This window comes from Staphylococcus sp. GDX8P114P-2 (assembly GCF_017892945.1).
Classification (GTDB): domain Bacteria; phylum Bacillota; class Bacilli; order Staphylococcales; family Staphylococcaceae; genus Staphylococcus; species Staphylococcus arlettae.
The window spans coordinates 1-57,671 of the sequence record NZ_JAESMB010000018.1; the positions used below are offsets into that span (position 1 = coordinate 1).

General features: G+C 31.7%; 43 protein-coding genes, 27 tRNA genes and 2 pseudogenes (1 of these 72 running past the window's edge). 63 read left to right on the forward strand and 9 right to left on the reverse strand.

Annotated features, from left to right (window positions below; translation table 11 throughout):
* Positions 1 to 32 precede the first annotated feature (32 nt).
* The 32 genes and pseudogenes from KA845_RS10440 (at position 33) to fumC (ending at position 15,430) form a co-directional block, all read left to right on the forward strand.
* Positions 33 to 106: transfer RNA gene (locus tag KA845_RS10440), tRNA-Pro, on the forward strand.
* Positions 107 to 125: 19 nt separating this feature from the next.
* Positions 126 to 201 (forward strand) — tRNA-Ala (locus KA845_RS10445).
* A gap of 17 nt (positions 202 to 218) precedes the next feature.
* Positions 219 to 292 (forward strand) — tRNA-Met (locus KA845_RS10450).
* 25 nt (positions 293 to 317) lie between these two features.
* Positions 318 to 391 (forward strand) — tRNA-Ile (locus tag KA845_RS10455).
* Between the two features lie 9 nt (positions 392 to 400).
* Positions 401 to 493: transfer RNA gene (locus tag KA845_RS10460), tRNA-Ser, on the forward strand.
* Between the two features lie 47 nt (positions 494 to 540).
* A tRNA-Ser gene (locus KA845_RS10465) sits at positions 541 to 633 on the forward strand.
* A 13-nt stretch (positions 634 to 646) separates the two neighbouring features.
* Positions 647 to 720 (forward strand) — tRNA-Met (locus KA845_RS10470).
* A gap of 9 nt (positions 721 to 729) precedes the next feature.
* Positions 730 to 805: transfer RNA gene (locus tag KA845_RS10475), tRNA-Asp, on the forward strand.
* Between the two features lie 4 nt (positions 806 to 809).
* A tRNA-Phe gene (locus KA845_RS10480) sits at positions 810 to 882 on the forward strand.
* An 11-nt stretch (positions 883 to 893) separates the two neighbouring features.
* Positions 894 to 966, forward strand: a tRNA-Thr gene (locus tag KA845_RS10485).
* Between the two features lie 9 nt (positions 967 to 975).
* A tRNA-Tyr gene (locus tag KA845_RS10490) sits at positions 976 to 1,059 on the forward strand.
* Between the two features lie 20 nt (positions 1,060 to 1,079).
* Positions 1,080 to 1,153, forward strand: a tRNA-Trp gene (locus KA845_RS10495).
* A 2-nt stretch (positions 1,154 to 1,155) separates the two neighbouring features.
* Positions 1,156 to 1,228 (forward strand) — tRNA-His (locus KA845_RS10500).
* An 11-nt stretch (positions 1,229 to 1,239) separates the two neighbouring features.
* Positions 1,240 to 1,311 (forward strand) — tRNA-Gln (locus KA845_RS10505).
* Positions 1,312 to 1,318: 7 nt separating this feature from the next.
* Positions 1,319 to 1,392, forward strand: a tRNA-Cys gene (locus KA845_RS10510).
* Between the two features lie 7 nt (positions 1,393 to 1,399).
* Positions 1,400 to 1,474, forward strand: a tRNA-Gly gene (locus tag KA845_RS10515).
* Between the two features lie 18 nt (positions 1,475 to 1,492).
* A tRNA-Gly gene (locus KA845_RS10520) sits at positions 1,493 to 1,567 on the forward strand.
* A gap of 18 nt (positions 1,568 to 1,585) precedes the next feature.
* Positions 1,586 to 1,660: transfer RNA gene (locus tag KA845_RS10525), tRNA-Gly, on the forward strand.
* 42 nt (positions 1,661 to 1,702) lie between these two features.
* Positions 1,703 to 1,786: transfer RNA gene (locus KA845_RS10530), tRNA-Leu, on the forward strand.
* A 360-nt stretch (positions 1,787 to 2,146) separates the two neighbouring features.
* Positions 2,147 to 2,337 (forward strand): annotated as a pseudogene (locus KA845_RS13040) (hypothetical protein).
* Between the two features lie 54 nt (positions 2,338 to 2,391).
* On the forward strand, positions 2,392 to 2,745 hold the full coding sequence (locus KA845_RS10535; RefSeq protein WP_210147007.1) for a DUF1722 domain-containing protein: 354 nt from the start codon (positions 2,392 to 2,394) through the stop codon (positions 2,743 to 2,745).
* Positions 2,746 to 3,261: 516 nt separating this feature from the next.
* On the forward strand, positions 3,262 to 5,913 hold the full coding sequence (locus tag KA845_RS10540; protein WP_210128050.1) for a YSIRK-type signal peptide-containing protein: 2,652 nt from the start codon (positions 3,262 to 3,264) through the stop codon (positions 5,911 to 5,913).
* Between the two features lie 228 nt (positions 5,914 to 6,141).
* Positions 6,142 to 6,759 carry a hypothetical protein gene (locus KA845_RS10545; RefSeq protein ID WP_210128052.1) on the forward strand — a complete coding sequence of 206 codons (618 nt, stop codon included), beginning with the start codon at positions 6,142 to 6,144 and terminating at the stop codon, positions 6,757 to 6,759.
* A gap of 312 nt (positions 6,760 to 7,071) precedes the next feature.
* On the forward strand, positions 7,072 to 8,130 hold the full coding sequence (locus tag KA845_RS10550) for a PTS sugar transporter subunit IIC (protein WP_103388778.1): 1,059 nt from the start codon (positions 7,072 to 7,074) through the stop codon (positions 8,128 to 8,130).
* A gap of 241 nt (positions 8,131 to 8,371) precedes the next feature.
* The gene (locus KA845_RS10555) at positions 8,372 to 9,796 is read left to right on the forward strand and encodes an ABC transporter substrate-binding protein/permease (protein ID WP_371861096.1); all 1,425 of its coding nucleotides are present in this window, start codon (positions 8,372 to 8,374) and stop codon (positions 9,794 to 9,796) included.
* Complete coding sequence (locus KA845_RS10560; protein WP_002509223.1) at positions 9,789 to 10,511, forward strand: amino acid ABC transporter ATP-binding protein; 723 nt, start codon at positions 9,789 to 9,791, stop codon at positions 10,509 to 10,511. Before KA845_RS10555 ends, KA845_RS10560 begins: the two co-directional genes overlap by 8 nt.
* 143 nt (positions 10,512 to 10,654) lie before the next feature.
* Positions 10,655 to 11,785, forward strand: coding sequence for a tRNA epoxyqueuosine(34) reductase QueG (gene queG, locus KA845_RS10565; RefSeq protein ID WP_210128054.1), 1,131 nt, complete (start codon positions 10,655 to 10,657; stop codon positions 11,783 to 11,785).
* Position 11,786: 1 nt separating this feature from the next.
* Positions 11,787 to 12,257 (forward strand): tRNA (uridine(34)/cytosine(34)/5-carboxymethylaminomethyluridine(34)-2'-O)-methyltransferase TrmL, encoded by a 471-nt coding sequence (gene trmL / locus KA845_RS10570; RefSeq protein ID WP_002509221.1) that lies wholly within the window; start codon positions 11,787 to 11,789, stop codon positions 12,255 to 12,257.
* Between the two features lie 179 nt (positions 12,258 to 12,436).
* Complete coding sequence (locus tag KA845_RS10575; RefSeq protein ID WP_002509220.1) at positions 12,437 to 13,036, forward strand: sugar phosphate isomerase family; 600 nt, start codon at positions 12,437 to 12,439, stop codon at positions 13,034 to 13,036.
* 26 nt (positions 13,037 to 13,062) lie between these two features.
* Entirely contained in the window at positions 13,063 to 13,239 is a 177-nt protein-coding gene (locus tag KA845_RS10580; RefSeq protein WP_002509219.1) for an SAS053 family DNA gyrase inhibitor, read from the forward strand.
* 162 nt (positions 13,240 to 13,401) lie between these two features.
* On the forward strand, positions 13,402 to 13,821 hold the full coding sequence (locus KA845_RS10585; protein WP_107374056.1) for a hypothetical protein: 420 nt from the start codon (positions 13,402 to 13,404) through the stop codon (positions 13,819 to 13,821).
* A 223-nt stretch (positions 13,822 to 14,044) separates the two neighbouring features.
* Complete coding sequence (gene fumC / locus KA845_RS10590) at positions 14,045 to 15,430, forward strand: class II fumarate hydratase (RefSeq protein ID WP_135024694.1); 1,386 nt, start codon at positions 14,045 to 14,047, stop codon at positions 15,428 to 15,430.
* Between the two features lie 92 nt (positions 15,431 to 15,522).
* On the opposite strand, the gene KA845_RS10595 is transcribed toward fumC, so the two are convergent.
* Positions 15,523 to 16,356: an RluA family pseudouridine synthase gene (locus tag KA845_RS10595; protein WP_210128056.1), complete on the reverse strand. Its 834-nt coding sequence runs from the start codon at positions 16,354 to 16,356 to the stop codon at positions 15,523 to 15,525.
* Positions 16,357 to 16,593: 237 nt separating this feature from the next.
* Here KA845_RS10595 and KA845_RS10600 point away from each other — a divergent pair, with 237 nt between their 5' ends.
* The 5 genes from KA845_RS10600 to KA845_RS10620 all read left to right on the forward strand — a co-directional run bounded on the left by KA845_RS10600 (position 16,594) and on the right by KA845_RS10620 (position 21,950).
* Positions 16,594 to 17,709, forward strand: a complete 1,116-nt coding sequence (locus tag KA845_RS10600; protein ID WP_103388782.1) for a GAF domain-containing sensor histidine kinase — start codon at positions 16,594 to 16,596, stop codon at positions 17,707 to 17,709.
* A gap of 16 nt (positions 17,710 to 17,725) precedes the next feature.
* Complete coding sequence (locus KA845_RS10605; protein WP_210128058.1) at positions 17,726 to 18,355, forward strand: response regulator; 630 nt, start codon at positions 17,726 to 17,728, stop codon at positions 18,353 to 18,355.
* 90 nt (positions 18,356 to 18,445) lie between these two features.
* A complete protein-coding gene (locus KA845_RS10610) occupies positions 18,446 to 18,913 on the forward strand; it encodes a hypothetical protein (protein ID WP_103388783.1) in 468 nt (155 codons plus the stop codon).
* 859 nt (positions 18,914 to 19,772) lie between these two features.
* Positions 19,773 to 20,243: a hypothetical protein gene (locus KA845_RS10615; protein WP_103388771.1), complete on the forward strand. Its 471-nt coding sequence runs from the start codon at positions 19,773 to 19,775 to the stop codon at positions 20,241 to 20,243.
* A 408-nt stretch (positions 20,244 to 20,651) separates the two neighbouring features.
* Positions 20,652 to 21,950, forward strand: coding sequence for a dicarboxylate/amino acid:cation symporter (locus KA845_RS10620; protein WP_103388772.1), 1,299 nt, complete (start codon positions 20,652 to 20,654; stop codon positions 21,948 to 21,950).
* Between the two features lie 173 nt (positions 21,951 to 22,123).
* Here KA845_RS10620 and purU read toward each other — a convergent pair whose 3' ends face one another.
* Positions 22,124 to 22,975 (reverse strand): formyltetrahydrofolate deformylase, encoded by an 852-nt coding sequence (purU, locus tag KA845_RS10625; RefSeq protein WP_210128060.1) that lies wholly within the window; start codon positions 22,973 to 22,975, stop codon positions 22,124 to 22,126.
* 432 nt (positions 22,976 to 23,407) lie between these two features.
* Here purU and xdrA point away from each other — a divergent pair, with 432 nt between their 5' ends.
* The 6 genes from xdrA (at position 23,408) to yhaM (ending at position 30,894) form a co-directional block, all read left to right on the forward strand.
* Positions 23,408 to 23,872, forward strand: coding sequence for an XRE family transcriptional regulator XdrA (xdrA, locus tag KA845_RS10630; RefSeq protein ID WP_002509211.1), 465 nt, complete (start codon positions 23,408 to 23,410; stop codon positions 23,870 to 23,872).
* Positions 23,873 to 24,082: 210 nt separating this feature from the next.
* A complete protein-coding gene (locus KA845_RS10635; RefSeq protein WP_002509210.1) occupies positions 24,083 to 25,213 on the forward strand; it encodes a DUF445 domain-containing protein in 1,131 nt (376 codons plus the stop codon).
* 71 nt (positions 25,214 to 25,284) lie between these two features.
* On the forward strand, positions 25,285 to 25,629 hold the full coding sequence (locus KA845_RS10640; RefSeq protein ID WP_002509209.1) for a YlbF/YmcA family competence regulator: 345 nt from the start codon (positions 25,285 to 25,287) through the stop codon (positions 25,627 to 25,629).
* 204 nt (positions 25,630 to 25,833) lie between these two features.
* Positions 25,834 to 27,018, forward strand: coding sequence for a metallophosphoesterase family protein (locus KA845_RS10645; protein ID WP_002509208.1), 1,185 nt, complete (start codon positions 25,834 to 25,836; stop codon positions 27,016 to 27,018).
* Between the two features lies 1 nt (position 27,019).
* Positions 27,020 to 29,953, forward strand: coding sequence for an ATP-binding protein (locus KA845_RS10650; RefSeq protein ID WP_002509207.1), 2,934 nt, complete (start codon positions 27,020 to 27,022; stop codon positions 29,951 to 29,953).
* On the forward strand, positions 29,953 to 30,894 hold the full coding sequence (yhaM, locus tag KA845_RS10655; RefSeq protein WP_002509206.1) for a 3'-5' exoribonuclease YhaM: 942 nt from the start codon (positions 29,953 to 29,955) through the stop codon (positions 30,892 to 30,894). Before KA845_RS10650 ends, yhaM begins: the two co-directional genes overlap by 1 nt.
* Before the next feature lie 48 nt (positions 30,895 to 30,942).
* On the opposite strand, the gene prsA is transcribed toward yhaM, so the two are convergent.
* The 4 genes from prsA to KA845_RS10675 all read right to left on the reverse strand — a co-directional run bounded on the left by prsA (position 30,943) and on the right by KA845_RS10675 (position 33,783).
* Positions 30,943 to 31,926, reverse strand: a complete 984-nt coding sequence (gene prsA, locus KA845_RS10660; RefSeq protein WP_210128062.1) for a peptidylprolyl isomerase PrsA — start codon at positions 31,924 to 31,926, stop codon at positions 30,943 to 30,945.
* Between the two features lie 259 nt (positions 31,927 to 32,185).
* Positions 32,186 to 32,755, reverse strand: coding sequence for a DUF3267 domain-containing protein (locus tag KA845_RS10665; RefSeq protein ID WP_002510552.1), 570 nt, complete (start codon positions 32,753 to 32,755; stop codon positions 32,186 to 32,188).
* A gap of 152 nt (positions 32,756 to 32,907) precedes the next feature.
* On the reverse strand, positions 32,908 to 33,279 hold the full coding sequence (locus KA845_RS10670; RefSeq protein WP_002510551.1) for a YtxH domain-containing protein: 372 nt from the start codon (positions 33,277 to 33,279) through the stop codon (positions 32,908 to 32,910).
* A gap of 78 nt (positions 33,280 to 33,357) precedes the next feature.
* Positions 33,358 to 33,783, reverse strand: a complete 426-nt coding sequence (locus KA845_RS10675; protein WP_002510550.1) for an HIT family protein — start codon at positions 33,781 to 33,783, stop codon at positions 33,358 to 33,360.
* Between the two features lie 129 nt (positions 33,784 to 33,912).
* On the opposite strand from KA845_RS10675, the gene ecsA reads away from it, so the two are divergent.
* Complete coding sequence (ecsA, locus tag KA845_RS10680; protein ID WP_002510549.1) at positions 33,913 to 34,650, forward strand: ABC transporter ATP-binding protein EcsA; 738 nt, start codon at positions 33,913 to 33,915, stop codon at positions 34,648 to 34,650.
* Positions 34,647 to 35,870: an ABC transporter permease EcsB gene (gene ecsB / locus KA845_RS10685; protein WP_103388775.1), complete on the forward strand. Its 1,224-nt coding sequence runs from the start codon at positions 34,647 to 34,649 to the stop codon at positions 35,868 to 35,870. Before ecsA ends, ecsB begins: the two co-directional genes overlap by 4 nt.
* A 184-nt stretch (positions 35,871 to 36,054) precedes the next feature.
* Here ecsB and KA845_RS10690 read toward each other — a convergent pair whose 3' ends face one another.
* The gene (locus KA845_RS10690) at positions 36,055 to 36,558 is read right to left on the reverse strand and encodes an antibiotic biosynthesis monooxygenase (protein WP_002510547.1); all 504 of its coding nucleotides are present in this window, start codon (positions 36,556 to 36,558) and stop codon (positions 36,055 to 36,057) included.
* A gap of 215 nt (positions 36,559 to 36,773) precedes the next feature.
* Here KA845_RS10690 and hemE point away from each other — a divergent pair, with 215 nt between their 5' ends.
* The 13 genes from hemE (at position 36,774) to KA845_RS10755 (ending at position 43,265) form a co-directional block, all read left to right on the forward strand.
* Complete coding sequence (gene hemE / locus KA845_RS10695) at positions 36,774 to 37,808, forward strand: uroporphyrinogen decarboxylase (RefSeq protein ID WP_002510546.1); 1,035 nt, start codon at positions 36,774 to 36,776, stop codon at positions 37,806 to 37,808.
* A 64-nt stretch (positions 37,809 to 37,872) separates the two neighbouring features.
* Positions 37,873 to 38,796: a ferrochelatase gene (gene hemH, locus KA845_RS10700; RefSeq protein ID WP_002510545.1), complete on the forward strand. Its 924-nt coding sequence runs from the start codon at positions 37,873 to 37,875 to the stop codon at positions 38,794 to 38,796.
* A gap of 17 nt (positions 38,797 to 38,813) precedes the next feature.
* On the forward strand, positions 38,814 to 40,208 hold the full coding sequence (hemY, locus tag KA845_RS10705) for a protoporphyrinogen oxidase (protein ID WP_002510544.1): 1,395 nt from the start codon (positions 38,814 to 38,816) through the stop codon (positions 40,206 to 40,208).
* A gap of 205 nt (positions 40,209 to 40,413) precedes the next feature.
* Positions 40,414 to 40,971 carry an RBBP9/YdeN family alpha/beta hydrolase gene (locus KA845_RS10710; RefSeq protein WP_002510543.1) on the forward strand — a complete coding sequence of 186 codons (558 nt, stop codon included), beginning with the start codon at positions 40,414 to 40,416 and terminating at the stop codon, positions 40,969 to 40,971.
* 371 nt (positions 40,972 to 41,342) lie between these two features.
* Positions 41,343 to 41,416, forward strand: a tRNA-Met gene (locus tag KA845_RS10715).
* Between the two features lie 9 nt (positions 41,417 to 41,425).
* Positions 41,426 to 41,501 (forward strand) — tRNA-Asp (locus tag KA845_RS10720).
* 4 nt (positions 41,502 to 41,505) lie between these two features.
* A tRNA-Phe gene (locus KA845_RS10725) sits at positions 41,506 to 41,578 on the forward strand.
* 15 nt (positions 41,579 to 41,593) lie between these two features.
* Positions 41,594 to 41,669 (forward strand) — tRNA-His (locus KA845_RS10730).
* Positions 41,670 to 41,681: 12 nt separating this feature from the next.
* Positions 41,682 to 41,755: transfer RNA gene (locus tag KA845_RS10735), tRNA-Gly, on the forward strand.
* Positions 41,756 to 41,768: 13 nt separating this feature from the next.
* Positions 41,769 to 41,843, forward strand: a tRNA-Asn gene (locus tag KA845_RS10740).
* Positions 41,844 to 41,845: 2 nt separating this feature from the next.
* Positions 41,846 to 41,917 (forward strand) — tRNA-Glu (locus KA845_RS10745).
* Positions 41,918 to 41,964: 47 nt separating this feature from the next.
* Positions 41,965 to 42,053: transfer RNA gene (locus KA845_RS10750), tRNA-Ser, on the forward strand.
* Between the two features lie 648 nt (positions 42,054 to 42,701).
* The gene (locus KA845_RS10755; protein WP_103387782.1) at positions 42,702 to 43,265 is read left to right on the forward strand and encodes a hypothetical protein; all 564 of its coding nucleotides are present in this window, start codon (positions 42,702 to 42,704) and stop codon (positions 43,263 to 43,265) included.
* A gap of 479 nt (positions 43,266 to 43,744) precedes the next feature.
* Here the strand turns inward: KA845_RS10755 and KA845_RS10760 are convergent.
* Positions 43,745 to 44,353, reverse strand: a pseudogene (locus KA845_RS10760) (LysE family translocator).
* Positions 44,354 to 44,631: 278 nt separating this feature from the next.
* Here KA845_RS10760 and KA845_RS10765 point away from each other — a divergent pair.
* The 3 genes from KA845_RS10765 (at position 44,632) to KA845_RS10775 (ending at position 55,798) form a co-directional block, all read left to right on the forward strand.
* Positions 44,632 to 45,492 (forward strand): PhzF family phenazine biosynthesis protein, encoded by an 861-nt coding sequence (locus KA845_RS10765; protein ID WP_210128063.1) that lies wholly within the window; start codon positions 44,632 to 44,634, stop codon positions 45,490 to 45,492.
* Positions 45,493 to 46,318: 826 nt separating this feature from the next.
* A complete protein-coding gene (locus KA845_RS10770) occupies positions 46,319 to 46,750 on the forward strand; it encodes a hypothetical protein (protein WP_103387784.1) in 432 nt (143 codons plus the stop codon).
* Between the two features lie 1,539 nt (positions 46,751 to 48,289).
* Positions 48,290 to 55,798 carry a GA-like domain-containing protein gene (locus KA845_RS10775; RefSeq protein WP_210128065.1) on the forward strand — a complete coding sequence of 2,503 codons (7,509 nt, stop codon included), beginning with the start codon at positions 48,290 to 48,292 and terminating at the stop codon, positions 55,796 to 55,798.
* Positions 55,799 to 55,900: 102 nt separating this feature from the next.
* Here KA845_RS10775 and KA845_RS10780 read toward each other — a convergent pair whose 3' ends face one another.
* Positions 55,901 to 56,257 (reverse strand): DoxX family protein, encoded by a 357-nt coding sequence (locus KA845_RS10780; RefSeq protein ID WP_002509443.1) that lies wholly within the window; start codon positions 56,255 to 56,257, stop codon positions 55,901 to 55,903.
* 718 nt (positions 56,258 to 56,975) lie between these two features.
* Here KA845_RS10780 and KA845_RS10785 point away from each other — a divergent pair.
* Entirely contained in the window at positions 56,976 to 57,638 is a 663-nt protein-coding gene (locus KA845_RS10785) for a YveK family protein (RefSeq protein WP_002509444.1), read from the forward strand.
* 14 nt (positions 57,639 to 57,652) lie between these two features.
* Positions 57,653 to 57,671: the 5' portion of a polysaccharide biosynthesis tyrosine autokinase gene (locus KA845_RS10790; RefSeq protein ID WP_107374171.1), read on the forward strand. The gene runs 680 nt beyond the window's last position; 19 of the gene's 699 nt are visible here — the first part of the coding sequence; it begins with the start codon at positions 57,653 to 57,655; its stop codon lies beyond the right edge, outside the window.

Here is a 57,671-nt window from a genome sequence, read left to right on the forward strand (position 1 = left end):
TCGACTCCTATCGGGCGCGCTTAACATTTATACGGGAAGTAGCTCAGCTTGGTAGAGCACTTGGTTTGGGACCAAGGGGTCGCAGGTTCGAATCCTGTCTTCCCGATAACTTACTAATACTATATGGGGGCTTAGCTCAGATGGGAGAGCGCCTGCTTTGCACGCAGGAGGTCAGCGGTTCGATCCCGCTAGTCTCCACCATATAAACAAATAAATAAGGCGGTGTAGCTCAGCTGGCTAGAGCGTACGGTTCATACCCGTGAGGTCGGGGGTTCGATCCCCTCCACCGCCACTATTATTATTTTGAATTATATTTAGGACCTTTAGCTCAGTTGGTCAGAGCTAACGGCTCATAACCGTTCGGTCGCAGGTTCGAATCCTGCAAGGTCCATATAATTAAGGAGGAATACCCAAGTCCGGCTGAAGGGATCGGTCTTGAAAACCGACAGGGGCTTAACGGCTCGCGGGGGTTCGAATCCCTCTTCCTCCGCCATTTTTTCAAAATATGATTCAATAATAATGTACTTTAATTTTTAATGTGGAGGAATACCCAAGTCCGGCTGAAGGGATCGGTCTTGAAAACCGACAGGGGCTTAACGGCCCGCGGGGGTTCGAATCCCTCTTCCTCCGCCATTAATATTATTACCGCGGGATGGAGCAGTTCGGTAGCTCGTCGGGCTCATAACCCGAAGGTCGGTGGTTCAAATCCGCCTCCCGCAATTACATAATGGTCTCGTAGTGTAGCGGTTAACACGCCTGCCTGTCACGCAGGAGATCGCGGGTTCGATTCCCGTCGAGACCGCCATTATGGTTCAGTAGCTCAGTTGGTAGAGCAATGGATTGAAGCTCCATGTGTCGGCAGTTCGATTCTGTCCTGAACCATTTTTATGCAAGCCGGCCTAGCTCAACTGGTAGAGCAACTGACTTGTAATCAGTAGGTTGGGGGTTCAAGTCCTCTGGCCGGCATCACATGATGGAGGGGTAGCGAAGTGGCTAAACGCGGCGGACTGTAAATCCGCTCCTTCGGGTTCGGCAGTTCGAATCTGCCCCCCTCCACCATTGTTTTTATTTAATAGTATAGGGGTATAGTTCAACGGTAGAATAGAGGTCTCCAAAACCTTTGATGTGGGTTCGATTCCTACTACCCCTGCCATGGCGGCTGTGGCGAAGTGGTTAACGCATCGGATTGTGGTTCCGACATTCGTGGGTTCGATTCCCATCAGCCGCCCTTAATATTAATGGGCTATAGCCAAGCGGTAAGGCAACGGACTTTGACTCCGTCACGCGCTGGTTCGAATCCAGCTAGCCCAGTTAGATTGGCGGCATAGCCAAGTGGTAAGGCAGAGGTCTGCAAAACCTTTATCACCGGTTCAAATCCGGTTGCCGCCTCCATGTATATGCGGGAGTAGTTCAATTCTTAGAACAGGTTCCTTCCCGGAACAAGGTATAGGTGCAAGTCCTATCTTCCGCTCCATTTCAAATAATATATTATGCGGGAGTAGTTCAACTCTTAGAACAGGTTCCTTCCCGGAACAAGGTATAGGTGTAAATCCTATCTTCCGCTCCATTTCAAATATTATATTATGCGGGAGTAGTTCAACTCTTAGAACAGGTTCCTTCCCGGAACAAGGTATAGGTGCAAATCCTATCTTCCGCTCCAATTATTACTTCCAGGTAGGAAGTTTTTTATTTATAACATTGAGCCGGTGTGGCGGAATTGGCAGACGCGCGGGACTCAAAATCCCGTTCCTTTAGAGGAGTGTCGGTTCGATCCCGACCACCGGTATAATAATAACATCATAAAGTATTAACCTTGTATAGAAATCCCGTATCTTCGGGGTTTCTTTTTTTATAACTCCCATTAAGTATCACTGCTATTAAAGTTAGAACCTCACCGTCATTGAAAGGTAAAGTAGGAAGTAATAATGTATCAAAATCTACTAAAGTTAAATCATATTACAGTGCAGTATGTAAGATTACTGACAACAAAGAGAGAATCAAGGTAAATTAAAGTGGAATTGGTAAAGTTATGTTACAAGTAAATTAATCATATCATATACAAGGGTAGGCACGTACCAGGTGCTTGCCCTATTTTTTATTTACATACACGAACAAGTATTCTATTATATTCATGAGGTGATAATAAATCGAATCCAATTTAGACTGGAATAAAGATTTTCAAGAATGCCAGGATATTTTAAATTCAGGAATACATCACGAATAGTCATATAACACTAAAGTGAATTTGATACTTAATCCCGAATACACTGGTCAAGGTAAACAATTTTCTTTACTAAAGATATTATTAAAGCCAATAAAATAGTTCATTTTTATTAAAGTAAATATTGAAAGTAGGTATTTAAAATTAGTAAACAATTTCAAAAAGAAAAACTGTGGAGTAGATATAAATACGAGGTTTTATGGCATGATCAAAAAACTTATAATGATATTAGGTATTTGATGAATAATGATGCTCAAATTGAATTAGTACAACAAAAAATCCAATACGCCCTAAATAAGCAGCCATCTAAAGGTTCAATAATAAATGCTTATTGTCATATGTGGGGTTATTTTAAAAAGATAAGTACTGAACAAGAAAAACAGTTATTTATAAAATTAAAGATAGATTTCGAAAATCAAATAATAAGAGAAAAAGAATTAATTGATTTTATCAAGAGATTAGCTGATTTATATGAAGTAACTTATTTAAAACAATCTACTATTATAAATAACGCACCTAAATGAATAAGTGCGTTGTGTTTCTTATATTATAATGTGTGTAAATACCCCATCGGGATTTATTACACGTCATATTAAAAGTTTGGTCACTCAGTGGTCACATAGCAGTTTAAAGTATAGTGATAGAAACGTTTTTAAATGTAAATTATCCTGACCACCGGTATAATGATAAGTTAATAGGTCAAACCTAATTCAGAAACCTCGATTTATCGGGGTTTCTTTTTTTGTCCGCCAACATCATTAAATATATTGATCCTTGTATGAATGATTTATACTTACATATTTATATTTTAATTATAAAGCTTTTGGTTATATCTAATTAACATATAAGTTTACAGATAATATTAATTTTTATGTTTATATTTTACTTATTTACTTTTACATTTTACTATACTGAGTTATCGACTGTCCTAAAGAATTTAGCCTTTGTATAATAATATTTGAATGTAACGGTATGAAATTGTTGAATATTAATTTTATATGCTTACATTTTATATTACTCGTAGAAGGAGATTTAACATTGTGAAAACGTATAAAGAACATACTGCAAGAAAACACAACAAATACGCTATTAGAAAATTTAGTGTAGGTCTTGCCTCTATTATGGTTGGTAGTATTATATTTTTCGGCCATTACATGACTGCACAAGCGAGTGAAGTTCAAAATAATGAAGACTCAAATCAAAGTTCATTGCAGGCAAACAACGTAACAGAGGTAGATGTAGTGTCTGAGACTGGTGAACTAAAACCAAATGTACAAAGATCTTCAAACTCTGCTACAGTTGGTACGCAAGATAATTTGGCAGAACCAAATAACGCTATACACAATATTACAGAAGGGACAAATTCAGTAACAGAAAACAGGAACCAACAACAGCAAAGTGTACAAGAGACACCCAATAAAGCCGATAATACTACTAAGCAAGGAGAAGCACAAAACCAAGTCTCTAATCAATTATCACAAGTTAGAAAAGCAAATTTTCAAGAAATACCTCGAGACATCCCTCAACAAAATAATAATGTTCAGCACAGTGCGCCACAAGTTGTAGCAAATCATTCAACACCTGAATATCAATCATTAGATGCAAAGAAAGTTAAAAGACAAGTAATTAATAAATCAACTTATGATGTTGATGTCTTAAAAATAATAGAAAAAAATAAGCAACATCTGAATGAGGAAGAACGTAAATTCTTTTTAAGAATGGCATCACGTAATACGTCTTTTTTACCTAACGACTGGTCATTGATCTATAACCGTAATTATAAAGATATTTCCAGAAATGTTTTTGAACGTAAAATAGGTAAAGCAGGTAAAGAAAAAAATGAAAAAGTACTGACAGCAATGTATGATCTAATTGAACAGAGAAATAATAACGAATTTCATACAGAATTATCCAAAGATCATAAAAGATATATTAAAAAGCACAAATACAATTTAAAACAAAATATTAATGCTCAAAATCCAACAATTGATATTCGTTTATCAAAAGATATTATTGCAATTTCACAACCGAATAGTGTTGCACGTTTTGAATCTTGGGGATTAAGATTAAATGAAAACTTAGCTAATAAAATTGAAGAAGTCAAAGTAAATTATAATTGGAATAATAAATCTATCGAAAAAGTAATTAATAAAGATAGTAATGGCTTTTATTGGGTTAGAGGGGATGTCGATTTGCCTGTAAAATACCATCGTGCTGGTGGGGGAATGGATTTTGCACTAAAACTGAGACAAGGACTATTTATAGATAAAATAAATGATAAGCTTTGGGGTTATATTATTGCCGATTCAAATCAGAAAGCAACAATAGTTGGTTCTACGTTAAGTTTTAAAAAGTTTGATTTTGCAGAGCGTAATTATGATATAAACTTTAATGAAAAACTGCTGACATTACAAAAAAATCGATTAATTCGAAAGATTAATGACAATACAGAAAATTTTATCAATAAAGATAGTCTTAAACAGAAATATTTACAACAGGTTAATCATGCAATTGGAAATATCACTACAGTCAAAGAATTTGCGCAAGTACATCATACATTAGAGCAAATAAATACAAGTGTAGAAAGGGCAGCAAAAGAACTTAAAACGTCAACAATTAACAGTCTTGATGTTAATGCTCAAACTAAATTTGTAGATGTGTTTAAATATATTGACGCGCATAAAGACAAATTGACTAGTGAAGAGCATCAATTTTTACTACGTATGGTATCTCGCTTTGGCACTTTCCTAGAGCGTGATTGGAATTTAATGTATCAAGCTAGATATAATGAAATATCGAATAATGTGAATACTAGAGTATTAGGTAACCAAGTCAATCAGATTAATAAAATTTTAACTAATATGAGAGAGCTAATTCAAAGTCGAAACGGTGAAAACTACTTTAAAGATTTTAGTAGTGATAGTCAAAATAAATATCGAGTTAACAATTATTCCGTTGATTCAAATATTACAAAAGACGATATGAATAGACAACAAATTGTGTTAGGCATTAATAAAGGTCAAGTTACTTCTTTAGTTTCTTTATATAAAAAACGCATTAATAGATTCGAAAATTGGGGCTTACGTACGAATGAAGCTTTAAATGCTAAATTAGCTTCTGTTAAAGTTAGATATCGTTGGGCTAACCAAGATTATGAACGAGAATTAGTGAGATCTAAAGAGGGTGTTTATTGGTTCGATGAACGACAGTATCATGATGACAATAAATATCATTCTGGTGGTGGTGTGAAGTTTGTTGTGACATTTAAAAAAGGTCACATATTAGACCATGAGAATGACATGGCATGGGGTTATGTGATTAGTGATTCTAAAAATAAAATAACAGATGTTGGTGCCAATATTGGATTTGGTAAATATGATTTTAGAAGCAATCAATTAGACGCTACTTTTAACAATAATGCAGTTCAAATAGTGAAAGAAGATTTACAAAATTATATTACTAAGCACCAAGGTACTTTATTAGATAAAGGCGGCGATGTGAATCACTTTACTGAAAGCCTAAATGCTATAAACACAAATGGAAGTAATACCGAAGTCATAGCTCAATTATCACAATTAGGCAGAGCAATAAACACAGCTATAAATAAATCAGTGAATCAATCTAACGTTATTGTTATTCCAACTAATAAACAGCATATTGGTACCTATGCTAAAGGGTTGAAAGATGTTTAATTTATAAGCGCACAAAGTTTAAATACAAATCCAATAAATTCTCTTAATCCGGATGGATCATTAGATATCCAGCCTAAAGGTTATTTTTTCTATAAGGTCAAAGCGACAGATAAATTAGCGACTGGTAATAAATTTAACTTACAAATTAAAACTAAGTCAGTTGCGGAACAAACACGCTTTGAGTATGCATTTATAGGTGCTGATAATAAATATATAAGTAAAAATCTTATGATACCAAAAGTCGAGGATGGCTTATACCAATTAAACAATATATTGGTTCCAAAAGGTACAAATGCTATCATGTTACGTTTAGACAATAGAAATGGTAATAGTGATGTAGCAATTCAAAATATATCTCTAATTGCACACGAAGCATTAACGAATGAAGCAAGTAGAAATAATTTAATCGTTGTGCCTCCAAGTCAGCAACATATCGTAAATTTTGCGAAATCAATCAAAGATAGTTATTTTTCATCTTATCAAGCGAAAAACAGCTCACCGAACAATTCGTTTGATAAAGACGGCTCATTAACAATTGCACCGTCTGGTTATTTCTTCTATAACTTAAATACAATTAACGATTTAGCTCCAGGCAAACAATTCAAGATTCAAGTAATTACAGCACACAATGCTGATAAGTCAAAAGTAGAATATCGATTTACTAAAGGCGAAAATAATGAAAAACTACCGATTATAAGTGTACAAAAAGATGCACAAGGTAATTTTGTATCAGATAATATTACAGTTCCAGAAAATGCCAAAACATTAGCGTTACGTATAGATAATCGTCAAGGTTCAGAAGAATTTAAAATACTGGGAGTAAATGTATTTCCTGTACAAGTATAATTCCAGTAGTTGTTATAACTAACAATGCTTAATAAACAACAATTAGTGAAACTTAACTAATATATACTGTGTTAAAAGTTGACTATTAATAACACATACAGAGCAAGTAAAGTGATTTGTTAAAACAAGTTACTTTCTTGCTCTTTTTTACCATAGATAATTGCATATTTTATTATTAATTACGGTAAAAATTTAAAACAATAAGTATTTAGGTACTCCCTTTTTTTGTCACTTTCAATTATAATCAACATTAAGGTTTTAACTAGTATATAAGATAAAGAAGTCTTTAATGTGATTTGGAGGACAATAAATATGAGTAAAGGAAGTATGACACCTAAAATCTTTTTAATGAATATATTAAATGCTGTAGGTGCTGGTGTAGTTATCGCTTTACTACCTAATGCGTTATTGGGTGAATTGTTAAAGCTTTTTAAAGATGGTTATCCGACATTACAAACGATTTATGAAATTGTCGTGGTTATCCAATCATTTATGCCATTTATTATAGGTGTGTTAGCTGCACACCAATTTAAATTTAGTGGTGCAGGTGCCACAATGATTGGAACTTCTGCAATGATTGGGAGTGGTGTAATCAAAGTAACAGGCACTAGTTTCAATATGAGTGGTGTCGGTGACATCATTAACGTTATCGTGGTAGTAATAATTACGTGTGCATTATATATGCTGTTACAAAATAAATTAGGTTCATTAGAGATGATTATTTTACCGGTGTTGATTCCAGTAATTGGTGGGGGACTTGGGTTATATACTTTGCCTTATGTCACAAATGTTACAAAAACAATAGGTCAAATCGTAAATTCATTTACTGATTTTAATCCTTTATTGATGTCAATTTTAATATGTATTACATATGCATTATTAATGGTTACACCAATATCCGTAGTAGCTATTGCTACAGCAATTGGATTAACTGGTTTAGGCAGTGGTGCTGCTAATATGGGAATTGTTGCTGCTTGTGTGACGTTTTTATTTGGATCCATACGTATCAATTCAGCAGGTGTTAATTTAGTCTTAATCATTGGCGCAGCCAAAATGATGATTCCAGTCTATCTACGTAATCCTATCATCATGATTCCACTTATTATTAATGGTACTATTGGTGGTTTATTGACATATTTTGTGGGCATTAAAGGAACACCGATGTCGGCAGGATTTGGTTATACTGGTTTAGTAGGTCCTATTAATGCCTTTAATAGAATGGAAGGAGATGCAATGATGAATATTATACTGTTAGTATTTGCTTACTTTATTATTCCATTCGTTGCAGCATTCTTTGTTCATGGACTATGTAAAAGGTTAATGGCGGGCTATTCTGATGATATTTATCAATTTGAAATACCCAAACAATAATTATTTAGGTTAAAGTAAAAATGAGCAGTATTGATTCACAGCATGTGAATTAATACTGCTTTATTTTTATACATATAATATACAATAATATTGTTGATCATTCGATTTCATACCTTAATAATAGCAAATTCTTTAAAATGATATTGAATAACATTGCGTAATTGTGTATAATAATAAAATATATTGAAAGGGGCACTGATGAATGGCACAATCTGGGAAATTAATATTAGTAGTAATCATAATGTTTAGCTCATTGCTTATGTATGTTCAACCAACAACTTATGCAGCACAAGATGAGCAATGGGAAAAAATAAAAGAACGTGGTGAATTACGTGTTGGATTATCAGCCGATTATGCACCATATGAATTTGAACACAACGTAGATGGTAAACGTAAGTATGATGGTATAGATATAGATTTAGCGAAAAAGATTGCTAAAGATAATAATTTAAAATTAAAAATTGTAAATATGCAATTTGATAGTTTATTAGGTGCAATAAAAACAGGGAAAATTGATATTATTATCTCAGGTATGACACCAACACCTGAACGAGAAAAAGAAGTTGATTTTTCCAATCCATATATGACAGTAACGCAAAAAATGATTATTAAAAAATCAGAAGACGATAAATTACAAAAGTTAGATGATTTTGCTAATAAAAAAATTGGCGTACAAAAACAAACTCAACAAGAAACGATAGCAAAAAATGAAATTGACAATGCTAATATCCAGTCTTTAACGAGAGTACCGGAAGTGATAATGTCCTTGAAAAGTGGTAAGGTCAGTGGCATGGTTATCGAAGGACCAGTGGCAGAAGCATATTTAAAACAAAACCCAGATTTAAAATTTGCTGAAGGAGTTAAATTTGAAGAAGGGGAAAAAAATACAGCAATTGCAGTGCCCAAAAATTCACCGGAACTAATGAAACATTTAAATGCGACGATTAAAGATGTGAAAGATAATAATTTAATTGCGGATTATAAAGACAATGCAGCAGAAGCAATGAAAAAAGATGACGGTAATTTCTTTACAAAATATGGTAACTTTTTCTTAAAAGGAATACAAAACACGATCTTAATTTCTATTGTAGGAGTAGTTTTAGGTGCGATTTTAGGTTCAGTGTTAGCATTATTTAAATTAAGTAAAGTTAAACCGTTGAGATGGTTAGCATCGGCTTATATTGAATTTTTAAGAGGTACACCGCTTTTAGTACAAGTCTTTTTAGTTTATTTTGGTTCAACAGCAGTCTTAGGTTGGAATCTTTCCGCATTAATTTGCGGTATGATAGCACTTGTTATTAATTGTTCAGCTTATATTGCGGAAATTATTAGAGCAGGTATTAATGCAGTTGATAAAGGGCAAATGGAGGCAGCTAGAAGTTTAGGTTTGTCTTATGGTCAAACAATGAAAAGTGTCATATTACCGCAAGCCATTAAAAATATATTACCGGCTTTAGGTAACGAATTTGTTACAGTGATCAAAGAATCATCTATTGTCTCTGTAATTGGTGTCAGTGAAATTATGTTTAATGCTCAAGTAGTACAAGGTGCTTCTTTTGATCCGTTTACGCCACTATTAGTAGCAGCAGTACTATACTTTATTCTTACATTTACATTGTCACGTATTATGTATTTCTTTGAAGGGAGATTGAAAGTCAGTGATTGATATTAAAAATTTAACTAAGTCCTTTGGACAAAATGAAGTATTAAAGGGTATTGACTTATCGATTGAACGCGGAGAAGTTGTTGCTATCATCGGACCTTCAGGAAGCGGGAAAAGTACTTTTTTACGATGCATGAATTTATTAGAAACACCAACGAGTGGTGAAGTGATATTTAATGGCAATAGTTTAACTGCAAAAGATACCAAACTTGAACAATTGAGACAAAATATGGGTATGGTTTTTCAAAATTTTAATTTATTTCCACATAAAAAGGTAATAGATAACATATTATTAGCTCCGACACTATTAAAAAAAGGAAATAACAGTGATTTGCAACAAACTGCAATGACTTTATTAGACAAAGTAGGTTTAGCTGATAAAGCTGACGCCTATCCATCACAACTATCTGGAGGACAAAAGCAAAGAGTTGCTATAGCCAGAGCATTAGCAATGAATCCAGAAGTATTGTTATTTGATGAACCAACATCTGCATTAGATCCAGAAGTTGTTGGTGACGTATTAGAAGTTATGCAAAATTTAGCCAAAGAAGGTATGACAATGGTAGTCGTTACGCATGAGATGAATTTTGCTAAAGACGTCAGCAATAAAGTGGTATTTATGGCAGACGGCTATGTTGTTGAGTCAGGTTCACCGCAAGATATATTTGAAACACCACAGCATGACAGAACGAAAAGCTTTTTAGCCAGAGTGTTATAGCATAATTAAATTAAGTGATCACGTATGATAGATGAAATGCGTTGGTCGCTTAATTTTTTTAGTTAACAACAATAATTCAACATACGTAGCGTTAGTATTTTATGTTAAACTATGACTTGTATGCTTAAAAGTGGGGTGAAAAAATGGATATAAATCAATTGAAACAAGAAGTTATCGATTATGCACATTCCATTGGTATAGATCATATCGGTTTTACGACTGCAGATCCATTTGATGAATTAAAACAAAAGCTTGAAGATTATCATAGTAAGGGATATGCTTCAGGATTTGAAGAACCTGATATTAATTTAAGAACAGAACCCAAACTATCTTTGCCAACAGCACGTTCAATTATTGCAATAGCAGTAGGCTATCCTAATAAGTTGAAAGGTGCACCGAAAAGTGTAAGAGGTGACCGTCGAGGACTATTTGCCCGTGCATCTTGGGGGCAAGATTATCACACGATTATGCGTAAGAGACTAGATAAATTAGAACAATTTTTGCGTTCGAAAGTTGCAGATATTGAAGTTAAATCTATGGTTGATACAGGCGTATTATCAGATAGAGCTGTAGCTGAAAGAGCAGGTTTAGGCTTTACTGGTAGAAATGGTTTCGTCATTAATCCTGACTTAGGCACTTGGACCTATTTAGGAGAAATGCTTGTTAGTGTGCCATTTGCACCAGATGACCCGCTGTTAGATAGCTGTGGAGATTGTACAATATGTGTTGATCGTTGCCCTACAGGTGCGCTTGTAGGAGATGGACAATTAAATAGTCAAAAATGTATAAGTTTCTTAACTCAAACGAAAGGCTATATGGCAGACGAATATCGTTATAAAATAGGTAATCGTTTATATGGCTGTGATACGTGTCAGCAAGTTTGTCCGAAAAACAGAGGCATTAATACACAACATGATGATATTGTCTTAGAACCGGAAATATTAAAACCTAGATTAGTGCCATTATTAAAAATGTCTAATAAGAAGTTTAAAAATACTTATGGACATTTAGCAGGTGCATGGCGTGGCAAGAAACCTATTCAACGTAACGCAATTTTAGCCTTAGCTCATTTTAAGGAAGAAGCAGCCATTCCTGATCTTAAAGATGTGGCTTTAACTGATCCTAGACCAATGATTAGAGCTACAGCATATTGGGCTATTGGTCAAATACTTGGCGAAGAAGCGCGTCCATTTATTGATGCTTATTACGATACTGAAATAGAAGAAGTTCAACAAGAAATGTTAAAAGGATTGGAACAGAGGAGAGAACATTAAGATGACAAACCATATTGTATTATTTCAACCAGAAATCCCAGGAAACACTGGTAGTATTGCACGTACTTGTGCAGGAACATATACCAACTTACATCTAATTAAACCATTAGGCTTTAGTACGGATGATAAGATGTTAAAACGCGCTGGTTTAGATTACTGGGATAGCGTAAATATAACGTATCATGAAAGTATCGAAGCGTTTTTTGAGTCTACAGAGGGTCATTATTATTTACTGACTAAATTTGGACAACAAACTTATTCAACATTTGATTTTTCAAATACTGAAGAAGACCATTATTTTGTTTTTGGCAGAGAAACGACAGGGTTACCTGACTGGGTCAAAGAAAAATATAAAGATACTGCATTAAGAATGCCGATGAATAATAATATAAGATCATTAAATTTGTCTAACACAGCATCTATTTTAATTTATGAAGCGTTAAGACAACAAAATTATCCTGATTTAACTTAATTTATTTGAATATCAGTGAAAAATCTTGTCAAGATTTGTATAATGTAAGTAATAAGTATTAAATTGCATGTATACTGAAGATTAACTTCAAGGATTATGCGTTTAATCTTCTCAACACAAGGGTAATTATAAAAGAATATTAATGTCTGTACTAATAGAATACGAGGAGTGTAATAACAATGGCAATGAACTTTAAAGTATTAGAAAACGAACACGTTGTGGCAGAATATGTCGCTGATATTTTACGTAAACAATTTAATAATAATCCAACAACTATCGCTGGACTACATCTAGCTAAAGAAAATGCACCAGTATTGGACGAATTAAAAAAGAATGTGGATTCACACGCAGTTGATTTTAGTCAAATTAATATTTTAGATTATGATGACAATAAATCTTATTATGAAGCATTAGGTGTACCTAATGGTCAAATTTATAATGTGTCATTTAGTGAAGATACAGAGTCATTTATTAAAGATAAAATTAAAACAAAAGAAAACAAAGGAAAACTTATTGTACAAGTAGTATCATTAGATGCTTCAGGTAATTTAGATGTTGCTTTAAGACAAGGGTTATTGAGCTCTCGTGAAGTATTGTTGGTAATTACAGGTACTGATAAAAAAGATGCAGTTAAAAAATTATATGAAGAAAATGGTAAAACAAACTTCGAGCCTGCTGACTTAAAAGCACATAGAATGGTTAATGTCATTTTAGATGAAGCGGCTGCAGAAGGCTTACCTGAAGATGTACGCCAATATTTTACTGCTAGATTTGCTTAAATCATTTATAAAGTGAGGGAATTGTTGTGTCTAATGAAAAACATAATAATCATCAAGATGAAGAAATTGAAAATGAGATGGTAGATAGTTTTGATGATGTAGTTGATTTAGGTAAAGAGATGGAACAGATTTCTGAAGAAAATGATGAAGAAAAATTAAATAAATCTCATGATGCTGAAACACGTTCAGATTTAGATGAGTAGCAATAACAAGAACTTTAATGGACAAAATTAGTAATCAAAACATAGACTTTTTGATTACTGTTTTGTCCTTTTTTAGAATATATTTATCTATTTTGAAACGCTATCGGTTACTTGAATATGTTATGATTAGAGCATTCTAAGTATTAAGGAGAATTTAAGACAATGCTAAGTAAAAACTGGAAAAAGATTATGATTAGTGCATTTATCATAAATTTGATTTCAATAAAGGGATTTCCTATGGCAATTGGCGCAGTTTATTTACCAATTTTATTTAAAATAATTAAAATGCAAATGAATTTATCTAAAGGATTGGTGGATCAAGTAAATCCTAAAACATTTATCAAAAGTAACCAAACAGGCATTATTGTGAGTGTTATTTGTTGTATAGTGATTTCAATACTATTGTTGAAGCCATTAAATGATTTTTATAACAGTTTAGGAGGATTTTTAGCCACTTTAATAACGATTAGTCCTATCACTATGATTATAGGCGCAATACTGCTTATATTGACTGCTATGGCCATTATCCAAGCAGCCAAAGCACACTATGCACAAGAAGTATTAAATAAAGAACAAGCTTAATTGTTTTTATCTGTTAAAATGCTATAGATGGTGTTTCTAATTTGCAATAATTGAAGCATATTGAGTGAAATAGCCACCTTTATATTAAAAAAGGTGAGGTGTTTCACTCTTTTTTTAAAATGAAATAGTAGTTTTTTGAAAACGCTACAATATACAATTGCCCCGATAAATTGTTTAATGCTATACTAAAAACGAACTAAGAATATCGAAGGGGAGTATACATATGTCAGTAAGAATTGAACACGATACATTTGGTGAAATTGAAGTACCAGCAGATAAATATTGGGGTGCGCAGACAGAAAGAAGTAAACGTAATTTTCCAGTCGGTAAAGAGCGTATGCCAATTGAAGTAGTATATGGGTTTGCTCAATTGAAACGTGCTGCAGCATTAGCCAATCATGAATTAGGTAAACTATCAGATGATAAAAAAAATGCGATTGTATATGCATGTGATCGTATTTTAAACAAAGAATTAGACGAACATTTTCCACTTGTTGTATGGCAAACTGGTAGCGGTACACAAAGTAATATGAACGTCAATGAAGTTGTAAGCTTCGTAGCCAATCAATATTTACAAGACAATAATTCGAATGAACAAATTCATCCGAACGATGATGTAAATAAATCACAAAGTTCTAATGATACATTCCCAACGGCTATGCATGTAGCTCTATATAGTGAAATTGAAACTAAATTAGAACCAGCACTACAACATTTAAGAGATACGTTTAAAGAAAAAGAAGAGCAATTTTATGATATTATCAAAATAGGACGTACACACTTACAAGACGCAACACCAATTCGTTTAGGCCAAGAAATTAGTGGTTGGAGATATATGTTAGATAAGTGTGAAACACTGTTAGCTGAATCGAAAGCTCACATCTTAAACTTAGCTATTGGTGGTACGGCAGTCGGTACTGGTATTAATGCTCATCCAGAGTTTGGAGATAAAGTGGCGAAATTTATCGCAGAAAATACTGGTTATGCATTTGTATCTTCTGACAATAAGTTCCATGCGTTAACTGCGCACGATGAAGTTGTACAATTGCATGGTACATTGAAAGCTCTTGCTGGAGATTTAACTAAAATTGCAAATGATGTTCGTTGGTTAGCATCGGGCCCTCGTGCTGGGTTGGCAGAAATTGCTATTCCTGAAAATGAACCAGGATCTTCAATTATGCCAGGAAAAGTAAATCCAACACAATGTGAAATGTTAACAATGGTTGCTACACAAGTAATGGGTAACGATGCAGCTGTTGGCTTTGCAAGTTCACAAGGTAATTTTGAATTAAATGTCTACAAACCAGTAATTTTGCATAACACATTACAATCTATTTATTTACTTGCAGATGGAATGCAAACATTTAATGATAATTGTGCTGTAGGTATTGAGCCAATTCAGGAAAATATTGATAATTATTTAAATCAATCATTAATGTTAGTTACAGCATTAAACCCACATATTGGTTATGAAAAAGCAGCACACATTGCTAAAAAAGCACATAAAGAAGGACTGACTTTAAAAGATTCTGCAATTCAATCCGGATATTTAACTGCAGAACAATTTGATGAATGGATCAAACCTGAAGACATGGTAGAGCCTAAATAAAAGAACAATAAATAACATATAAAGAGGCTGGTACATTGTATAAATGCACTAGCCTCTTTTTGACATGTAATACAGTGACAACTTTCAGGAAATTACTGTTTCACATCATCATCTAATGATACGCTTATTTGGTTTTGTGTCAGCGGATGGGTAAATTCAATTTTATAACTTTGTAATTTTAGTTGGCGCAAAGTAGAATTACCATACAATGGATCACCGATAACAGGATGGCCAATTTCAGCTAAATGTACACGAATTTGATGTGTACGTCCTGTGTCTAATTTTAGTTCAATTTGGCATCTATTTTCATCAACCATTTGCGAACTTAAAATGTGTGTTATCGCACGTTGACCTGTTTGAGAGATTCGGCGTCTATTTGGATGGAATTTATCTTTACCTATAGGCATGTCTATTGTTTGTGGCTTAATAGGTAATAAACTCTTTACTTCAGCTCGATAAATGCGGTCAATTTGATTATCTTCTAACATGCGGTCTAAAATCTTTTTCATTAAAGGATTTTTAGCAACAATAAGTAATCCTACAGTTTCTTGATCGAGACGATGAATCGGTTCAACATAGTCATTATTTAGAGTATATATGACGTGATTCATTAAAGTATTACTTTCTTTTAAATCATTTGGATGTGTTTTAACACCTTTAGGCTTCATTACAATAGCCAAATCATCATCTTCATAGTAAATTTGAACATATCGATAACTAGGTAAATAATTACTTTCTTCTGCTGGGTTTGGTAGGTAAACGTCATCACCTGCATTTACTTGATTAATTAACTTAGCAGGCTGATCATTGACAGTAATTTCATTGGACATATTTAAAGTGTGTAAATCTTTTTTTGGTAAGTTTAAGTGTTGAAAAATTTCTCTAATAGTATATTGATCAAACTTTTCTGGGATTTTAAATTTCATGGTATCCTCCTCAATCATTCCTAACTATCATACCATATCACTTACACTAAAAAAATCTGAATATAGTGTATTCCTATAAAATAATATAGTCCTTGCTATTTATTAGGTAAACATAGAGTTACTATACACATTTAAAGTCTCAGTAGCTTTGCAGTTAAAAGTTTTACTTATATTTCGTTTATAGTAATGAAGCTGTATAATATAAAGTGAGCAACAAGTGAAAAGGGGGGACAATATATGGAAAAGCCTACCCGTTTGGCTTTATTAAAAGAAATAGCCGAATATTTAAATGAAGAAACCGAAACTTACAATATGATGCAAGGTGCGTTGAGATTTTTAATCGATGGCACTGAATTTACAACAGGTTGGATATTTTTTATAGATGATGAAGGACATCATGAATTAGTATCTGATGTCGATTTGCCGAGAGCACTGTCAAAACATGATTGTAAATATATGAAAGATGGCACTTGTTGGTGTGTCCAAGCATATCATAATGAAAAACTAACGAAAGCCTCAAATATTATAAATTGTTCGCGTATTAATTTGGCAAATCATGCTTATCATGAAGAAACAGATGGTGTGACACACCACGCAACCGTACCACTTCGCTCAGGTTCTGAACAATTTGGTTTGTTAAATGTTGCCACACCGCATACAAAGCGCTACAGTGAAGAAGATTTAGAATTACTAGAATCAGTAGCTTTTCAAATCGGTTCAGCGATTAAACGTATTATGTTGACCGATCAAGAAAAAGAAGCAGCACGTATAAATGAACGAAATAGACTGGCGAGAGATTTGCATGATTCAGTGAATCAAATGTTATTTTCAGTAAAATTAACTGCACACGCAGCAAAAGTAATGTCTAAAGAAAGTGTGTCACAACAAGCATTCACTGTGATTGAAGAGACGAGCCAACAAGCAGTTAATGAAATGCGAGCGTTAATTTGGCAATTAAAACCTATAGGACTGGAACAGGGGTTAATATTTGCGATAACTAAATATAGTGAAATGGTAAATCTATCATTGACTGTCGATGTTGAGGGTTTAATTAAATTACCTAGCTTAATAGAAGAAAATGTATATAGAATAATGCAAGAAGCATTAAATAATACACGTAAACATGCAGGTACTTCAAATGTACACTTAACTTTAAATCAAACAGCTAGCCATATATTTATTGAAATAAGCGATGACGGCAACGGTTTTGATAGTGGTCAAAAAGCAGTGGACAATGCACATGGTCTTAATAATATGAAACAACGAACGAAGATGATAGATGGAAATTTACAAGTTAACTCAACAGAGGGAGCAGGTACGACAATCGCGTTACTGATTCCCGTTAAAGCCTAAGGGAGGAAGATTATTAATGTATCGAATAATGTTAGTAGATGATCTTCATATTGTAAGACAAGGTTTAGAATTTTTATTATCAACAGTTGATGACTTAGAAGTTGTAATGGGATTCTCAGATGGTAAAACCTTTTTAACGCATTTAGCAGAGCATCAAGATAATATGCCAGACATAGTATTACTCGATTTAGTTATGCCTGAAATGAATGGTATTGAAATAACTGAAATATTGAAAACCAAGTATCCAGATATCAAAATTTTAGTATTAACGAGTTACATAGATGATGAGCATGTTATTTCAGCCGTTGATAAAGGTGCAGATGGCTATGAAATGAAAGATGTTGAACCTGAACAGTTAATTAATACTATTAAAAGTGTGTTGAATGGCGAAAAAATTATACACCCGCAAGCTCAAAGTGTAATTGAAGCGGTACGTAATAAACCTCATATGACGAACAAATTATCAAAACGAGAAATTGAAGTCTTATCCGAAATGGTTAAAGGTAAGACCAATAAAGATATTGCAGAAACATTATTTGTTTCAGAAAAAACAATAAAAACTCATGTCAGTCATATATTAAATAAGCTACAAGTTTCAGATAGAACGCAAGCTGCAATTTACGCGATGGAAAATAAAATAGTGTGAAAATGATAAATATATTTAATTAATAATAAAGTTATAGACTGTAATAATCGACTTTTGTATACTGATTAATATATAAAAGGAGGAATTATTGTGAAAAAGTTATTGGTAATAGTTGGTTGTTTATTATTTTTTGCTGCAAGTTGTGGTAATAAAGTTGATGAAGAATTTTTAGAAGGAACTTGGATAAGTCAAAATGATGCAGAAGGAAAAATAATTTTTGATGGTGAAACTGTTAAATTAGGTGAGAATGCAACTAGCCAAACTTATGCTATAGCTTCTGATGACAATGGTAAATTTAATATAACTTTCCAAAGAGAAGAAACAGGTGGTATTGAAACTTACTATTTCCAAAAAGAAAGCAAAAATAAAATTAAAGTAACGAAAGCTGTTTTAGATAGTCCAAGTGATGAAAGATTAGATGAAAAAGATTTAAATACCGAATATAAAAAAGAAGATACAGGATTATTTTCAGGTTTTTTTAATTTTCTAGGAATAGTAATAGTGCTGGGATTATTATTTATTATAGGCTATTTATTAAATAAAAGAGTGAAAAAATAATGTTAAATATTATACATTATTTTTAATCTCTGTTTATCATAGGTTTGCAATTATAAATTTAATTTTTTTAGAAATACATTCATCTTTATTTTTAATGTTTATTGAAATATCAAAATTTTAATTCTTCAATTTGAAAAATTATGAAGAAATCATGAATGAAATTGAAAATATTTATAACTATTTTAGTGAAATTTCTATAGAAGAGCTAGAAATGCAACTGAACAATGTGATATTTCAGAAGCACGTACACAGTCAGGTATACTTGCTTTACATTTAGAAAATATTTCAAAAAATATAAATGAATATACAGAGCAAGAATTGAGTAAAATAACTTATACAATTTCAATAACACAAAGTGAAATATTTAGGTTACTATAGTTAATTTGCATGTGTAGTTAAAATTTTATGTAAATTCAATGTCTCTTTTTAGTAGCTTTTCAAATAAGTCTAAAATTATGAAATTAGCTATAATAAAAAGTGAAATACTAAAGTGATCCTTTAAAATTTATCTGCTGTAAAATATAGAAGTGCAATAATAAAAAATGTCTATTTATAAAAATGAATAATTTTAAATAACGAAAAATTCATTAATTATATTTAGTTATTATAATTTAGTTAAAAATATTTTATATTGTAATATATAAAATATAAAGAGGTGAGGAATATTTTAAAGGTAAGCTCCATTAATATAATTAAAAAAACTTATTTGGTTTATATTATAAGTATTTTAATACTATTTGGTTTGAACGTTTTAATTCTTATTAATCTAACTAATAAAAATGACTTTTTTTATATGATTCAGATAAATGCTTTAACATTTAGCACTATGTTTTGTTTTTCTTTGATAGGAGTACCCTTATTGTTTAAAGGAGAAATTTGGAAACCTAAATTATATATTAAGGCGTTAATATTTTTTACTCTATCATTATTGTTTTTACCATTTTATTGTACTATTTTGATAGGGATTATACATATATCAAACTTTTCACTAGTTTATTTGATTGAAATAGCTGTATATGTATATATATCATTCATTTTAATAAAGACTATGGTAGATTCATTAAAACTAATAAAAGCTAAATATAGTGATAAAACAGTGGAAACCATAATAGATATATACAGTAAGTTGTTTAATGTTTTGTCTTTAATAATGGTATTAATAACTGCCTATTTAGGAATGGCAGGTTTTGGAATTGGTAGAAATATTTCACTTTATACCTTATTAATTACTATTGGATTAATAGTGATTAATATTATTTTATACATATTTAGCTATGGTAGTTATGCAAGAATATTTTTAAAAGACTTATTAAATGGTTTTAGAAATTAGGAGAAATAAAAGACTCATTTTGTAACCAGTAACTTCAACTTAATAGTTATGAAAAGTTTAAAGGCCATATAGTCAAGTCATACTATATGGTTCATTAATCTTACTATATCTTCTGCCTTATTAACTCAAAGAGGTAATAACTAGATAAATAACGCTATTGCATCGTCCTTCTTCCTGTATCTGAAGAATATTGGGAAAGTCAAAATTTAAGTAATAATGAAGAATTTATTGAAAAATTAAACTAAGTCGGAAAAATTAAAAGACAAAGAAGTGAGTTTTATAATTAAATGAGTTGGAAAATACCATGTTTATTACTATAGACATGGTATTTTATTATGAAATTGTATTTTTCCTTTAAATATTATTGTTTTTCTATATAATAAAGAATAATAACAAGGAGGGATGGATATGAAAACAAAAAACTTAAGTATCAAAATTGTTATTGCTTTAATTTTAGGTATTGCTGTAGGTTCAATCTGTAATATGTTTGCACAAGCACAATTTGTAGAGGGCATTGATAAATATGTCTTTAATGTTATTGGACAAATTTTCTTAAATCTTATATTTATGTTAGTTGTGCCAGTAGTATTTGTATCAATTGTGCTAGGGGTAGTGGGTGTTGGAGATCCAAAATTATTAGGGGGTATTGGATTAAAAACACTAGGATTTTTCTTATCAACTACTGCTATTGCAATATGTATTGGTATTGCGCTTGCATTAATATTTAAACCTGGTGATGGTCATTCTGATTTATTAAAAAGTGAAGATGTTTCTAGTTATCAAAAAACATTAGATAAACAAAGTCAAGGCAGTGATAACGCTGCAGAACAAACGTTTGATCAGACACTTATAAATCTATTTCCAAAAAATCCACTTCAGGCAATGTCTGAAGGAAATATGCTACAAATTATCACCTTTGCTATTTTTATAGGTGTAGGTATTATCATGATAGGTTCAAAAGCACAAATAGTGCACAAGTTTTTTGAACAAACTAATGAAGTCTTGATGTATATTATAACGATGATAATGAATCTATTTGCACCAATTGGTACATTTGGTTTAGTAGCTCATGCATTTACAGGGGCAGGATTCGGTGCTATTAAACAATTAGGTATGTATTTCTTTATTGTTTTACTCGCATTGTTTATACATTTCTTTGTCGTCTATGGTTCTGCTATAAAATTCTTAGGAAAATCCAAACCATTGGAATTTTTCAAAGGCTTTTTACCAGCCATTACATTAGGTTTTAGTGCATCAAGTTCAACTGCAACTTTACCTGTATCAATGAAATGTACGAAGAAAATGGGGGTACGACCAGAAATTGCGTCCTTTGTTCAGCCGCTAGGTGCAACGATCAACATGGATGGAACTGCAATAATGCAAGGGGTAGCTACAATATTTATTGCACAAATTTCAGGTGTTGATCTATCACTTATGCAATTAATTACAGTCGTAGTCATTGCAGTAGTGGCATCGATTGGTACGGCAGGAGTGCCAGGTGTAGGCTTGATCATGCTTGCCATGGTACTAAATGCAATAGGATTAAATCCTGCAGCCATAGGTATTATTCTTGGTATAGATAGACTACTAGATATGACAAGAACATCTGTAAACATTACTGGTGATGCAACATGTGCACTTATTATTTCAAAAAATGAAGAGAAAAAATTACAACGCAATCAATCTGGGGCTAACGAACCAGTTTAAACATAATAAAAGGCTGGGACAATATTGTCCTAGCCTCTTTGCATATTGGCAGTAGCTGACTGTATTGAAAATGCGCTTCAAACCAAGCTTTTTTCAACGCTAGTCATCCTTGCCGGGGTGGGACAACGAAATCATTTTTTCAAAATCAGATTTCTGTCCCACTCCCTTTAAGTTTATGCAAAAACTATAGTTTTATTACCTGTTGTGACAATTACTTTATGCAAAACGTGATATTCTACTGCTTGAGCTAACACTTGTGACTCTACATGACGACCTGTTTTACGCAAATCTTGGACATTATAACGGTGGTTGATACGTATAACGTCTTGATCGATGATGGGTCCTTCATCTAAATCAGACGTAACATAATGCCCCGTAGCTCCTACAAGTTTGACGCCTCGTTCCCATGCTTGTTTGTATGGGTTTGCTCCAATGAATGAAGGTAAGAACGAGTGGTGAATATTGATGATTTTATGTTCATAATGATTAACGAAATTATCTGATAGTATTTGCATATATTTAGCTAAAACGATAAGTTCAGTGTCATGTTTGACACAAATATCTAAGATTTTTTGTTCAACTACTGGTTTTTCTTCATTACTTGGTACGTAATAAAAAGGAATATTGAAACTTTCGGCAAAATGGCGATTGTTTTCATGGTTACTAACAACACAAACGATTTCGGCTGGGATTTCTTCACGTTGTACACGTAATAATACTTCGTTAAAAGCATGATCTTCTTTTGAGACAAATAACGCAATTTTCGTTTTGACAGAACTATCAAATAGTTCATATGTAATATTGTGGCTTGCTAATTCCGTTTCTAATGCTGCCTTAACACCATCTACCTTTTCAAACTCAAAACGTAAGTATAAATTACCTTCAGTATCATTTTTATTATCATACTCAGTAAAATGATCTAAATGTAAAATATTAGAATTATATTGAGCTATGGTGCTAGTAATTAAAGAAGTAATACCTACTTTATCCTTACATGTTGCGAGTAACATATATTTATCATGCATTGCTTTCCACTCCTAATTTTTAAAAGTAACTTTGATTATAATGAAAATTCTGACAACTGTAAAATTATATTATCCCAAATATGAAAAATTAATGAACTTTAAAATTAACGATGAATAGTAACTAAAAGTAGGTTATAATATAATGTAGTGATTTTAGTAAAAAAGAGTAAAAAGTTAAAAAAAAGAAGCGATTACATATGTAAGATTCCGAATACAAGATTCTGCACAAGTCTGAAATGTACGAGTATGGTTGGAAACCGTTAGATTATTTTGACAATTGTGCCAATAATAAAATATTACGAAAAATGAATTTCACTCTTTTATTTTAGTTAAAATTGTATTAAGATGTAATTTGTGTTTCAAGAAGCGTGTATTATTGCAATTTCTTGTGTCCGGATAAAATATTTCTTTTATGAAAGGTAGATTAAAGTAATGGATAGACAAAGTTTTACAGATTTAATTCAAACAAAGTTCAAAATGGTGCGTATTGAGGCAGGGTATACACAAGATACTATGGCTCAAACAATAGGACTATCAAAGAAAACTTTAGTTCAAATAGAAAAAGAAAGAGTATTACCAAATTGGACAACTTGTGTATCGATTTGTGCATTATTTAGAGATTCAGATGTACTTAACAGTACATTCGGATGTGATCCATTAGAAATGGTACAAACTATTTCAAGAAATCATTGTGCGTATCCAAATCACTCAACTACAAGTGATATATATTGGAATACTGTAGATACTCGTAATGGTTACATATTACAAAGTAATAAAGTAAGCGATATTTACAGAGTGTTAAATCAAGAAACGCAACCAATTTTTGGTACTTCAAAATTAAGAGAAGCAGAAACGTACTTTGGTAGAATTTCAAAAGAAGAATTAATGCATGTATAATAAGTAATTCGAAGTGATAGTAGGATTATTAATATAATATGATATTTAATGATTTAATCACTGTATAGAATAGACCTATATCATTAGGTCTTTTTTATTTGTTCAAAGTATCATATAGATTTAATGATGTAAGTACAATAATTATAAAATACTGGTTTTTCAATATATAATGTTTGTGTGACGAAGTTCAATTTAAAGGAGTGCTACAGCATGCATGCATTGCTAATAATATTATTTATGGTTATTATAGGTGCAATTATAGGTGGAGTTACAAATATCATTGCAGTTAGAATGTTATTTCATCCATTTAAAACGTATTATATCTTTAACAAACGTGTCCCATTCACACCGGGACTGATTCCGAAACGTAGAGGTGAAATTGCTACAAAAATCGGACAAGTTATCGAAGAACACTTATTAACAGAAAGTTTAATAAAAGCAAAGTTAAATACTGCGACATCACAGCAAGCGATACATGATATGATTACAGAACAAATTGGGAAATTAAAACATGACAATGCTACAATACACCAATTTGCTCAGAAATTTGATATTGAAATTGCGACATTAGTTGAAGATAAAACAGATCATTTTATTTCAGATAAACTTCAAGCATACTATGACAATCACTATACAGATTCGATTGAATCAATAGTACCAACTGAAATGACAACACTCGTAGACGCTAAAGTCGAAAATTTACATGAAATGCTTTTTGATAGAGCAAATGCATACTTACGATCGGCAAAAGGTACGCACGACATTGCCTCAATGTTAGATACATTTTTTGCTGAAAAGGGCAAAATTATTGGTTTATTACAAATGTTTATGTCCAAAGAAAGTATCGCAGATCGTATTCAAAGTGAATTAATACGAATGACAAGTCATCCAAAAGCCAAAAGCATTGCTCAAGAAATCATTAAAGATGAATATAGCAATCTAAAACAAAAACCGCTACATGAGGTAGTAAATGAAGAACAATTTGTGACTTTAAAAGGTGCATTTAAAGATTTAGTTATTGGTTATATGCAAATAGATAAAAACGTAAATAAACCATTTAATCAATTAATGCCGAATTTTATTACTTATTTAGAGTCGACATTCACTACTAAATTAACGCATATAATCATTGATAATGTTTCACAAAAGTTATCACCAATTATGAAAAAAATAAACTTACGTGGTCTTGTTGAAGAACAGGTAAATTCATTTGAGTTAGATTATATAGAAAAATTAATTATCGATATTGCTAATAAAGAATTAAAATTAATTATGTCTTTAGGATTTTTATTAGGTGGTATTATAGGCGCATTACAAGGTGTAATTGCTATCTTTGTATAACAAATAAAAGTATGTTATTGTATTATCGATGTGGTTAAAAGACACACATACACAGAAGGAGTGAATAAGTTATGGCAGTAAATTTATACGATCATGCAAACCAACTAGAACAAGCTTTAAGAGAAAGTGATGAGTACCAAGCTATTCAAAACGCTTATGAAAATGTTAAAGCTAATGAAGAATCAAAAAAATTATTCGAAGAATTCCGTGAAACTCAATTAAGTTTCCAACAAAAACAAATGCAAGGTGAAGAAATCGGTGAAGAAGAGCTACAAAAAGCGCAAGAGCAAGCTCAACAAATCGAAAATGATTCTAACATTTCTGAATTAATGGCTGCTGAACAAAAAATGAGCCAAGTATTCCAAGAAATCAATCAAATCATTGTAAAACCTTTAGATGAAATTTATGCTGACTAATCAACTTGATTAATCGGATAGATTATAGCCACAACACAAATATTTGTGTTGTGGCTTTTTGTTTGTCGACTGAAATGAAAAGAGTGTGATAAAATATAAATGTAAAAGTGCGTGTTAATCTCACCATAGGAACATTTCAATGTTACATGAATCATTATCACGTCATCTTTAAAAATACCCTTGTACAAAGGAGATCTATTGGATATGGTTAAATTTATTCATTGTGCTGACTTACATTTAGATAGTCCATTCAAATCTAGAAGTTATTTAAGTCAATCAATATTTGAAGATATGCAAAATAGTGCTTATGAAAGTTTTACAAGAATTGTCGATTTAGCCTTAACTGAAGAAGTAGATTTTTTAATTATTGCAGGTGATTTGTTTGATCAACAAAACAGAACATTGCGTGCTGAAGTATTTCTAAAAGAACAATTTGAGAGATTGAATAAAGAACAAATATTTGTATATATTTGTCATGGTAATCATGATCCACTGTCAAATAAAGTTGGAACTGAATGGCCAGAAAATGTTTCTGTATTTTCAGAGAATGTTGAAACATATCAAACAATAACTAAAAACGGAGAAGAAATTTATTTACATGGTTTTAGTTATCAAAATGATGCCAGTTATGAAAATAAAATAGATGCATACCCATCTAGTCAAGGTCAAAAAGGCATACATATCGGAATCTTGCATGGTACTTATAGTAAATCAAATGCTAAAGACCGTTATACAGAATTTATACTCGAAGATTTAAATAAAAAACTGTATCATTATTGGGCATTAGGTCATATACATGAGAGACAAACGTTAAGTGAAATGCCACAAATTCAATATCCAGGTAATATTCAAGGTAGACACTTTAAAGAACAAGGAGAAAAAGGGTGTCTATTAGTAGAAGGAGATCACTTAAAATTAACAGCTCAATTTATAGCTACACAACACATTCGTTTCGAACAAGCTCAAATTACTTCAGATAAAACTACTAAACAAGGATTGTTTGAAGAAATTCAAAGCTTTAAAGCAAGTGTTAGAGAACAAGGTAAGGCAATTTATCGACTTGATGTATTAGTTAATTCTGACCAGGCTATATCACAACAAGACAAATTGCAAGTCCAAGAGATGATTAGTGATTATGAAAAAAATGAGCATAATTTTGTGTTTATAGAAGATTTAAATATCGTACCAAATGTAGAAAGTAGACACCCGCTCGTGAATGAATTTTCTCAAGATTTAATAAATGATGATAATCTATTTGAACGAGCGATGAACGATTTATACTTGAATCCCAAAGCATCGAAGTATTTAGATAATTTTTCAGAGTTTGATAGAAGAACATTAATACAACATGCGGAAAACTTGTTAAAAGAAGACATGGGAGGTGAGTAAATTGAAAATAAAATCTTTGGATATTTATGGTTACGGTCAATTCATTGAAAGTAAAATTGAATTCAATGATACTTTTACTGAAATATATGGAGAAAATGAAACGGGTAAATCTACAATACAAGCTTTTATCCATTCTATATTGTTCGGCTTTCCAACTAAAAAAGAAAACGAGCCAAGGCTTGAACCTAGATTGGGAAATCAATACGGTGGAAAGTTAACGTTAATTACGGACGATGGTTCAGAAATCCAAGTTGAACGAGTTAAAGGTAGTGCTACAGGTGATGTTAAAGTATATTTACCTAATGGTGCTATTAAAGACGAAGACTGGTTGAAACAATACTTAAATTATATTACTAAACGTACATATCAAGGCATATTTTCATTTGATGTTTTAGGACTGCAAGATATTCATAAAAATATGAATGAAACTCAGTTACAAGATTATTTGTTACAAGCAGGCGCATTAGGTTCTACCGAATTTACTAGTATGCGTGCGCAATTACATGAACGTAAAGATGAAATTTATAAAAAATCTGGACGGAATCCTACAATTAATCAACAACTGGAACAATTAAATCAGTTAGAAGCTCAAATTCGTGACGAAGAAGCTAAACTAACAACGTACCAAAGATATGTAGATGATAAAGACAAAGCAGAGCGACGTTTAAATAATTTGAAGCAAAATTTGGCACAATTATCGAAAATGCATAACGAAAAACAAAAAGAGCTTGCACTTCATGAACAAACACAAGAATGGAAATCATTGGAAGGTTCACTCAATATTGAACCAGTACATTTTCCAGAACAAGGTATTGATCGTTATGAAACTTCAAAAAGTCAAATCGACACTTTAAAAACAGACATTAGCTTACGTGAAGAGAAATTAGCGCAATTAGAAAATGAAAATAATAGAATTAATGTCGCTGAAAAACAAGATATAGAAGCAATTAATGCGTTGTATCAGCAAGAGAACAAAATAAAGCAACAAGAATTTGAACTTAAATCATTAGATAAAGAGATACAAGACAAACAACGTGAAAAAGCTGGTCTGCAAACACATATAGGCTGGCAAGAGATTTATCATGACGTAGACAGTTCGGAAGCTATGAAGAGTCATGTCAATGAACAGATCAAGGTGAAACAAGAGCAAGCAGCCTATATACAACGATTAGAGCGAGATATAGAAGAAAACAAAATTGATAATGAAACAAACGATGGCGAGCTAGATGCTTTAGAAGCAGATATCGTTCCAGAAGAAACATTTGAAAAGAAAAAACAACATAGCCGTCAACAATTTGAGTTAAAAGAAAAAAATAATCTTTATCATAAAATGAAAGAAGCATTTGATAACGAACAAAAAGAAAAGGAACGTAAACAAAATTTATTAAGAATGAGCCTTATCGTTTTATCTATTATTGGTTTGGGATTAACGATTTTTGCTTTTATGTCTGCGAACCTTATTTTCGCTATCGTCTTTGCAATCTTGACAGTGGTCTTTATTGTAGGCGTGTTCTTTGTCAAAACTAAACAAGTTGGTCACAGCGAAACTTTCTCTAAAGAGATAGAAGATTTAGAATCACAAGTTGCTGACTTGGAACAAAATTATGATTTAGATTTTGATTTAGATGAACAATATCGCATTAGAGAACAATGGAATAATGCTGTGAAAACACAAGAAGCTTTAGATAAAAAAGAGCAATATTTGAATAATAGCTATAGTCATGCGCAAAAATTATTTAATAATGCTGAAACTAATATTTCTAATGCAAAGACAGAATTAAATTTATCTGATAAAATATCAGACGAATTAATTATAGATATTATAAGTACTATCAATAAAGCCAAAGAGTTTGATACACATATTAACGAATTAATTCAACAAAGAAATAACTTAAAAGACGATATTGACAACTTTTATAATCATGCACAAGAAGTAACTAAAAATCAGTTTACACAATTTAATGCACTCGCGTTTTTCCATGATGTTAAACAATGGTTAAATGAGGCTAGAAGTAATTTAGAGCAATTCACACGTAATAGTGATCAAATTAAATTAATAAAAAATGAAATCAAACAATTGTCATTAAGATTACAAGAAAATCAAGACGTTGTATCTCAATTGTTTGAACATGTTAATGTTGAAGATGAAGAATCGTATTATCAACAACATGAACGCTATCAAAAGTATCATCAACAACTAAACAGGTTTAATGATTTATCTAAGTATCTAGAAAATCAAAATTATTCCTATGATGATAATTCAAAATTAAGTAGTAAAACGTATGCACAGCTTGCACAAGAAGATTCAGTTCTATCAAAACAAGTCGATGACTATAATGATCAATTTCTTGAACTACAATCTGAAGTTAGTGACTTAAACTCTAAGATTACACATATGGAAACAGATACGACACTGGCAAATCTACGACATCAATATCATATATTGAAAAATCGCTTGAATGATGAAGCGAAAGATTGGGCAAGTTTAAGTTATCTGCAAGCACTTGTTGACGGTCACATACAACAAATTAAAGATAAAAGATTGCCTCAAGTTATTAATGAAGCAACGAGTATCTTTAATCATTTAACAAGTGGGAATTATGTTCAAGTAACTTATGCTAACAATGATTTAATGGTTAAACATAGCAATGGTCAAATGTATTTTCCTGTTGAATTAAGTCAATCAACAAAAGAATTGCTATACATTGCATTACGTTTGAGCTTGATTATGACATTAAAACCGTATTATCCGTTTCCAATTATTATTGATGATGCATTTGTTCATTTTGATAAAAAACGTAAAGAATTGATGTTAAATTATTTAAGAACATTACCACATGATTACCAGATTTTATACTTCACATGTATGAGAGATTCATCTATACCAACAAAACAAATCGTCACTTTAAATAAACCTGAGGAAGGCGGTAAATAATGAGAAATGTTGAGAAACTTAATGCAGGAGATTCAGTAGATCATTTCTTCCTAATTCATAAAGCGACACAAGGTGTTACAGCACAAGGCAAAGACTATATGACTTTATATTTACAAGATAAAAGTGGAGATATAGAAGCTAAGTTATGGACAGTTACTAAAGAAGATATGAAATTATTAGAACCTGAAAAAATTATTCACGTGCTTGGTGATGTTATAAACTACCGTGGACGTAAGCAGATGAAAATTAATAAATTTAGATTAGCAACTCCTGAAGATAATATGAAAACGCAAGATTTTGTAGGTGGAGCACCATTAACACCAGACCAAATCCAAGAAGAAATTTCACACTATATGTTAGAAATTGAAAATGCTAATTTGCAACGTATCACACGTCATTTGATTCGTAAGTATCAAGATGCATTCTTTACGTTTCCAGCAGCTAGTTCGCACCACCATAACTTTGCCAGTGGATTAAGTTATCACGTTTTGACAATGTTACAAGTTGCCAAATCAATATGTGATATTTATCCGTTGTTAAATCGTAGCTTATTATATAGTTCAATTATTTTACATGATTTAGGAAAAGTTAGAGAGTTAAGTGGACCGGTTGCTACCACATACACGGTCGAAGGAAATTTATTAGGACACATTTCCATCGCAAGTGAAGAAGTATCAGAAGCAGCGAAAGAATTGAATATTGAAGGTGAAGAAATCATGTTGCTTAAACATATGATTTTAGCCCACCATGGAAAAATGGAATTTGGCTCACCTAAGTTACCTCATATTAAAGAAGCTGAAATCTTATTCTTTATTGATAATATTGATGCGAAAATGAATATGTTTGAAAAAGCATATAATAAAACTGAAAAAGGTCAGTTTACAGAACGTATCTTTGGCTTAGATGGCAGACAATTTTATAAACCTACAGCGTTAGACTAAATAAAAAAACGACACGTATGATAAAGTTCATACGTGTCGTTTTTATTTCTATTGTCCAGATGACATAGCAGGGCTAGCACCTTGTTGTTGTTGCTGTTGTTGCTGTTGTTGCTTGATTTTCTCGGGATCTAAAATTGAATCTTCAATTGCATTTTTGATATCTCTATCTTTATAGTCTACTTTATATTCTTCAAGTAATGATTTGTATGCATCTGTTAGTAGTTTAGGTTCTTTTTGAACTTTTTGTTGTATAATTTGTGATTTAAGTTTACCTTTTTCATCATCGAAATCAGATTCTTTATCTGCTTTTATGATGTGATAACCGTAATCTGTTTTCACAATATCAGATACTTCACCTTCTTTAAGTTTAAATAAGGCTTTTTCAAACTTGTCATCCATTTGTCCTTTAATGACGTAACCTAAGCTACCACCTTTTTTAGCAGAAGCTGTGTCTTTAGATTCTTCTTTAGCAATATCACTAAATTTATCAGGGTTTTTATCTACTTCTTTTTGTATTTTTTCAGCTTTTTCTTTTGCTTTTTTATCTGATAAACCTTCTTTATCGTCTTTATTTTCTTTGACTTTAATTAAAATATGAGAACCTTTTTTAGTATCTTCTTTAATCTCTTTATCAGATATATCAACTTTTTCATTTAATAATTGTTTTTGATAAGTTTGTAATTTTTTTTGCTCTTTGTAATCATCTAAAGTCATACTTTGTTGTTTTAACATGTTTTCAAATTGATCTTTACCACCGTATTGTTTTTGTTCTTTTTCAATTTCTTTGTCAATTTTTTCTGTATCAACTTTATCTTTATATTTATCAGCTAGCAATTTGTTCAATAGAATTTGGAATGAACTATTAGCAATTTGTTCATCACCCATTTTATTCATAACATCTTCTACTTTAACATCTCCAGCTTTTGAAGAAATTAGCGTATCTTCTTTAGAATCTGTAGTATTATTGCCGCATGCGTTTAATAAAAGGGCACTTGCAGTGACTGGTATTAAGACTTTCTTAAATGATTTCATATGTTGGAAACTCCTTTTGTAATAATAACAAGGTAAATATAACATAAACTCAAGATTTGACCAATTATAAACTAATGATATAAGACTATAGTATTAGTTGTTATAGCCTATAGAGTAACTACGCTATACAAAAGACCTATTAGCATATTATCAAATTTTTTCTGTAAATGGTTGTGAAATGATAAAACCTACAATCGATGTTTTTAACAAGATTGTAGGTACTTTTGTCATATATGAATAGCTTTATTCGAGTTAACGTTTATACGCGATTGGATTTTAGTTGTCTGCGTTCAACCCAATTTAAAATATTTATACCTGTTTGGTGTTCTTCGATATGCGTCCCTTCATTAGAAAATACGATGATTTTTAAATAGAGGAAATCCATAATAGAATAACCAATATTGAGTGCTAATAAAAACATCAAATAGTGACCTATGAATGGAAAAAGTATGCAAAGATAAATGCAAATTGACGAAATGATGATAAATGGCATAACCAAATCAATGCAAAAGTATATTTTATTGATAGGTGTATTTACGTAAGTATTATAAAAAGGTACACGCTTTTGGCGTATAAGTTTATATTTTTTAAAAGATTTATAATAAGGGAACAGAAAAATTAAATGTATAGCTTTATGCACTGGATAAAGCAAAATAACGATAACAAGAAATAACAAAAAATATCTATCTGTTAAGGCAGTGTTTGAAAAATAATGCATAATTTCAAAACAAACTAAATAGGAAATAATGGTTGCAACAAAGCTTAAAAAAGCAATTCTTGGCAGACCAAAGCGTGCATTAATATCAATATGACGTGAGCATAAAAACATACACCAATTCTCCTTTAAATGATAAGTGTAATATATCTAAGTATTATCTACCGTATTGAATTAATCGTCAAGATAGTTTTATAAAAAATAGAGACATTACACGCATAACTAACGTCAATGTCTCTATTAAATACTATTAATTTAACTATAGATTATTTATCTTTTTCAAATGTTTTACTTATTTCTTCTCCACGGTTTTGTAGATTTTCTACATGTGATTGGATACGTTCAATATTTGGGTTGATATCTGCTTTAAACGAACCAATCATTTCTTTAACTTCATCACCTATTGAACTACCGAATTCAGTACTTTCTGATTTGATTTGAGCGACATAGTTTGTAATGTCGTTAATATTTTGTTTGATTGAATCTACTTCACGACTTAATTCAGAATCAGCGCCTGTTGGTTTTACTTGATTACCAGTTAATTGGTTTTGTGTTTTATTTTCACGATTCATTAACACGACACCAACACCAGTAGCAACACCTGCACCTAATCCTAATAATACTTGAGCTACTTTCATAAATACTCTCCTCATTTCTAAAATATCTCAATAATTAATATTACACTATTACCCATTTTAAAGAATAATTAAGCATTATTATTCAAATTGTGCAGCGATCTGTTTAGCAATAGTTTCTTTTTGTGCATCGTCAATTATATCTTCATGCGTTTCCCATTTATAACCGAAACCATCAGTATCATTTTCATATCTTGGTAGTAAATGGAAATGTAGATGGAATACAGATTGGTCTGCAAATTCACCATTATTTTGAATTATATTTAAACCATCTGGATTAAATGCTGATTTGATAGCATTTGCTACTTTTGGCAAAGCTGCACCGATATGTTTCATTGTTTCTTCATCGGTTTCGAAAATATTAGCTGATACTTTTTTAGGTACTAATAACGTATGACCTTTAGTTACTTGAGAAATATCTAAAAAGGCATAAACGTAGTCATCTTCATAAACTTTGAAACTTGGGATGTCACCTGCGATGATTTTACTAAAGATTGTTTCAGTCATATAAACTACACTCCTTGTATCATTGTTATGGACTATTATAGCATTCCTTGTTATGATTCGTAATATTTCAACTATATATTTATCACTGAAATTATTTTTTTGATACAATGTATTTTATGGAGGTGCGAAATGACAGTAAAAGTAGAAAATCTAACAGGTGGGTATGGTAAAACACCTGTAATTAACAATATAAATTTTGAATTGAAATCAGGAGAAATAGTAGGGCTGATTGGACTGAATGGCGCAGGGAAAAGTACGACTATTAAGCATATGTTAGGACTACTTAACCCAATGCAAGGTAAGCTTTCTATTTCGAATGTTGATATTAATGAAGATGTTGAAAATTATAGAAAAAAATTGTCTTATATACCAGAATCACCAGTCATATATGACGAACTAACATTACAAGAACATATTTATATGACAGCAATGGCTTATGGTATAGATAGAGAGACTGCTATGGAACGTGCAGAACCATTACTACAAACTTTTCGCCTTAAACAAGAATTAGGTATATTTCCTAGTCACTTCTCTAAAGGGATGAAACAAAAAGTCATGATAATATGCGCTTTTATCGTTAATCCTGAATTATATATTATTGACGAACCTTTTCTTGGTTTAGATCCATTAGGTATACAATCAATGTTAGATTTAATGGTAGAAAAGAAAGAAGAGGGTAGAACAGTATTAATGAGTACCCATATTTTGGCAACTGCAGAGAAATACTGCGACCGTTTTATTATACTAGATAAAGGTGAAATCGTAGCAATAGGTGATTTAGCAAGCTTACAGTCGCAAACTGGAATGACAGATAAAACACTAGACGAAATTTATATCCATGTTACTCAAGGTGGACAACAATCATGAGTCAAAGTGCAAAAGCTTTATTTAATAGAAGAAAGCAAGCAATCACAAAAGAAAAGCAATATTATAATAAATTTATTTTTAACGGTCATTTTTCAGTCTTTTTAGTTATATTATTAGGTGCTTTTATTTTGGGTTATGGTGAATGGTTACAAACGATGCCTAAAAATATTAATTATGCGTTGATTGTCAGTATAATTGTAGCTATTACATCACTGTTTCCAATAAGAACATTGCTGAAAGAAGCAGATAAACTCTTTTTATTACCGTTTGAACAACATATGAGTACTTATATGAAGAAAAGTCTTGTTTATAGTTATATGTTGAGAGTTGGGATGCAAATTGTTATTGTTCTCATATTCTTTCCACTATTTTATGTGCTGAATAATCAGACCTTTAGTTTTTATATTGTATTTGCTATTGTTGCACTCATAAATCCAATGTTAGGTTTGCTGTTAAAATGGCAATGGTACAAGTATAAATTAGAAGGTTGGTCAGTACATACGTTATTGTTTATTCTATACACGGCTATGTATTATGTAACGTTAGAAGTTAAAAATTTATCTGGCCTACCTATCGTAATAATATTAATAGCGTTAATTGTATTGCTGGGTTATTTAAACCAAAAGCAATTGTTTCCGTGGGAACGAATGATTAATGCTGAAGAACAACATCATATGAACTATTATAAATTTGTAAATATGTTTACAGATGTAAAACATATCAAAACAACTGCAGTAAGAAGAAGTTATTTAGATCCTCTTTTACCTACACCTAAGGGGAAACGATTTAATGAAAATAATATGTATTTATATTTATTTATCCGCAGTTTTGTTAGAGGTAAAGATGCATTTAACATTATCTTAAGGTTGATTTTGATAGCAATCGTCTTAATGGTATGGCTTGACCAAATGATAATATCATTAATAATCGGAAGTTTATTTATGTATATTATTATTTTGCAAATGGCACAATTTTATACGCAACAAGCCTATGGTTTGTGGCCACAAGTATGGCCAGTGTCTGATGCTAAAGTGATTAAAGGATACGAACAATTTTTATATCGGTTAATGACTATTGTAGGTGTAATATTATTTATCACTTATACAAGTGTGCAACCATTGTTTTTCTATTACGCTTTAATCTTTTTTGTAGTGGGTGCTATCACAATTAGAAATGTGACAAAAAAACTTAAATATCAAGAAGCTTTATTACGAGATTAAACAAAAAGGGTGGGTCATAATTGATATGACCCAGCCTCAATTTATATTGCCAGTAGATGACTGAAAATGCTCGTTAATCAAGCTTTCAATTCTAGTCTTACAAGCAGGAGTGAAACGATGAAATCATTTTTTATTAAAATCAGATTTCTGTCTCACTCCTATTTTAGTGTATTAACATTGCTATTTAATTATCATCAATTGGATATAAAAATCTTTCGAAGTAACTAGAATGTTGCCCGCTTAGTCCAAAGAATTGACTTAATGCAAGCTTATCGAAGTGATTTTTAAAAACAGAAGATGCTTTAAAGTCTTCATAAGCACTACGTGATTCAAAACCAAAGTAAATTTTATAAGTTAAACCTTGATCTGGTTTCAAGAAACGATAAGCTCTAAATCCAGCAAACTGTTTGAAATCTGCCGTAACCCCTTGGAGTGTTTTTTCTAATTGATAGGCATGATCTTCGGATGCAGGTATGAATATGACCGAATAAAAGTAATCTTCTTTTAAATCACCTTCAGATTTTATAACTTCATAAATCAGTGGTTCTTTTAAGACAGTATCATTATCTGTTTCTTCTAGAATTACTGAAGAATCTGATGTCGAAAATTGTAGTAAGTTGTGATTAGGATTATTCAATCGGATTTGATTTAAATAACCAAATGTTCCATAGGATGCATAGATTTTCATATCGTTGGTCCCCCTTAGTTAAATAAACATGTAATAAAAAATTATGCTTTGGTAATATTATAATAGATTTACATTAGAATACAATAGTCAAATGATTAGAAAGCAATAAAGTACACTCTATGGCATTTTTATAACATTTATGCACTTTAAAATACGCAGGGTAGTACAGTATGATAATATAGATGAGAATGATTATAATCTAGGAGGAATCGCAGGTGCTTAATAAAAATAACACAATACTACACATGATAAAAGGTGAACCAGTTGACCATACACCTGTGTGGTTTATGCGACAAGCAGGGCGCTCTCAACCTGAATACAGAAAACTAAAAGAAAAGTACTCATTATTTGAAATCACGCACCAACCTGAATTATGTGCATACGTAACACACTTACCTGTTGATAATTATAATACAGATGCTGCCGTGCTATACAAAGACATTATGACCCCTTTACAACCAATTGGCATTGATGTAGAGATCAAGTCGGGTATAGGACCTGTAATTCACAATCCAATAAAATCTCTACAAGATGTTGAAAAATTAGGGAAGATAGATCCTAAGCGCGATGTACCATATGTATTAGATACTATTAAATTACTAACTGAAGAGAAATTAAATGTGCCATTAATAGGTTTTACTGGAGCACCATTTACTTTGGCAAGTTATATGATCGAAGGAGGTCCTTCGAAAAATTATAACAATACTAAAGCCATGATGTATTCCGACGAAGAAACGTGGTTTGCATTGATGAATCATTTAGTAGAAATGTCTATTACTTATGTCTCAGCACAAGTAGAAGCAGGGGCTGAATTAATCCAAGTATTTGATTCATGGGGCGGAGCATTAAATGAAGAAGATTATGCTTATTATATTAAGCCTGCCATGGATAAACTCATTACAGGAATTAAACAACAATACGATGTCCCTGTAATTTTATTTGGTGTAGGTGCAAGTCATTTAATCAAACAATGGGATAGTTTACCAATTGATGTTTTAGGATTAGATTGGCGTTGCTCTATTCAACAAGCTCAAGATTTGCATATCACCAAGACATTACAAGGGAATTTAGATCCTTCATTATTATTAGCTCCGTGGGATGTCATAGAACGAAAATTAAAACCAATTTTAGATCAAGGTATGGCACATGGTAAACATATATTTAATTTAGGGCACGGCGTTTTCCCAGAAGTACAACCACAAACATTGGAGAAAATAACAACATTTGTACACAATTACACTAAGCGATAAGGGTTTGAATTTGCATTGATTATTAAAATGCGCAGAAATGATTGATAAAAAGGATGATAACACAATGAAAAAAACAGTAGGACTATTAGTTATGGCATATGGTACACCATATAGCGAAAGCGATATAGAAGCTTATTATACAGATATTAGACATGGTAAACGTCCATCAGAAGAAGAACTACAAGATTTAAAAGATAGATATGAATTTATAGGAGGCTTATCACCTTTAGCAAGTACGACACAAAATCAAGCTGAAGCACTGTGTAGTACCTTAAATGATGCATATAGTGATGTAGAATTTAAATTATATATAGGTTTAAAACATATTCAGCCATTTATTGAAGATGCAGTTGAAGACATGAACAAAGATGGTATTACAGAAGCAATAACTGTAGTGTTAGCACCACACTTTTCAAATTTCTCCGTGGGGTCATATAATAAAAGGGCTAAATTAGCAGCAGATGATTATGGAATCTCATTGACACACGTTTCACATTATTACCATCAACCAAAATTCATTCAATATTGGACTGAAAAAATTAATGAAACATTAGCAACAATTTCACCGGAAGAACATGATGATACTGTATTGGTTGTATCTGCACATAGTTTGCCAAAAGGTATGATAGAACAAAGTAATGACCCATATCCAGATGAACTGCATGATACAGCAGAATTATTAAAAGAAAAGTCTAATATCATACACGTTGCAGAAGGTTGGCAATCAGAAGGTAACACAGGAACACCATGGTTAGGACCTGATGTGCAAGATTTAACTAGAAAACTTGCACAAGAACATGGATATAAAAACTTCATTTATACACCAGTTGGTTTTGTTTGTGAGCATTTAGAAGTGTTATACGATAATGATTACGAATGTAAGGTAGTTTGTGATGAAGTTGGAGCAAAATATTATCGTCCAGAAATGCCTAATACTGATCCATTATTTATAAATGCGATTGTTGACGAAATAAGAAATCTTTATTAAAGGTAGTGTGATCCAAATTGGCTAAAAATATTGCAATTATTGGTGCTGGCATTACAGGACTGTCGAGTGCATATTTTATAAAAAAGCAACAACCCGATGTCAATGTCACAATTTACGAAGCGACTAATCGACCGGGAGGAAAAATTCAAACATATCGCCGGGATGGTTATACGATTGAACTAGGTCCAGAATCCTATTTAGGTCGTAAAACAATTATGACAGAAGTAGCTGAAGATATTGGTCTAGCAGATGATTTGATAACAAATCAAACCGGTCAATCATATATCTATGCTAAAAATAAACTGTATCCAATTCCCGGTGGCTCAATCATGGGAATTCCAACTGATATCAAGCCATTTTTAAAAACAAAACTAATTTCACCTAAAGGTAAATTACGAGCGGGACTAGATTTATTTAAAAAGACTATGCCAATTGAAAATGATATTTCAGTAGGCGCATTTTTCAGATATAGGTTAGGGAATGAAGTGTTAGAGAATTTAATTGAACCGTTAATGGGTGGCATCTATGGTACAAATATAGATGATTTAAGTCTTTTAAGTACCTTTCCTCAATTTAAAGAACGAGAAGCCCAGTTTGGTAGTTTAATTAAAGGCATGCGCTATGAGAAAGAACAACGTCAAAAACAGAACAAATTATATCCTGGTGCGCCTAAAGGCCAATTCAAACAATTTCAACATGGTTTGAGTTCATTTATAGAAGCTTTAGAAACTCATCTACGTCAAGCAGGCGTTAACTTTAAATACAATACACCAGTAAAAGATATTGAAGTATCTCAACAAAGCTATCATTTACACCTAGATAATGAAGTGCAAGAATATGATGGACTTATTGTAGCAACAGCGCACGAAGCATTTATGAAATGGTTTGACCATGACCCTGGATTTGATTATTTTAAAACGATGCAATCAACGACAGTAGCAACGGTTGTCCTCGCTTTTGATGAAGCGGATATTGAAAATACTTATGAAGGTACTGGTTTTGTTATCGCTAGAACAAGTAACACAAATATTACTGCTTGTACTTGGACTAGTAAAAAATGGCCATTTACGACACCTCAAGGAAAAGTATTATTACGTGCTTATGTAGGGAAACCAGGGGATAATGTTGTTAATGAACATTCAGACGAAGAGATAGTGAATATTGTGCGTAAAGATTTAAGTAATATGATGACTATAAAAGGTGATCCTGAGTTTAGCATTGTTAATAGATTACCGCATAGTATGCCACAATATCATGTCGGTCATATCGGACAAATTAAGACCATACAAGAACATATACGTGCTACGTATCCAAAACTAGCTATCACGGGTGCACCTTTTGAAGCTGTCGGTCTTCCAGATTGTGTAATGCAAGCCCAAAAAGCAGTAGATGACATTTTATCAGAACTATAAATCATTTTTAAAACCTTAACTGAACAATTTAAAGGTGAAATGAAGATTTTTAAGAGAATATTTAACGAGCTGATTTTAACTGGAACATTATTAATGTTCCAGTTTTATATTTATAGAAGTAGCTAAACTTGAATAATAAGTATAATATTAATATATTTATATTGTATGTATAATCGGTTTCAATTTTAGATTAGGAGGTAAAATCATGACGGATATAATAATAGTACATTCTAAACATGGTGATTCAAGTAATCATTGGTATGAATGGTTAGAAAACAATTTGATATTAGAAGGATACGACGTTACATTATTTAATATTGCTATAGAAAGTAATGACAATTTAGCACAGTGGATAGAAGAGATGAAACGACAAATATCAGTTAAGAAAGAAGATACATATTTTGTGACACATGGTTTTGGAACGTTAGCAGCATTAAAATATATTGAATTAGCTGACATGCCAGTAGTGGAAGGGTTATTCTCCATAGCTGGTTTTAAAGATGATGCACAAGCTATATCAGAAGATTTGAATACCCAAGATTTTACTTTAAATTATGACATTATTAAAAGTAAAGTAGGTGAGTTCTATGGTTTATGTGCAAAAAACGATCAACAAGTCTCGTATAAAGAAACTCAGCGTCTTATTGAAACGTTAGATGGGACATGTAAAGTTACTGAAAGTGGTGGCCACTTTACAGAAGAAGATGGCTTTTCTACGTTTATTAAGTTACAAAGTAAAATGCAAGCAGTGATGAGTAGTTAACTTTATAAAAATTCAATAACTTAACGCTAGAGTAAAAAGCTACTTATTCTAGCGTTTTACAACTTAAAATTATAAAGCTACATGCACGTATTTTACAAAGTTATAATAAATAACAAAATTATTACATAAATTACACACTAAAAATAGAAAATTATCGTTATAATCCTTTTTTACACCAATTTCTTTTGAAAGGTTATTGACTATATAAGCAAAACTTAATATACTAATTAAGTACTTAAGAAAACCACATATAACTTTTAAATTCATGTTAATTAAATGTTAAAAACAATTAATTAATTAATTGTTGACACAAAGTTAAAGAAATGTTATATTAGATAAGTAAGCCAATAAAAGCCAATTAATATTATTACCGCGGGATGGAGCAGTTCGGTAGCTCGTCGGGCTCATAACCCGAAGGTCGGTGGTTCAAATCCGCCTCCCGCAATTACATAATGGTCTCGTAGTGTAGCGGTTAACACGCCTGCCTGTCACGCAGGAGATCGCGGGTTCGATTCCCGTCGAGACCGCCATTATGGTTCAGTAGCTCAGTTGGTAGAGCAATGGATTGAAGCTCCATGTGTCGGCAGTTCGATTCTGTCCTGAACCATTACTTTTAATGTTGGCGGTTGTGGCGAAGTGGTTAACGCATCGGATTGTGGTTCCGACATTCGTGGGTTCGATTCCCATCAACCGCCCCATAATCGTTAAACGCGGGTGTAGTTTAATGGCAAAACCTCAGCCTTCCAAGCTGATGTTGTGGGTTCGATTCCCATCACCCGCTCCATATTAATTATTGATCCACAGTAGCTCAGTGGTAGAGCTATCGGCTGTTAACCGATCGGTCGTAGGTTCGAGTCCTACCTGTGGAGCCATTGGCCCCGTGGTCAAGCGGTTAAGACACCGCCCTTTCACGGCGGTAACACGGGTTCGAGTCCCGTCGGGGTCATACAAACAGAAGTGAAATATCGCTTCTGTTTTTTTATACTTATATTTGGAGAGTTGTCCGAGCTGGCTGAAGGAGCACGCCTGGAAAGTGTGTAGGCGCCACAAGCGTCTCGAGGGTTCGAATCCCTCACTCTCCGTTCAATACATATTTTGAGCTTTTATGAAGCACCGTAATCCTTGATACAATAGGGTTTCGGTGTTTTTGTTTATGGTTAGTTTTTATAAAAAATGTCACTCTCATGTCAAAATTTAAGGTTTGTTGACATGAAACCTTTGAATCACATGCTACGTAAGACTTCCAGTGTTTTATTTTCTTCTTGTTTTTGACTTTCTTCTAATAAATGACTGTATATGGATAGGGTAGTCGTTATGTCTGCATGACCTAATCTTTTGCTAACATATTGTATAGAGAAACCTTTACCCAATTGCATAGACGCGTGTGTCGTAAGGCATGTAATGTTTAGTTCCCCGTATTGTTTTCCAATAAGAATTCTTTAAAAGTGGTTGTGACTGCTTTATTTGTATTTAACGTCACACTAGTATTAAAAAGATATTGACTACTAATAGAAGTAGGGTTTTGTTTTAAAGTGGCTATTACATATATATGTAATATTTTTACTTATTATAAATTTCTATAGATTTTAACAATATAAGCTTGTATTATTTTTGTAAACGTTTCCCAAAATGCTGGAGAGATGCTTAATTCATTAAGTTTTTAAACTACTTATTTTAATAAATTTATAGAGTTGTTTTTATATCTCAAATACCTATCAGAAGTGAGTAAAATGGCAAAAACATTAAATTACAAACGAAGATTTATAAAAGGGTTTATTGCATTAGCAATTAGTACTGGAGTAACAGTTAGTCCTAATTTAGTTGATAATTACTCTTATGCTGCTGAAAGAAATGAGACATACAGCACAGGAAATAGTTCAGGCAAAATCGTTAAGGTAAATGACCATACGGCTAGAATTGATTTGAATCAAAATGTTACTTATGACATTGATAAAAACGGTATAGCATCTTTAAGAAATGAAAACACGGGTGATATTGAAAAATTACCATCAATTGCAAAAGATAGAAATGGTAATAACATTTCTCTAGTATATTTTGAAGATAATGGTGATTTAGGTGTATATGCTCAAAATATGTACCAAGATAGAGGCATTGGAAAATGTATATCTGGTATAGCAGGAGGAGCTGTTACAGGAGGTACTACGTTAGGATTAGCTGGTGCTGGAGTCGGAACTGTAACTTTACCAATAGTAGGTACAGTAGGTGGAGGAGTAGTTGGAGCAGTCGGTGGGGCAGTAGGTGGTGGATTAACTGGAGGAGCAACTTTCTGCTAATATTTAAGGAGTGATACTATGAAAATAGTTTTTAACATATGGGTATGTTTATTATTATTTTTAGTAATAGCACTTTGGACAATGATTAGTATCAAGTTTGGTAATATTAATAGTAATCAGGTAATATTAATGAATATATTTATATTTATAGCCTATATATTATATATAGTGAGGTTTATAAAGTATTATAAATAGAACAATATTTAGATTTTTTAATAAGTACAGATTATTCGATATTCCTCGCTATATCTTATTTAGCAAAATGTTGATATGCTGCTTTATTTAATAGTATGGAAGGAAACAATTTATTAGTCATAGACAAGGACATTTACAGTAAACTTGTGAACAAAAGTCGGCATAATATGATATTATTAGCCGACTCTTCGATAAATTTCGAGATGGTTGAAGTTTTATGAAGTTCATTGTTAAAAAGATAATTAGAATAAAATTACTAAGATCACAATTTTAATGCTTTGTAGTTAATATTTTGATTGATAAGCGATTAGTGTTGTCCCGACAATATAATTAAATATCATTTTAAATTTAGGTTTTTCAAAAACTGCTTTGATATAATTGAAAACAAAAGTGCAAAAACTGAATCATGTAATTACAGTTATAATAAATAATGTTGAAAGTAATGCGACTTGTACATTTTGGTTACTTTGATGATTTATAAATTGAGGTAGAATACTTATATAAAATAGAATTGCTTTTGGATTTAGAATCATAGTTATAAATCCTTGTTGATATGATTTGAATAAATTCGCATTTGTTGTTTTCGTGACTTCCATAGTATTATATTCAAATTTATGGGCATTTAATATGTTTTTAAGGCCAAGAAAAATAATATACGCTGCACCTAATATTTTAATTATAAAAAATACGGTTTGGGAACTTACGAATATAAATATAATACCTAGAGTTGCCAAAGTAGCATAAATTAAATGAGCGTTAGCTATACCAAATGTTGTAAAAATACCACTTTTAATTCCACCGTGAGCGCTATTTTTTATAACAGCAAAAAAACTTGGTCCAGGCGCTATAAGAATAAGTAATGACATTATAATAAAGTTAATCCAATTATCCATATATTGCTCCTTTGTTTTGTATGTTGTTAAATGAGTTTCTTCTTGTTTTGATAGTAATACAATTAACCAAGCCTGTTACTGCGAGAATATTATATTATTAATAGGTTTATTAGATGAATGTTCAATAAGTTAAATACTACTGTGGAAATTAATAGTTAGTTATCTTATTCTTCATGTTATCATTTAAATAAATTATTATAAGAATTAACATAAAGAAAGTAATTGAAGTATAAGTAAATGTATTTTTTTAGTCTCAATTTAATTTTGGAGGTTTGGTTATGAAGTATTTAAATTTTAAGCAAGTTGATGTATTTCCAAATGAAGCATTTAAAGGTAATCCTGTTGCAGTAATTTTTGATGCTGATGATTTAACGTCAGAACAAATGAAAGATATAGCAAGTTGGACTAATTTATCTGAAACAACTTTTGTTTGTAAACCTGAAGATGAAAATGCAGATTACAAATTGAGAATTTTTACTCCCAACAATGAGTTACCTTTTGCTGGTCACCCAACTATAGGTTCATCTTTTGCTATTTTACAAAATGGTTTAGTGCCTAAAAATAAAAATTATCTCGTACAAGAATGTGGAGTAGGTTTGGTGAAAATAGATTTTACGGAAGATAAAACATATTTTAGTTTGCCTGAGCCTAAAATTAGTGAGTTACAAGACCGACAGTTTGATGGAATAATAGATAGTTTAGGTATCAAAAAAAGTGATGTAGTTCATTCTAAAAATATTAATATCGGTGCTGAATGGCTAACTTTGGAATTAAAAAATGCGAGTATTGTTAAAAATATTGAACCTAATTTTAAATTGATGGAACAATATATTTATGAAGGTACCACTGGTGTAACGATTGTCGGTAAAAACAAAGAAGATAAAGATACGACTTTTGAAGTTCGTTCATTTGCTCCGAAAGAAGGTGTGGACGAAGATCCAGTTTGTGGTAGTGGTAATGGTTGTGTTGCTGTAATGAATGATTTATACGGTTTATTAGAGGAAAAAGAATTTTCAAATTCTCAAGGAGAATGTATAAACAGAAATGGTAGAGTTTATATTAAAAAGGAAAATGTATTGAAATTAGGCGGAGTTTCAAAAATAATGATTGATGGAACAATAGCGATTGAGAAACAATAGATATGAATTGAAAATGGCTAATCTGTGCTAATTCTCTAATTTCTTCATCACTTATATTGTTGTGTTTCAGCTAATCCTTCAAATGATATTTGAGAAAATAATAAAGCAGCTAACATTAAAGTTATAACAATTTTTTCATTAGTACCTCCTAAGTAATTAAGTAAATGGTATACCAAAAAATAACACGAACATTATGAGTGGAGTTAATATAAATAAGTTGATTAAATTAAGAAAAATGCTAATTTTCCATATTGTCTTAGTGTTTTTAGAAATAAAAAACATAAGTATAGAAAATATTAATAACGCACTACTATTTGATATAAAGACATCTAATTTGTCAGCTCCATATCAATTGGGTGGTGTAATAGATAATAGAAACATTGCTGAAATGAATATATAATTAATTATGTTTATGGAATACACTGCTAATTTCATTATTGTCTCACCCCTTATATAACAATATATTAAATTATTTATATGATTTTAATATAACGCAATTAATTTTATAATAAATAACTTTTTTTAGTCTTAAAGTGATACAGCAATTGTTGTGGTATATAATCGAATTGAATTTAATTAATTCACTTTGAAGGGGTGTTGGTAATGATACTTGAAGAAACAATGTTGCGGGTTAGAAAGAATATGGATAAAGCTTTTGAAGAATCTTTTAGAGAAGTAACTAGTATTATGAGTTCGATGAATGGTTATATATAGCATAATTTAAAATAGTAAAGATTTTGATGACATACGCAAATGAAATACAGAGCTTAATATGTACAATTAATTTAATAGAGAAAATTAAATTAATTGGAAGGATATTTTTATAATGAAAGGTAAAAATAACTTAATCTTTATTAACGCGCTAGTGTTCATAATATATCTATTAATATATATTTCATTAGCCATAAACCATTTTGTAATTATGAAACTAGAAGTAACTAAAGCATGGTTTGGATCGTCTTTGATATTAGTAATATTTGCATTAGTATTTATTTTAACAATGAAAAATAAAGAAGTTTCTGAAAAAGCATTAAAAGTAATAGGAATTACATTTGGTGTAATTATAATTTTAAGTTCTGTATTATTTTTGATCTATATAAAATATAATAAATTTAATGATTGTAGTATTTTTTTAATAATTTTTCATATCGCTATGGTTTTAAATATTATACATGAAAGTTTAATGAAATATAAAATGGTATATTTCACGATGCTAGTATTAATAATTAACCTTTACATATTATATACGCAAACATAAATAAAGAGAGAAGTTGTCTCTCTTTATTTATGAATACTGTTCATCTAAGTGGCATGTAAAAGCAAGTTTATTTTGAAAAGAAAACCTTCATGTCATAAATTAACCTTAATATCAAAAAAAGCATCGGTCCAATTCATATGGCCCAATGCTAAACTTTGTTTGGCTTTATACTTGTACATAAAAGTTACCATTGCAGCAACTCTAAATTCATTATAACAGTATGAATATAATTGTGTATTACCTTTTATAGGATAGTAAATATTAACTTAATATAAGTAAAATATTATGATGGAAGTAGTGGTTTGATTAGATTTTTAATCATTAAAAAAGTAGTACTTGCTAAGTAAAGCAGTACTACTTTTGCTATAGTTGTAAGTAAGATTTTAGTCGTTTGGTAGCGACTAATTAAATTATATCAAGAAATAAGCGTTATTTATCTAGTTTATCAATCATAGTAAAAAATCGATGCGTTTAGTAAAAATTGTACCAATTATCAAATTTATATATACTACTAATTACTGTAGACTCAATATTTTACTTTCATTTATATAATATTTACTGTTATAATTAAAAGCATTTACAAAATCCTGTAATCTAATTTAATATACTGGTATAGGTAGTTCATGCCTATACCTTATGTTTTCTATTATAATAATTTAAAGTTTATTTAGTATTGCATAATTTACTTTACCTCTCTTATTTTAATAAGGGAGGTTTTTAATTTTAATTATACATTTTAAGTTTTAATTAAAGCACATCTAAAGACTATGAAATAGGAAATTTAACGTTTAGTAAAATTATAAAATCTATCACTTTAACGGGAAATATAGCGAATTTTTACTTCTGGAAATACAATTTTTACTTTAACTATTGAATACATAGATATAGTAAATGATGGATGTTATTTTAAGGGCAGGACTTATCTCATAGTCCATAGTCCTATGTTTGTTATACCAACATTTAGTTCTCCGCAGATATTTATCTGCGGTTTTTAATTTTATAATATTTTAACATTTCATTTTTTTACATTAATAAATACAATTTTATAAAATCATTGAGGCTGGGACAATATTGATTCGTCCTAGTCTCTTTTCATATTGGCAGTAGCTGACTGCATTGAAAATGCGCTTCAAACCAAGCTTGTTTCAATACTAGTCATCCTTGCCGGGGTGGGACGACGAAATCATTTTTTCAAAATCAGATTTCTGTCCCACTCCCTTTTTACGTCAATTAACTATTGAGTACAAATTTTGAACCTTTTATACATTTAATTAAAAGTAGGTTATTTGCAAGTTAGTTTTCATTTTCTTTAATTGTTAAATTTCTCAATATTTAAGTAGATTTTACTTGTGAAGTTATGTTTTTTACTAATATTCGAAATGCTATTTAATAATGATCTGTATTGAAATAATATTTTGAATAATAAAGTTTTCCAATTTGTGATTAGAAAGATAGTTATTAAGAAAATTTTCATTATTGGAGACTTTATGAATATACATTTAAAATCCATATTTATATAAAAGGAGAAGAGGTTATTTAATGAATAATAACAAAAAGGTTCAGAAATACTCTATTAGAAAATATAGTGTTGGCGCAGCATCAATATTAATTGGAACATTATTATTTTTAAATCCAAGTACTGCAGAAGCACAAGAGTTAGAACCTAAATCTAATGAAACAACAACAAAAGAAAATGAAGAACTTTCACAAGGTAATGACGTAACAAATACAGATGAAGTACAAGAACAAGAACTACCAGCAGAAGTGAATACTTCTCAAAAAACTGATGAACCATCAGACGTTGAAGAAATAAGTTCACAAGAAGAAAAAACGCAAAAGCTAGATGAAGTAGAAGCGCAAGAAGTAACATCAGAAGAAAATAAAGTTCAAAGTACAGATGAGTCAAAAAACAAAAAAGAAGTAACTAGACAAAAAAGTAACGAACAAAATGCAGATGAAGCACTTGAGCAAGAAGTAAATACACAGGTCAACCAAATTCAAAACTTAGATGAAGCAACTGACGAAGGGAAAGCACCTTTAGAAGAAAAAGAAGTGCAAAAATCAGATAATGAGCAAACGCAAAAAGTAAACGAACTGCAAAACATAGATGAGTTAAAAGGCAAAAAAGAAGTATCTTCACAAAATAAAGCAACGCAAAAGTCAGGTGAAAAAAATGAGCAAGAGTTTACACCTGAAGTAAAACAACAACTAAACAACGATAATTCAATCGAAGAAGTAACACAAGAAGTGAAGGAAGCACAAAAAATAAGTGAAGCACCTAATCAAAAAGTAAAGCTCAATATTAAATCAACACCTCTAAAAAGAAGTAAAAGACAATTGCCTGAACTACCACCAAGTAACACGGATATACCAGTAGTACCTTTACAAAACCGTGCAGCTAGTCATACATTTTCACCACGCTCAGTAAGTAGTTCATATCAAGCAAGGTACTTTTCTTCGATGCGTGGGTTTAATGATATAACAACAAATTCTACTAGAAGAGATGCGATTGAAATAATAGAAAAACATAAACAGCATCTTACAGAAAAAGAACGAGAATTTTATTTACGTAATATCGCAAGAAAATTAAATTTACCAAAGAATGAAAAAACGTGGAATAATTTATTTAGAAATAGTATTGATAATAAGTTGATTGGTCGAAAAGTTGCTAAAAATCAAGTTAATGACGTTAATAAAGTATTGGAAAGTATGAAAAATTTAATAAATAACCGACAAGGGAATTTTTACACAGAGATATCAAACAACAATGTGAAAAAAATTACAGCCAATGATTTACGATATGTTAGCACTGAAAAAAGAGGTGGAAAATATGTTGTAAGTTTTGATTTGACTAAAGAACTTGGGTCAGGGGTTAAAAGATTTGAAACACTTTCATTAAAAGTAAATGATTCACTAAACTCAAAAATTGAAAAAGTTCTAGTTGATTATATACCACATAAAGGACTTGCTGAAGCAACGAAAACTTTAAATCGTGATAAATTAGGTTATTATAGTTTTACAACAGAACCAAAGAATAAAGCTGGAGCTTCCGCAACTTTTAAATTAGTACTAAAATCAGCAACTGAAATTGATAGTGCAAAAGATCAAATTGGTGTTCAATTAATTAGTGACACAAACTATCCAAATCCGGTGCACGGAGTTAATTTGGAATTAAAAACTGTCAATATGAAGCCTATTGCTCAAAAAGTTAACAGTGATATTAAAAAAATCAAAGAACAAGAAGCTAAGGGGCAAGTGCAACCACCGGTAGATAATCAAGCGAAAGATGAAGCAACAAAAGCAGTAGTGGAAGCTGAACAAGCAGAACAAGCTGCGAAAGATAAATTAACAAAAGCTAACGAAGATGGTGTTATTAATCTCAACGAACATAAAGAATTAGAAGAAGCGTCTAATCAAGCAGATACAAAGAAAAAAGCAGCAGAAGCGAAAGTAAATGCTTTATCTGAAAATCAAAAGGGAGATTTGCCACAAAGGTTAGATAAATTAACAGGTATTGTAGTCCCAAGTATTAATGATCAAGACAGTAATGGTATCTCAGATGATTTAGATCAAGCAAAATCCGAAGCAACGAAAGCTGTGGAAGAAGCAGAACGAGCAGACAAAGAGGCAAAAGAAAAGTTAGCTAATGCCAATAAAGATGGCGTTATCAATCCAAAAGAACATCAGGAATTAGAAGCAGCGTCTAATCAAGCAGAAACAAAGAAAAAAGAAGCAGAGGCGAAAGTAAATGCTTTATCTGAAAACCAAAAAGGGGACTTACCACAAAGATTAGAAGTATTAACAGGCATTGTTGTTCCAGAAATCAACGACAAAGATAGTAATGGTGTGGCTGATGACCTAGATAAATCAAAAGCTGAAGCAACAAAAGCAATAGAAGCAGCTGAACAATCAGACAAAGCAGCGAAAGATAAATTAACTAAAGCCAATGAAGATGATGTTATTAATCCGAAAGAACATCAAGAATTAGAAGCAGCGTCTAAGAAAGCAAAAGAAACTAAAGTTGCAGCAGAGGCAAAGGTAAAAGCATTGCCTGAAAGTCAAAAAGGAGACTTACCACAAAGATTAGAAGTATTAACAGGCATTGCTGTCCCAGATATAAATGACCAAGACAGTAACGGTATTGCGGATAACATAGATAAAGCAAACGCTGAAGCAACAAAAGCTGTAGAAGCAGCTGAACAAGCAGACAAGGTTGCCAAAGAAGCGTTAACAAAAGCTAACGAAGATGGTGTTATTAATCCCAACGAACATAAAGAATTAGAAGCTGCGTCTAATCAAGCAGATACAAAGAAAAAAGAAGCAGAGGCGAAAGTAAATGCTTTATCTGAAAATCAAAAGGGAGATTTACCGCAAAGGTTAGATAAATTAACAGGCATTGATATTCCAGGAATCAACGACAAAGATAGCAATGGTGTTGCGGATAACATAGATAAAGCAAAAGATGAAGCAACGAAAGCAATAGAAGAAGCTGAACAAGCAGACAAGGTTGCCAAAGAAGCGTTTACTAAAGCTAACGAAGATGGTGTTATTAATCCGAAAGAACATCAAGAGTTAGAAGCAGCATCTAAGAAAGCAAAAGAAACTAAAGTTGCAGCAGAGGATAAAGTAAAAGCATTACCCGAAAATCAAAAGGTTGATTTACCACAAAGGTTAGATAAATTAACAGGCATTGATGTCCCAAATATCAACGACAAAGATAGTAATGGTGTGGCTGATGACTTAGATCAAGCAAAAGATGAAGCAACAAAAGCTGTGGAAGAAGCTGAACGAGCTGACAAAGAGGCAAAAGAAAAGTTAGCTAATGCCAATAAAGATGGAGTTATTAATCCAAACGAACATCAAGAATTAGAAGCAGCATCTAAACAAGCAAAAGAGACAAAAGCAGCAGCAGAGGCAAAGGTAAATGCTTTATCTGAAAGTCAAAAAGGAGACTTACCACAAAGGTTAAGTAAGTTAACCGGCATTGATATTCCAGGAATCAACGACAAAGATAGCAATGGTGTTGCGGATGATTTAGATCAAGCAAAAGATGAAGCAACGAAAGCAGTAGTAGAAGCTGAACGAGCTGACAAAGTTGCGAAGGATAAATTAACTAAAGCCAATGAAGATGGAGTCATTAATCCGAATGAACATCAGGAGTTAGAAGAAGCATCTAAGAAAGCAAAAGAAACAAAAGCTACAGCTGACGCAAAGGTAAAAGCATTGCCTGAAAATCAAAAGGGAGAATTACCACAAAGATTAGAAGTACTAACAGGCATTGATGTTCCAAACATAAATGACCAAGATAGTAATGGTGTTGTTGATGACTTAGATCAAGCGAATGATGAAGCAATGAAAGCTGTTGAGGAAGCCGAAAAAGCGGATAAAGTGGCGAAGGAAAAGTTAGCTAAAGCCGTAGAAGACGGAGCTATTAATCCAAAAGAACATCAAGAGCTAACTGAAGAAGCTAATCAAGCAGAAACAAAGAAAAAGGCAGCATCAGAAAAAGTAAATAAATTGCCTAAAGATAAACAAGACAATTTACAAGAAAGATTAGATAAATTAACAGGTATTAAAGTACCAAATGTCAATGATCAAGACAGCAACGGCTTGGCAGATGAGTTAGATGGTACGTTAGCTGATGTAGCTATGGCAGTAGAAAAGGCAAAACAAGTAGACAAAGCTGCCAAAGAAGCGTTAGCAAAAGCTAAAGAGGATGGGAAAATTAGCCAAGAAGAAGTCAACAAATTGACAGAATTAGCTAATCAAGCAAAAGAAACAAAAGCAAATGCAGAAGTATTAGTCGAAGAATTACCTGAAACACCAAAGCAATTAAGAGAAAAGAAAGCAGAATTTAATGAAGTATTGGCTCAATTAACAGGAATTACAGTACCAACAGTAACGGATAATGTAATACCAGGACAACAAGACAATATGGACCAAGCCAGAGCCGATGCAACGAAAGCTGTAGAAGAAGCTGAACGAGCTGATAAAATGGCGAAGGAAAAGTTAACTAAAGCCGTAGAAGACGGAGTTATTAATCCGAAAGAACATCAGGAGTTAGTAGATTTAACTCAACAAGCAGAAACAAAGAAAAAAGAAGCAGTGGCGAAAGTGAATGCATTACCTGAAAGTCAAAAAGCAGATTTACCACAAAGGTTAGGTAAGTTAATTGGTATCGATATTCCAAACATTAATGATCAAGACAATAACAACTTGCCAGATGAGTTGGATGGCACGTTAGCTGATGTAGCTATGGCAGTAGAAAAGGCAAAACAAGTAGACAAAGCTGCCAAAGAAGCGTTAGCAAAAGCTAAAGAGGATGGAAAAATTAGCCAAGAAGAAGTCAACAAATTAATGGACTTAGCTAAACTAGTGAGAGAAACAAAAGCGACAGCAAAAGTATTAGTAGAAGAATTGCCAGAAACACCGAAACAATTAAAAGCGAAGAAAGCTGAATTTAATGAAGAATTGGCTCAACTAACAGGTATTGTGGTACCTACAGTGACGAGTAATGTAGTACCAGGACAACAAGATAATATGAATCAAGCAACAGTCGAAGCAAGTCAAGCTGTAGAAGAGGCTGAAAAAGCTGACAAAATGGCAAAAGAAAAGTTAGCTAATGCCAACAAAGATGGTGTTATTAATCCAAAAGAACATCAGGAGTTAGAAGAAGCATCTAAGAAAGCAAAAGAGACAAAAGCTACAGCAGAGACAAAGGTAAATGCTTTACCTGAAAGTCAAAAAGGAGACTTACCAGAAAGCTTAGACAAATTGACAGGCATTGATATTCTAAACATTAATGACCAAGAAAGCAACGGCTTGGCAGATGAGTTGGACGGTACGTTAATTGATGTAACTAAGGCAGTAGAAGCTGCGAAACAAGCAGACAAAGCTGCCAAAGAAGCTTTGGCAAAAGCTAAAGAGGATGGGAAAATTAGTCAAGAAGAAGTCAACAAATTAACAGATTTAGCTAAACAGGCAAAAGAGACAAAAGTGACAGCAGAAGTATTAGTCAAAGAATTACCAGAAACACCGAAACAATTAAAAGAAAAGAAAGCAGAATTTAATGAAGTATTAGGTCAACTAACAGGTATTGTAGTACCTACAGTGACGAGTAATGTAGTACCAGGACAACAAGACAACATGAATCAGGCAAAAGCCGAAGCAATGCAAGCTGTTGAGGAAGCTGAACGAGCTGACAAAGTTGCGAAAGATAAACTAACTAAAGCCAAAGCAGATGGCGCTATTAATCCGAAAGAATATCAGGAGTTAGAAGAAGCATCTAAGAAAGCAAAAGAGACAAAAACTACAGCAGAGGAAAAGGTTAATGTTTTACCTGAAAGTCAAAAAGGAGACTTACCAGAAAGATTAGACAAATTGACAGGCATTGATATTCCAAACATAAATGACCAAGAAAGCAACGGCTTGGCAGATGAGTTGGACGGTACGTTAATTGATGTAACTAAGGCAGTAGAAGCTGCGAAACAAGCTGATGCAAAAGCGAAAGAAGCACTAGTTAAAGCCAACACAGATGGGAAAATTAGCCAAGAAGAAGTCAACAAATTAACAGATTTAGCTAAACTAGCGAGAGAAACAAAAGCGACAGCAGAAGTATTAGTCGAAGAATTACCAGAAACACCGAAACAATTAAAAGAAAAGAAAGCAGCATTTAACGAAGTATTAGCTCAACTAACAGGTATTGTAGTACCTACCGTGACGAATAATGCAATTCCTGGACAAGATGACAATATGGACCAAGAAAAAACGGATGCAACTCAAGCTGTAGAAGAAGCTGAAAAAACGGACAAAGCTGTAAAAGAAGCATTAATTATAGCCAATGAGGATGGAAGGATTAGCCAAAAAGAAGTTGAGAAATTAACGGATTTAGCTAAAAAGGCGAAAGAAACAAAAGCTAAAGCAGAAATGAAAGTGAACGCATTAGCTGACAATCAAAAAGGTAATTTACCACAAAGGTTAGATAAACTAACAGGCATTGATATCCCAAGTATGAATGACCAAGACAGTAACGGTGTTGCAGATGACGTAGACCAAGCGAAAACCGAAGCAATGCAAGCTGTAGAAGAAGCTGAACAAGCAGACAAGGCGGCAAAAGAAGCATTAGCAAAAGCTAACGAAGATGGAAAAATTAGCCAAGAAGAAGTCAATAAATTAATGGACTTAGCTCAACAAGCAAAAGCAACCAAAGCTACTGCGCAAGCGAAAGTAAATGCGCTATCTGAAAGTCAAAAAGGAGACTTACAACAAAGATTAGAAGCATTAACAGGAATTAATGTTCCAGTAATCAATGACAAAAATAGTAATGGTGTTGCGAACGACTTAGATCAAGCAACAGCCGATGCAACTCAAGCTGTAGAAGAAGCTGAACAAGCAGACAAGGTGGCAAAAGCAGCATTAGCAAAAGCTAACGAAGATGGTGTTATTAATCCAAAAGAACATCAAGATTTAATAGACTTAGCTCAACAAGCTGAAGCAACGAAAAAAGTTGCCTCAGAAAAAGTAAATGTCTTACCACAAGATAAACAGGTCAACTTACAAGAAAGATTAGATAAGTTAACAGGTATAAAAGTACCAAATGTAAATAGTGATGTATTACCAACAGCACCAAGTGAAGACGATAAAGAAATGAAGCCGGAAGTATCAGGTGAAGATAGTAAAGAAACGATACCAACAATACTAAGCGAAGATGGTAATGAGGTGACGTCAGAAGAATCAGGCAAAACTAATAAATTAACGACACCAACAGCGGCGATTGAAGATGTGAATAAAGTAACACTAGAAGAATCAAGCAAAGATGATAAAGAAACATCATCAACAGTAACAAGTGAAGTAATTGCTCCTAAAGCATTAAGTAAAGACGGCAAAGCAATGTCATCAGAAAATCTAAATAATAATAGTAACAATACTATAAATGAGTTACCAAAAACAGGAAACGATGGTATTAATAGTTATATTTACACAGGTGTATTAGCCTTATTTGGATCACTATTACTGGTTGTAAGAAGAAGAAAAAATAAATCAAATTAATAATCAAAAGGCGTTAAACGTATAATACGTTTAACGCTTTTTAATAATTTAAAATATATAAGGACTTCAGACGAGAAGGGGTAAAGTTTTGAAATATGCAAATTAATAAAATTGGAACCATTTTTTCCATCGATAACCTATTAATAAAGCAATGTTCATCATGATATGGATAATTTCAAATTCATAACCACTAACGTATCCTCGTGAAAGTTTTAATGTGAAAATTGAGCCTAACATGACACCAATATAGAAAATATTTACATATGGCGTTAAAAATCCGATAAGTAAAGCTATACCACCGATAACTTCACCATATGAGAGCAACAAGGCCATTGTTGGTGATAAGCCTAAAGAACCTAAAAAGTTATATGTTCCTTGTAAATCAACAAATTTTAATGTGCCATGGACTAAAAAAGAAGTTGCTAACATCAGTCTAATTATAAGTAAACTGAATCTCATGCGATTAATAGTTTGATTTTCAATATGAGGGGATAAATGTTTATTCTTAAATGACATAATTTTCTCCTTATTGTTAGTACTAAAATTTATTTAGAGTGTGTCTAAAAACTATATTTAAGATATTAACAAATTGAAATGGTAGAAGTTTATGCTTGTCATAACTAGTAAAATATAAACCAAAGTTAGCAATAAAGTAGATATAAAGCTCTAATTTAATCAGTAAAAGATTTATGTTTTACTAGATTAAAGTCATATTTTACTAACAAATAATAAACAATCACAGAAATAACAGATATTGCTATAATAAATATAGGTGTTGAAACACCATTTATCTCCATTAGTAACTTATAGGGTTAGAGACAATCGCGTTTGCGGTTGTCTTTTTTTATAAATTTAGGGAATCATTTTGAAGTATTATAAGGAACATGACTTACTAATATTATTTTTAAGACTAATCAACCTTTAGATTTTTACATTTTTTACTTTTAATTTTACTTTAATTACTGAAGTGCATTTCAAACAATAAAATAATGATACAATGCCGTTGTATTTAAATATAAATACATTTATTTATGTTTAAATATTAAATGGCATTATTCTTTTGTATTACTCAAGATATAAAGTCATCCATACAAAATTAGAAGGAAGGTGATTAATAAGAAGTAAATGATAGTGGTTTTAAAACAATAATACTCAGGTTTAAAACGTAGGAGGACTTATGAAGCGTGCAATTAATATTACAGAGATATCAAGAATTTTCAAAAATTATTTGCTCTTTATCATTATCTTGCCTTTATTATCTCTAGTGGCAAGTATAGTAGTTACATTTTTTCTAATTGAAGACAAATATGTAGCAACAACCCAGTTATTGATAAATCAAAAAGAAAATACACATCAAAATGTTCAAGATATACAAAGCAATATTCAATTGATCAATACTTATTCTGAAATTGTTAAAAGTCCAAGAATTTTAGGTAAAGTTGCAAAAGAATTAAAAGGACAGTATGAAGCGGATGAAATAAAGAACTTTTTAAATGTAACAAATCAAGCGAATACACAAGTTTTAAATATTTCTATTTTTCATAATGACAAAGAAGTAGCAGAACAACTTGCAAATACAGTAGCTAATGTTTTTAAAAAGGAAATTCCTAAAATCATGAAGGTGGATAATGTGTCGTTGTTATCTAGTGCAACTAAAACAGGTCATCAGGTTGCGCCAAACGTACCTTTAAATTTATTTATAGGTTGGGCAAGTGGATTGTTAATATTATGCATTATTATTTTCATTAAAGAGATAACTGATAAACGAATAAAGTCAGAACAAGATGTTTATGACCAGATGAACTTACCAGTGTTAGGCAGCATTCAATATTTTAAATAGAAAAGAGGAGACTAATGTTTAAACGTAATACTA

Bases quoted from the DNA above. Each gene is read 5' to 3' on its own strand.
- KA845_RS10755 (WP_103387782.1), top strand. From the start codon at position 42,702: ATGGCAAAAACATTAAATTACAAACGAAGATTTATAAAAGGGTTTATT.
- ecsA (WP_002510549.1), top strand. From the start codon at position 33,913: ATGACAGTAAAAGTAGAAAATCTAACAGGTGGGTATGGTAAAACACCT.
- KA845_RS10675 (WP_002510550.1), bottom strand. From the start codon at position 33,783: ATGACTGAAACAATCTTTAGTAAAATCATCGCAGGTGACATCCCAAGT.
- hemH (WP_002510545.1), top strand. From the start codon at position 37,873: ATGAAAAAAACAGTAGGACTATTAGTTATGGCATATGGTACACCATAT.
- KA845_RS10775 (WP_210128065.1), top strand. From the start codon at position 48,290: ATGAATAATAACAAAAAGGTTCAGAAATACTCTATTAGAAAATATAGT.
- KA845_RS10550 (WP_103388778.1), top strand. From the start codon at position 7,072: ATGAGTAAAGGAAGTATGACACCTAAAATCTTTTTAATGAATATATTA.
- KA845_RS10595 (WP_210128056.1), bottom strand. From the start codon at position 16,356: ATGAAATTTAAAATCCCAGAAAAGTTTGATCAATATACTATTAGAGAA.
- fumC (WP_135024694.1), top strand. From the start codon at position 14,045: ATGTCAGTAAGAATTGAACACGATACATTTGGTGAAATTGAAGTACCA.
- queG (WP_210128054.1), top strand. From the start codon at position 10,655: ATGGATATAAATCAATTGAAACAAGAAGTTATCGATTATGCACATTCC.
- KA845_RS10645 (WP_002509208.1), top strand. From the start codon at position 25,834: ATGGTTAAATTTATTCATTGTGCTGACTTACATTTAGATAGTCCATTC.
- trmL (WP_002509221.1), top strand. From the start codon at position 11,787: ATGACAAACCATATTGTATTATTTCAACCAGAAATCCCAGGAAACACT.
- purU (WP_210128060.1), bottom strand. From the start codon at position 22,975: ATGCATGATAAATATATGTTACTCGCAACATGTAAGGATAAAGTAGGT.
- KA845_RS10575 (WP_002509220.1), top strand. From the start codon at position 12,437: ATGGCAATGAACTTTAAAGTATTAGAAAACGAACACGTTGTGGCAGAA.
- ecsB (WP_103388775.1), top strand. From the start codon at position 34,647: ATGAGTCAAAGTGCAAAAGCTTTATTTAATAGAAGAAAGCAAGCAATC.
- KA845_RS10690 (WP_002510547.1), bottom strand. From the start codon at position 36,558: ATGAAAATCTATGCATCCTATGGAACATTTGGTTATTTAAATCAAATC.
- KA845_RS10770 (WP_103387784.1), top strand. From the start codon at position 46,319: ATGAAAGGTAAAAATAACTTAATCTTTATTAACGCGCTAGTGTTCATA.
- KA845_RS10605 (WP_210128058.1), top strand. From the start codon at position 17,726: ATGTATCGAATAATGTTAGTAGATGATCTTCATATTGTAAGACAAGGT.
- KA845_RS10710 (WP_002510543.1), top strand. From the start codon at position 40,414: ATGACGGATATAATAATAGTACATTCTAAACATGGTGATTCAAGTAAT.
- KA845_RS10620 (WP_103388772.1), top strand. From the start codon at position 20,652: ATGAAAACAAAAAACTTAAGTATCAAAATTGTTATTGCTTTAATTTTA.
- KA845_RS10780 (WP_002509443.1), bottom strand. From the start codon at position 56,257: ATGAGATTCAGTTTACTTATAATTAGACTGATGTTAGCAACTTCTTTT.
- KA845_RS10665 (WP_002510552.1), bottom strand. From the start codon at position 32,755: ATGTTTTTATGCTCACGTCATATTGATATTAATGCACGCTTTGGTCTG.
- KA845_RS10640 (WP_002509209.1), top strand. From the start codon at position 25,285: ATGGCAGTAAATTTATACGATCATGCAAACCAACTAGAACAAGCTTTA.
- KA845_RS10785 (WP_002509444.1), top strand. From the start codon at position 56,976: ATGAAGCGTGCAATTAATATTACAGAGATATCAAGAATTTTCAAAAAT.
- KA845_RS10635 (WP_002509210.1), top strand. From the start codon at position 24,083: ATGCATGCATTGCTAATAATATTATTTATGGTTATTATAGGTGCAATT.
- KA845_RS10555 (WP_371861096.1), top strand. From the start codon at position 8,372: ATGTTTAGCTCATTGCTTATGTATGTTCAACCAACAACTTATGCAGCA.
- KA845_RS10545 (WP_210128052.1), top strand. From the start codon at position 6,142: ATGATACCAAAAGTCGAGGATGGCTTATACCAATTAAACAATATATTG.
- KA845_RS10765 (WP_210128063.1), top strand. From the start codon at position 44,632: ATGAAGTATTTAAATTTTAAGCAAGTTGATGTATTTCCAAATGAAGCA.
- yhaM (WP_002509206.1), top strand. From the start codon at position 29,953: ATGAGAAATGTTGAGAAACTTAATGCAGGAGATTCAGTAGATCATTTC.
- xdrA (WP_002509211.1), top strand. From the start codon at position 23,408: ATGGATAGACAAAGTTTTACAGATTTAATTCAAACAAAGTTCAAAATG.
- KA845_RS10670 (WP_002510551.1), bottom strand. From the start codon at position 33,279: ATGAAAGTAGCTCAAGTATTATTAGGATTAGGTGCAGGTGTTGCTACT.
- KA845_RS10600 (WP_103388782.1), top strand. From the start codon at position 16,594: ATGGAAAAGCCTACCCGTTTGGCTTTATTAAAAGAAATAGCCGAATAT.
- prsA (WP_210128062.1), bottom strand. From the start codon at position 31,926: ATGAAATCATTTAAGAAAGTCTTAATACCAGTCACTGCAAGTGCCCTT.
- KA845_RS10585 (WP_107374056.1), top strand. From the start codon at position 13,402: ATGCTAAGTAAAAACTGGAAAAAGATTATGATTAGTGCATTTATCATA.